Here is a 56,683-nt window from a genome sequence, read left to right on the forward strand (position 1 = left end):
GCGTCGTCACCGTCTTCGAACACCACCCGCCGGACCGCAACGTCCTCGCCCACGAGACCGGCCATGTGCTGGACCTGCCCGACCTCTACCACCGGCCGACGGACGGCAAGGGCGACTGGGACACCCACGTCGGGGACTGGGACCTCATGGGCAGCCAGTTCGGACTGGCCTCGGACCCCTTCGGCTGGCACAAGTGGAAGCTCGGCTGGCTCTCCGCGCGCCAGGTCGACTGCGTCAACGGCCCCGGCACCACCCTGCACGCCCTCCAGCCCCTCGAGGCCCCGATGCACCCCGGTACGGACTCCCGCACCCGCATGGTCGTGGTCCGTACGGGCGCGACCAGCGCCATCGTCGTCGAGGCCCGCGGCGCCAGCGGGAACGACGCGGCCACCTGCACCGAGGGGGTGCTGGTCTACCGGGTGCGCAGCGACACCGCCTCGGGCGGCGGGCCCATCCAGGTGCTGGACGGCCATCCGGGCGGGCACGCCTGCTGGGGCCAGTCCGTCTACCCACCGCTGGCGGACGCGCCGCTCGGCCCCGGGGAGTCGCTGGGCTCGGCGGCGGACGGGGTCCGGGTGGAGGTACGCGGCCACACCGCGACCGGCGCCTGGACGGTGAAGGTGAGGCGGGGGTGACCTGGGTGGGCTGCGGCCATGGTCCTGGTCCTGGTCCTGGTCCTGGTCCTGGCATACGACGAAGGGCCTCATCTTTCGATGAGGCCCTTCGCCCGTCTGTGCGCCGCCAGGGACTCGAACCCCGGACCCGCTGATTAAGAGTCAGCTGCTCTAACCAACTGAGCTAGCGGCGCCTGCTGACGTGGAAGACTTTAGCACCCTGATCCGGTGGAACGAAAATCCGTATGTTTCAGCCCCGCGCGGACATGGGTACCGAGGCCGCCCTGGCCGCCCGGACACAGGCCCACAGCAGGGCGTCCGCGCCCGGGAGCCAGGGGTGGCGGGTCTCCGGCGCCACCAGCCAGCGGGCGGCCGTGGGCCCGCTCTCGTCGGGCTGCGGATACAGCGGGGGCACGGTCACGGCGTCGCCCGTGCCGTACGACAGCAGCGGGGGCAGGGCCCGGCCGCCCTCCTCGTCCTCGCCCCACTCCTCCCAGGCCAGCAGGGCGGGCAGCCGCTGGGCCGTGCCGGGCGCGGCGAACAGCAGCAGCCTGCCGCGCTGGGCCGCCACCGGGCCCGAGCCGGGACCGGCGGGCGACCACAGGTGGTCGAGCATCCGGCGGCCGAACAGCGTCGGCGCGCCGATCACGTCGAAGACCTTGCCGCAGGGCAGGACGGCCGGGGCGGTGGCGTTGTCGGCCCACAGGGCGTGGACGCCGCCGGGGGACCGGCTGGCGGAGGCGAGCCAGTCGGCCCCGGCGAGCGTGACGAGGGGGGCGGCGGGCCGGTGGCGGACGGGGTGCGGAGGGTGCGGCCAGGAGCTCATGGCCCCTATGGTCGGCGGCGCCACCGGGTCCGCCTGCGGGAGTTTCCCGAATTCGGGACAGGGTGCGGTGCCGTGCGCTACCTTGTGCGCCGCATATGCCAACGGCCCATGATCGAGATCATGGGCCGTACGGGTCACTCGACCGTGCTGTTGCTGCCGCGCAGCAGCTCACGGCCGAATTCGACCATCTTCTTCGCGTAGTCCTCGCTCCACTCGGCGCGCTCCGCGATCACGGCCGGGGACAGCCTGTCGAAGCGCCGGGGATCGGCGAGCTGAGCCGCCGCCACCGCCTGGAACTCTGTCGCCCGGTCCGCGGCCGCGCGGAAGGCCAGCGCCAGCTCCGTGGAGCGGGCCAGCAACTCACGCGGGTCCTCGATCGACTCGAGGTCGAAGAAATGCTCGGGATCGGCGACGGCCTCGGGTGGCTCGAAGAGCAGCTGCGCGGGCTTCAGGCGGCGCGGAGCACTGTCCTGCGCGCCGGGAGCCTGCTTCGGCTCGCACATGTACATACCTCCAGAATCGTCTGCACCGTCATCCATTGTCCTGCCGCGCGCAAGTGCGCCCCCGCCCCTCGGCCCGGCACAGGCCCGCCCCGCCGCGGGCAACGCTCCGGCTCAGGGCCGCCAGGTGACGCGGTGCTCGGCCAGGTGGGACAGCACCGCGTGATTGGCCTCCCAGCCGTCCGGGAACTTCACCGTCACCCCCAGTTGCACCGGTTCCGTCGACGGGTGCTCGTCCAGCAGGCGGTCGACGCCCGCCCGGCACACCACCACGCACGCGTGCCGGTGGCGGGAGGCCAGGACGCACAGGCGCCCGGTCTCCAGGTGGAACGCCGTCGCGTCCGGGCGGCCCGACAGGGGGTGCAGCACCACCGTCACATCGAACTCCCGGCCCTGGAGCCGGTTGGCCGTATCCACCGTGACCCCCTCGACGCCCAGGTCCGCGAGCGCCGCGCGGACGGCCGCGGCCTGGTCGCGGTGGGCCGTGCCCACCGCGATCCGGTCCGCCGTCAGCGGCACCGGAGCGGGCGACCGCTCGCTGGTCACGGCCCCTCCCCGGTCCAGTGTGCGCCGCACCACCAGGGCCACCGCGGCGACCGCCTCCGGGTCCGTGCGCGGCGTATGGCGCGCGGGCAGCTCCAGCAGGCCCCAGCCCGAGACGGCCGCCTCGTCCAGCACCCGGTCCGGGCCCGAGCCGTCGGACGGCACCCCGAAGGCCAGCCGGCGGTCGCCGTGATCGGTGCCGCTGCGGAAGGGCGTGTACGGATAGAACGCGTCGGAGACCAGCGGCGCGGCCGAGGCGGGCAGCCGCCAGGAGACCGGCAGCCGGTGCTGGGGAAGACCGGGATTGTGCGCGAGCAGCGTGCTCACCGCGCTCGCCGACGGGTCGTACGACAGCCCCGCCCACTGCTCGGCCCCCACCACGCTGAACGGATCCAGCTGGCCGGGGTCGCCCACGAACAGCGCCCGCTCGAACAGCCCCGCCACCGCGAGCAGCGCGTCCGAGCGCATCTGGTACGCCTCGTCGACGATCGCGTGCCCCCACGGCTCGGCGACCTTCGTGTGCGCCCACTTCGCGGCCGTGGAGACCACGACGTCCAGCCCGGACAGCTCCGCCGCCTTCGCCGACGGCACGACCTGGTCGAGCGCGTCGAGCGCCGGGTCGTAGGGATGCCGCTCGTTGCTGTGCAGCCGGCCGACCGGCAACTCCGGATCCTGCTCCGCCAGCCGCAGCACGAGGTCGTCCACCTGCGCGTTCGTCTGCGCGACGATCATCAGCGGGCGGCCCGCGCCGGCCAGCTCGCGCGCCGCCCGCACCACCAGCGTGGACTTGCCCGCACCCGGCGGGGAGTCCACGACCACACCGCGGTGCGGGCTGTGCAGGGTGTCGCGCAGGATGGCGTCCGTGGCCGCCGCCGCGGCTCCGGCGGGGTCGAAGGCGCGGCCCCGCGCCATGCGTACGGTCACAGACGGTCCTCCGCGGTCACAGGGTCGGGGGCTTCGGCCGCGGCGGCCGGCGGGCCGCCGTGGGTCCAGGGGGTCTGCTCGGGGTCGGGCAGCTCGGGGCCGCCCCTGGGCGCGTGTTCGAAGAGTGTCCAGCACACGCGGTCACCCGGCCCGGGCACCGAGCCCGTGTCGGGCACTTTGCCGCGCCCCATTCCGCCGGTCAGTCGTACGGTCAGGGCGCCGTCCGGCTCGTACGCCACGAACTCGGCGGGCTGCGCCCTGCCGTCCGGCAGCACGCGGTGCAGCTTCACGCCGTCCGACAGCTGCGGGGTGTCCGCCGTACGGACGGTCACCAGCGGGCGGGGGCGCGGGACCTTCGCCTCCGAATACGCCATCACCACCTCGGTGACCTCGCCGGCGAACGCCTCGCCGGCCAGCCGCCGCCCGGCCATCACCAGCGGATCGTCCAGCGCCTCCTGGGCGTCCAGCCGCGCCTGCGCGCTCTCGCGGGCCGCGAGCTTGCGGGCCGCCGTCACCGCGTCGTCCCGCCGGGGCTGCGGGGGCTCGCCGGCGCGGACGCGGTCGCGGTGCGCGGTGTACGACCAGCGGTCCCGCTTCCAGCGCTCGGCGACGTGGCCGCCCTCGGGGAGGGCGCGCAGCAGGTCGACGCCGCGCCAGACGGCGTCCCACGTGGGGCGCAGCTGGGACTCGAGCAGCTCGCGGACGGCCCGCTCGGCGCCGGCCAGCTCCGCCCGCGCGGCCGCGGCCCGGTGCGGCGCGGCCTGCAGGGCCTCGGCGCGGGCGCGGTCGTAGCGGGCGACGGCCGGGGCCAGGAGCTTGTTGTCGAAGACCGGGTCCGTCGCGGGGCCCGCGGGCGGGGTCACCGGCAGCCCGTCCGCGTCGCGCTCCAGCTCCGCCCGCAGGGCCGCCCGCGCGCCGGACGTGCCCGGCGGCGGGTCGATCCAGGCGAGCAGCGCCCCCAGATGCTGGTCCTCCAGCACGCTCTGGCCCGTCGCCCAGTGCCGGCCCAGCGCCTGTGTCATGGCCAGCAGCAGCGACGAGCCCGGTACGTGCGCCCGCTCCCCGAAATGCGTCAGCCAGCGGCCCAGCAGCGGTACGCGCGGGGGAGCGGGGTGGGCGGCCTCGGGGTCCTGCTCGGCGGTGCGGCGGAAGCGCATCGAGCGGCCGAGCAGCCGTACGTACTCCACGCCGGCCGCGCCCGGCACCAGCAGCTGGGGCGCGTCCGCGCACAGCTCGACCTCGACCGGCACCTTCTTCCCCGTCTCCGGATCGGTCTCCTTGCGCTCCTCGCGCTCGACGTCGTCGCCGTAGCCCTCGAGGTAGGGCAGCATCTCGGCGGCCAGCTCGGCGAGGAAGGCGAACCGCAGGTCCCGGTCGCGCGGCTGCGCCACGGTCAGCAGCCGCGGCGCGTCCCGGTCGGTGCCCACCATGGCGCCGAGCGGAGCCCCGGCCTCGCCGGCCGTGGTCAGCGGCACGAACACGAGCGGCTTCTCGGACAGGTGGCGGTGCCGCACGGTCGTCAGGGGCCGTGCCCGCCCCTCCCGTACGGCCTCCAGCCGTGCGAGCGTGCTGATCAGCGACATGTCGCCGCCCCCGGCTCACCCGGCTCCGCCAGCGCCTCCGAGGTCAGCGCCGCCGCGCGGCGCAGTGCGGCCACCGTCGGGTCCCCGGGGTCACCGGCCTCGCCGGCCGCCGCGGCGAGCACGGCCTCGACGGTGGTCAGCCCGCCCAGCTCCGCGCGGACCCCGCGGCCCAGGGCCTGGACGCAGCCCTGTGCCCGCGCGCGGGCACGGCAATGGAAGGCCAGCTCGCACGCGGCCAGGCACTCGGGCGCGTACGCCGCCGCCACGGTGTCGACGGCGGCGGCCAGCTCCCGCGCGGGACGGGTCGGGGTGCGGCCGTCCTCGGCCAGGCGGAGGTCGAAACTCGTGCCGTCCGGCAGCGCGGCGGCGATGTCCGCCACCCCGGTGAGCCTGCCGAGCTGGCGGCGGGTCGTGGCGAGCTGTCTGCGGATGTCGACGAGGGCGGCGTCCGGGAGGTTGGAGAAGTCCTTGGGGCAGACGAGCAGGACGTGATGGCGCACCGAGGCGCCCTTGTCGACGCGCTCGGCCACGGACTCCAGCGCGAGCGCGTACACCGCCGCCTGCCGGGCCGCGGCGCCGACCTTCGCGGAGTCGGCCGAGCCGTCGACCATCGCGAAGGACTTGATCTCGACGACCGTCCAGCTGCCGTCCGGATGCACGACGACCGCGTCCGGCTCGAGGTAGCTGGGCGTCCCGGCGACGGTCAGGGCCAGCAGGGGGTGGTCCAGCAGCGCCCACCGGCCGGCGGCCGTGGCTTCGCGCAGCGCCAGGGCCGTACGGGCCGTGCGGCCCTCGGGCCCGGCGGCCGACACCTCGGGGCGGTCGATGTCGTCCGGTCCGGGCGGCGGGGCACCGGCGTCGGCCAGCCGCTCGTGCAGCAGGCGGATCAGCTCCGCGCCGCCGTCGCCCTTGACCCGGGCCTCGAAGGCGTGGCCGCGGACGAACGCGAACTGGGACTGCCCGAACGTCGCCGGCGCGCCCAGCGCCCGGGCCAGCGCGGCCTTGTCCACACCGGCGCCGTCGAGCAGGGCGCGGCGACGGCAGCCGGGGTTGGCGGCCAGCGCGGCGAGCGCGCGGGCGTCGAGGGGGAGCGGCGCGACGGAGGGGCCGCGCAGCTCAGCGAGCCGCTGCCGCAGCGCCGTCGGTGCGGCTGTCCCCGGCCTCGCCCCGGGCCTGCTGTCGAGGGATCTGGTCACTGGCGTCCGCCTCGCGAAGTCTCTCCGGCGCCCCCGGGCGGCCGGCTCCGGCCGGGGAGCCGGGGAAGGACGTCCGGGGAAGCGCTGTACCCGCCGAAGTCTCGCATCCGGCACTGACAATCGCGGGCGTCCCGGTGGTTTCCCCGGGTATCGCGCGGGTCAGCAGGCCACGGACCCGCTCGGCGAGCCGCAGCGCGGGCCGGGCCAGCACATAGCCCACGCCCATGACGGCGGCGCCGGCGACGGCGTCCAGGAAGTAGTGGTTCGCGGTGCCCATCACCACGAGCGTGATGGCGAGCGGATAGGCGACGCCCGCGATCTTCGCCCAGGTGGCGCGCCCCTGGCGCCAGAGCACGGCGCCGCACCACAGGGCCCAGCCGACGTGCAGGCTCGGCATCGCCGCGTACTGGTTGGTGAGCCCGCCCAGCCCGCGCGGCGCGCTGGCGTCGCCGCCCCACCAGCCGTACGCCGAGTACTGGTGCATCGTGTCGACGAAGCCGTAGGCCGGGTCGAGCAGCCGCGGCGGGCACGTGGGCATGAGGGTGAAGCCGATGAGGCCGATGAGGGTGGAGACCATCAGCCAGGTCCGCATCCGGCGGTACTGGTCGGGGCGGCGCTTGAAGAGCCAGACCAGGAGCGCGGGGGTGAGGAGGTAATGCAGCGAGGCGTAGGCGAAATCGGCGGGTATGCCGATCGAGGCGTGGTCGGTGAACAGCCGGTTGAGCGGGTGCTCGAAGTTTATTCGAAACGTTTTTTCAAGATCGAGGATCGACAGACCGTGATCGACGGCGGTCTGCACATCGCCTCTGACCAGCAGCCGGCCCGCCGAGTACAGCCCGTACACCACGGCTATCAGTGGCAGTTCGGTCCACCAGCGCGGCCGCTTCCCTCGTGGTGCGGTGCGGTACATCGGGACGGCTCTCCATATGCTCAGGCGACCAAACAAGCGCGCTAGCAACCGTACGGTGTACGCCACATTGCTCGCACACCGCCCCGGCCTTCACACAAACCTCACGGTGCTGGGGAGGAGACGTCGGGAATGGCCGAAGGGTTGCCTGAGGGTGACGTGAGTGATGATGGACGCGGAAAGTCACCGAAATGTTGAAGGGGCCTCACCATGGCACCGCGCATCCTGCTGGCCCGGCACGGACAGACGCAGTGGTCGCTGTCCGGGAAGCACACCGGCCGCACGGACATCCCGCTGCTCGACGAGGGGCGGCGCGGCGCCAAGCTGCTGGGCGAGCGGCTGCACCGGGCCCCCTGGGACGCCCTGCCGGACGTGGAGATCCGCACCAGCCCGCTGGTGCGCGCCCGCGAGACCTGTGAGCTGGCCGGCTTCGGTGACCGGGCCACCGACTGGGACGCGCTGCTGGAGTGGGACTACGGGGCGTACGAGGGCATGACCCCGGCCGAGATCAAGGCGGGGCGCCCGGACTGGCTGATCTGGCGGGACGGCGTCCCCGAGGGCGAGAGCCGGGAGGCGATCACCGCGCGCGCGGACGAGGTCGTGCGCTGGGCCCGCTCGGCCGAGCGCGACGTCCTGGTCTTCGCCCACGGCCACATCCTGCGCACGATCGCCGCGCGGTGGCTGGGCGAGGACATCTTCTTCGGCTCCCGCATCCGGCTCGACCCGACCTCGCTGTCCGTCCTGGGCTGGGCCTACGGCGCGCCCGCCCTCGAGCGCTGGAACGACACCGGCCACCTCGCCTGACCGGCCGGACGCCACGACAGTCAGTCGCCGGGCGGAGTCCAAACCCGGAACTCCGGCCGGCGTCGCGCTCCGGCGCGCGGCCCGCTCAGGCCGGCTGCGCGGCCGACTCGTGCCGGGCCAGGAACGTGGCCACCGGCGGATGCGCCGCATGCGGCCGGAGCAGGCGGGCCGTCGAGGTCAGCATCGTGCGGATGCGGGCCGACTGCACCTGGTCCAGCAGGGCCAGGGCACGGCCCCCCGCGGCCGCCGCCTCGTCCACGGCCCCGGCCCGGGCCAGGTCACCGGCCAGCTGGGCGGTGTAGAGCGCGATGTTCCGCGCGAAGTGCGGGTCCTGCAGGGCGACGGCACGCTCCGCGTGCTCCGCCGCGCGCCGCCAGTCGCCGAGCGCGGACCAGCACTGGGCCTCCAGCCCCTCCAGCTCCGCCTCGCCGAAGAAGCTCATCCACTCCGGATCCGCCTCGCACGCCCCACGCCCGAACAGCGTCCGCGCCCGCAGCAGCGCCTCCTCGGTCGCCGCCCGGTCCTCCAGCCGCGCCCAGCCGCCCGCCTCCCGCAGTGTCAGCAGCGACATCAGCCGCGCCGACCCCAGCTGCCGCCCCGCCCGCTGCGCCGCCTGCGCGGCGCGCACCGCCTCCCGGGGCCGCCCGGCGTCCCGCGCGAGGAACGCGGTGTTGCAGAAGGCGTGCGCCTCCAGGCCGGCGTCCCCCGCCACGCGCGCGGTCGCCAGCGCCTCCGCGTAGTGCGAGCGGGCGTCGGCGAAGCGGCCCGAGTCGTGCGCCAGCCAGCCCACGGAGATGGCGAGTTCACCGGCCCCCGCGTGCAGCCGGTCCGCCACCGACTGCCGCAGCGCCTGGGCGTCGAGCAGGTCGTACGCCGCCTTCAGCGGCCGGCCCGCCCGCCGGTAGAGGCCGTCGGCGCCGTGCCGGTCGTCGAGCAGCCGGATGCGCCGCACCGCCTGCTCCACGGCGGCGGCCTCGGCCGCGCCCGCGTGGCGCTGCGCACGGGCGGCCGGGGCGGTGGCCAGGGAAGCGGCGGCCATGGCGGCCGGGCCGGTGGTCATGAACGCGCGACGCAACACGTCGCTCTCCTCGGTGCTGTCGAAGGAGCCGTCCACCGCACCGGGGGTACGGCGTTCGGCCGGGCTCTCGGTCTGCCCGGAGGGCGCGTGGCCCTTCTCGCGCGCCCCCCGTCCGCGCACTGTTTCGCGCGGTGCGAAGCCCATGTCCGCCGGTTCCCGGCCGGGGAACATATGCCGGAACACCCGCTCGTAGGCGTAGTTGGGGCAGCGGATCTCGCCGGACTCGACGCGCCCGATGTAGCGCGCGTCGCACGAGACGTGCTCGCCGATCTCACGGGCCGCACGGCGGACGGCCGCCGCGAACTCGCCTGGTGAGCGCTGCCCCCGCAGCTCCCGGAAGGCCGTGTTCGGACGCGGTGACGAGGACGCGCGGTGCGACGCCATGGCCGGACCCTCTCCCTGGCGAGCCGCCCCTCGGGCAACCCGCGGGGCGGGCGGCTGTGCTGCCGTGTGGCGTGATGACCGTACCGGCTGTGCCGGAGCCACTACATCCTGTTTGCCTACAAACCGGATATCCCACCTGCCATCCGCCATGAACTGCCATCCTTTGCAGCGGCATGGCGCCGTAGCCGTTGACGCCCCCGGGCGTTGAACCGTGAAGAGCGTGAGGACGCTCGACGCGGAGTGGGCACGGCGTGAGGAGGGGTTTCCCGTGGCGGAGGCCGGACTGGACATCGGCGGCGGCTCGCGAACGACGGTGGCGCTGCACCAGCCGCGTCAGGACCGCAGCCGGTCCCCCTACCCGCCGCCGGCCGGCTACGAGGACTTCGACGCCGGCCGGCCGTGCGACCTGGTGACCGTGCCCGCCCGCCAGGGCCTGGAAGCGGTCGACATCCTGCGGCTGCGCGACGGCGTCGGCCCCGTCCTGCACGACGGCGACTGCGACACCCTCGGCTTCCTCGTGCCCCCCGGCACGGCGGACGGCTGGGACATGCCGGGCAGCGCCTGCACCCAGACCTTCGGGCGGGGACTGCGCACCGGCGCCTTCGCCGAGCCGCCCGTCACCGGCACCGGCTGGCTGGTCGCGCCCGAGGCCGCCTACGGCGCCGCCACCGACCCCGCCGTGCTGCGGGCCGCGCTCGGCGAGGCGGCCCGCACGATCGAGGCCGTCGACCGCTGCCGTTAGCCCCCCGCCCGGCACCGGCGATACTGGACGGGTGGCACGACGTGGGGCAGCAGACAAGCAGAAGCAAGGGCGCACCCGCGCCGCGGAACCGATATCCGCGCAGGTGGCGGGCGGTCTCGCGGAGCTCGTCCCCGATCGCGACCGGCCGCGCGGGCGCACCCTGCTGATAGACGGGGCGCCGCAGTCCCACGTCGATCTCGACGACCCGGCCTATCTGGACTTCGCCTACCAGCGCCGCCTCGGCCACATCGCCGACCTCGTCGCTCCGCCCGGAAAGCCCATCCAGGCGCTGCACCTCGGCGGCGGCGCGTTCACGCTCGCCCGCTACATCGCCGCGACCCGGCCCCGCTCCACCCAGCAGATCATCGAGATCGACGCACCGCTGGTGCGGTTCGTGCGCAGCGAGCTCCCCCTGGAGGGCACCTGGCGCATACGGGTGCGCGGCGGCGACGCCCGCGAGATGCTCGCCAAGGTGCCCGACGGCTGGGCGGACCTGATCATCGCCGATGTCTTCAGCGGCGCCCGCACCCCCGCGCACCTGACCAGCACCGAGTTCACGAGCGAGGTGCGCCGGGCGCTGCGGCCGGGCGGCTTCTACGCCGCGAACCTCGCCGACGGCCCGCCGCTCGCCCACGTCAAGGCCCAGATAGCGACCGTAGGGACCGTCTTTTCCGAGCTGTGCCTGACCGCCGACCCGGCGGTGCTGCGCGGCCGCCGCTTCGGCAACGCCGTGCTGCTCGCCGCCGACCGCGAGCTGCCGGTCGCCGAGCTGACACGGCGCGCCGCCACCGACCCGCACCAGGGCAGGGTCGAACACGGCCGGGCCCTCGCCGACTTCACCGGCGGCGCGGCGCCCGTCACCGACGCGAGCGCCCGCCCGTCCCCGGCTCCGCCGCCCTCCGTCTTCGAGTGACCCGCCCTCAGCAGGGCGGCAGCTGCCCCGTCCGCACCAGCCGCGCGTACCAGCGTGCGCTGGACTTCGGCGTCCGCGCCCCGGTGGCGTAATCGACGTACACCGCGCCGAAGCGCTTGCTGTAGCCGTACGCCCACTCGAAGTTGTCCAGCAGCGACCACAGGAAATAGCCGCGCACGTCCGCGCCGTCAGTCAGGGCCCGCAGCACCGCCTCGAGGTGGGCGTGCAGATAGGCGATGCGCTCGGGGTCGTGCACCGTGCCGTCGGCGCCCGGCTTGTCGTCGTAGGCGGCGCCGTTCTCGGTGACGATCAGGGGCAGGCCCGGGGCCTCGTGCGCGAAGCGCATCAGCAGGTCGTAGAGGCCGGTCGGGTCGACGGACCAGTCCATCGCCGTGCGCTTGCCGGGCGGCTGGTGGAAGGCGACGCCCCCGGCACCCGGCCACGGGGAGCGCTCGCCGCCGTGGCCGTCGGCGCGGGCGGGGCGATTGTCAGTGGCGGCTGATACCACTGACGGTGCGTAGTAGTTGACGCCCAGCGCGTCGAGGGGGTGCTTGATGACGTCCACGTCACCGTCGCGGACGAACGACCAATCGGTGATCGCCGCCGTGTCGGCCAGCAGATCGGCGGGGTACGCCCCGCGCAGCATGGGCTCGGTGAAGATACGCGTGGACAGGGCGTCGATGCGGCGCTGAGCGTCCACGTCCCCGGGGGAGGGGGTCCGGGCCCGTACGGCGCTGGGGTTGAGCGCCACGGACAGCCGCGCCCCGGGCACGACGGCGCGCAGCGCCTGGGCGCCCAGGCCGTGTGCCAGGTTGAGGTGATGGGCGGCCCGCAGGGCCGCCGCGTCGTCCGTACGGCCCGGTGCGTGCACGCCGGAGGCGTAGCCGAGGAAGGCGCTGCACCAGGGTTCGTTGAGGGTCGTCCACAGCCCGACGCGGTCGCCCAGCGCCTCGCCGACCAGGTGCGCGTAGTCGGCGAAGCGGTGCGCGGTCTCGCGCTCGGGCCAGCCGCCCGCGTCCTCCAGCTCCTGGGGGAGGTCCCAGTGATAGAGGGTCAGCACGGGCTGGATGCCGTGGGCGAGGAGGTCGTCGGCGAGCGCCCGGTAGAAGTCGAGCCCGCGCCGGGAGGCGGGCCCGCGGCCGGTGGGCTGGACGCGCGGCCAGGAGACGGAGAAGCGGTACGCGCCCAGGCCCAGCTCCGCCATGAGGCCCACGTCCTCGTGCCGGCGGTGGTAGTGGTCGGTGGCCGTGTCGCCGGTGTCACCGCCCAGCACCCGGCCGGGCGTGTGGGCGAACGTGTCCCAGATGGAGGGGGTGCGGCCGTCCTCCCGGGCCGCGCCCTCGACCTGGTAGGCGGCGGTGGCGGCGCCCCACAGGAAGCCGGGCGGGAAGTTCATGGTCATGAAGACGCTCCGAGGGGGGTGAGGGAACGTGCGGACGTCAGCCCTTGACCGCGCCCCGCATGATGCCGCCGACGATCTGTCTGCCGAACAGGGTGAAGGCGAGCAGCAGCGGCAGGGTGCCCAGCAGTGCCCCGGCCATCACCACGGCCTGGTCGGGTACGTAGCCGCGGCCGAGCCCGGTGAGGGCCACCTGCACGGTCGGGTTCTCCTGGGTGAGGGCGATGACGGGCCAGAAGAAGTCGTTCCACGCCTGGACGAAGGAGAGCATGCCCAGGACGGCCATCGCGGGCCGGGCGACAGGGAAGACGATGTGCCACACCACGCGCCAGCTGCTCGCCCCGTCGACGCGGGCGGCCTCGATCAGCTCGGTGGGCAGCGCCTCGAGAAGGTACTGCCGCATGAAGAAGACCCCGAAGGCGCTGACCAGGGTGGGCAGGACCACGGCCTGCAGCTGGTCGGTCCAGCCCAGGCCGGCGACGAGCATGAAGAGGGGGACGACGCTCAGCTGCGGCGGGACCATCATCGTGCCGACGGTCAGCAGGAGCAGGGCGCCCTTGAGGCGGAACCGCAGCTTGGCGAAGGCGAAGCCGGCGACGGTGGAGAAGAGCACGGTGCCGAGCGCGACGGTCCCGGCGACCAGCGCCGTGTTGAACAGGGCGAGGCCCATGTTGGCGTCGCTCCACGCGGAGCCGAGGTTCTTCAGCAGCCGGCCGCCGAACCAGAACGGCGGCGGGGTGCGGGACAGCCGCGCGCTGTCGCCCGAGGCGGCCACCGCCGTCCAGACCAGCGGGAAGAGCGAGCCGATGGTGAACAGCGTCAGCACGGCATAGGCGAGTGGCCCGGCGTGCAGCTGCCGTCCCGCGCGCCGGGCCGGGCCCGCGGTCCTGGGGCGAAGGGGCGTCACGGCACCGACTCACCGGTCCTTCCGCAGGCGTCGCGCGATCAGCCCGTTGGCGGCGGCGATCAGCAGCAGGATCAGGAACATCGTCCAGGCGACGGCGGAGGCGCGCCCGAGGTGGTAGTTGAACCAGCCCTGCTCGTAGAGATAGAGGCCGAGGGTCTGGAACTGGTGCGAGGCGCCGCCCTTCTGGCCGCCCGCCCCGCCGAACAGCAGCGGTTCGCCGAAGAGCTGGGTCGCCCCGATCGTCGAGACGACGATGGTGAAGAGGATCGTCGGCCGCAGCGCGGGCACGGTGATGTGCCGGAACTGCCGCCCGCGCGAGGCGCCGTCCAGCGCCGCCGATTCGTAGAGCTCGTCGGGGACCGCCTGCATGGCGGCCAGATAGATCAGCGCGTTGTAGCCCGTCCACCGCCAGATCACGATCGAGGAGACCGCGAACTGCGAGGAGAAGGTGCCGCTCTGCCAGTCGACCGGGCCGACGCCCAGCGCGCCCAGCGCCCAGTTCACCATGCCGTAGTCCCGCCCGTAGAGCAGGACGAAGACGAGCGTGGCGGCGGCGACCGAGGTGGCGTAGGGGGTCAGCAGGGCGACCCGCCAGAAGGTGGCGGCGCGCAGCCGGTAGTGGAGCAGGTGGGCCAGGCCCAGCGCCATCAGCAGCTGCGGCACGGTCGACAGGACGCCGATGGTGAAGGTGTTGCGCAGGGCGTTCCAGAAGAAGTCGTTGCCCAGCAGCCGGGCGTAGTTGTGCAGGCCGGCCCACTGCATGCGGTCGGGGGCCATCAGCTCCACGCGGTGCAGTGAGGCCCAGCCCGTATAGAGGAGGGGGAAGAGGCCGAATGCCACGAAGAAGAGGAAGAACGGGGCCACGAAGGCGTAGGGGCTGTAGCGCAGGTCCCAGCGGTACAGCCGGCTGCGCCAGCGACCCGGGCCCGCCCGGCCGCGCCCGCGCTCCTCGGCGTCGCCGGCCGGCGAGCCCTCCACCACGGTGGTCGTGGCGGTCATTCGTCCACCGCGTTCTCGATCTCCTTCTGCGCCGCCCTCCAGCCCGCGCGCGCCGGTCTGCCCTGCTGTTCGACCTGGGGGATGCCGACGTCGGTGAACGCCGTGCCCATCTGTGCCTCCCGGGGGCCGAAGACCAGCGTGGGGACGGAGCGGGCCGCCGCCGTATAGATCGCCCCGATGGGGGCGCCGCCGAAGTAGGGATTGCGCGCGTCCTTGACCTGCGGCATGGCGTACGAGGCCGGGGTGGAGGGGACGGCGGCCTGCCGCTCGAAGAGCTTGGCCTGCTGGGCGGGCGCGGTCAGCCAGACCGCGAGCTCGATCGCCGCGGCCCTGTGCCGGGCCGCCTTCGGGACGCCGATGAAGGAGCCGCCCCAGTTGGCGGGCCGGGGGGCGGCGGCCACGTCCCACTTGTCCTTGCCGGCGGGGCCCGACTTCTCCTTGATGTAGCCGAGCATCCAGGGCGGGCAGGCGACGGTGGCGAAGCGGCCGTTGGCGTACGCCTGGTCCCAGGGCTTCTCGAACTGCTTGAGCCGTGCGGTCAGCCCGCCCCGCACGGCCTGCATGGCCAGGTCCCAGGAGGTCCTGACCGCCGGGCTGCCGGCGTAGACCGGCTTGCCCCGCCGGTTGTAGTAGCGCTCGGGGTAGGCGTGGACGGAGGCGTTGTAGATCCCGGCCGCCGAGTCGGTGAAGACCGTGCCGGCCGGGGCCCGCCGGGCGTAGGCGATGCCGGTGTCGATGTACTTCTGCCAGTCACCGGCCCACAGCCGGCCGACCGCCTCCCGGTCCGTCGGCAGCCCGGCCCGCCGGAAGAGGTCCTTGCGGTAGCAGACGGCGATCGGGCCGATGTCCGTGCCGAGGCCGATGGTGCGGCCGTCGGGGGTGGTGGCCTGCGCCCACTTCCACGGCAGCCAGTCGCTCCTGCGGACGCCCTTGGCCTTGCCCAGGTCCACGAAGAGATCGCCCCGGGCGGCCGCCACCTCGTGGATGTTGCCGACCTCCATGGCCTGGATGTCGGCGAGCCCGCTGCCCGCCGCGAGGTGGGTGAGGAGCTGGGGGTAGTAGGCGTCGTTCCGCTCGATCACGCTTTCCTTGATCGTGACGCCCGGGTGGAGCCGCTCGTACTCCTCGTACAGCCCCGCCTGCTTATAGCCGAAGACACCGAAGGTGCCGATGGTGACCGTGGTCCTGCCGGTGCCGCCGGGGCGGTCCGCTTCGCCGTCCCCGCCGTCCTTGGCGCAGCCGTCGAGCACGCTGACGCCGAGGACGAGCGCGGCGGCGGCCACGAGCAGCAGGGCCCGGCGCCGGTAGGGACCGCTCGACCAGGCCGGCGTCACCTCTGGACGACGACGTTCTCAGCCTGCGGTCCCTTCGGTCCCTGGGTGACGTCGTAGGAGACCGGGTCGTTCTCGTGCAGCTCCTTGAATCCGGTGCCCGCGATGGCGGAGAAGTGGACGAACACGTCCGGGCCGCCGTCGTCCTGCTGGATGAAGCCGAAGCCCTTGTCGGCGTTGAACCACTTCACTTTGCCTGTTGCCATTGGTCATGAGCCCTTCGTCCGATGCCGGCACCTCAGCATTCCCCGGACCTGGGGTGAACTTCCCCCGTACGCGCCGTGCGTCACTCCTGAGGACTACAAAACGACAAGAGCCCGACCCGCTTTCGCGGATCGGGCTCTTGATCAGGGTGAGTAACGGGACTTGAACCCGCGACATCCTGGACCACAACCAGGTGCTCTGCCAGCTGAGCTATACCCACCATGTCGTCCGGTGCGTTTCCCACCGGCCGAGAAAAAGTGTACAGGGTCTTCGGGGGTGCTCGCTCCCGGCTTTCGGTCGAGCCGGGAGCGAGCTGGGTCACACTGCCTGGGCGGGCAGGACGTGCTTGGCCGCGATGGCCTTCGCCGTGTCGGAGTCCGGGCCGGGCTGCGGCACGAAGATCGCCTCGCGGTAGTAGCGGAGCTCGGCGATCGACTCGCGGATGTCGGCCAGTGCCCGGTGATTGCCGTTCTTCTTGGGGCTGCCGAAGTACGCGCGCGGGAACCAGCGGCGTGCCAGCTCCTTCACCGAGGACACATCCACGATCCGGTAGTGCAGGTGGCTCTCCAGGGCGGGCATGTCCCGCAGCAGGAATCCACGGTCGGTGCCGACCGAGTTTCCGCACAGCGGGGCCTTGCCCGGCTCCGGGACGTGCTCGCGGACGTACGCCAGGACCTGCCGCTCCGCTTCCTCGAGCGTCGTCCCGCCGTCCAGCTCCGCGAGCAGCCCGGAGGCCGTGTGCATCTGGCGCACCACCTCGGGCATGGTGACGAGTGCCTCGGCGGGCGGACGGATGACGATGTCCACGCCGTCCCCGAGGATGTTCAGCTCAGAGTCGGTGACCAGGGCGGCCACCTCGATGAGCGCGTCGTCCGACAGCGAGAGCCCGGTCATCTCGCAGTCGATCCACACCATGCGATCGTTCATACGTCTCACCCTACGGGGCGTTCCCGCTGACCGGGCAGGCGTGGGGCGTAGAGGTCGGGATCCGGCTTGCCCGGATCCGGGGCATTGATCCCCGGACCACCACCATGACCCGGCACATGGGAGATATGACCGCTATGTCCGCTATGCGGCGGTGGGGCGCCCAAGGGCGCGCCCGTCACCGCATGGGCGGGGGCCATGGCCGTGCGCCGCATCGACATCAGCGCCTCCCCGGACCGGGGCTCGACCGGCTCGGGCCGGTCGAACCTCTCGCCACGGTCCGCACGCTCCGCGCGCTCGCCCCGCTCCGGCCGGTCCGCCGGGCCGCTCTGCGGCCGGCGTGCCCGGTAGGCGGCCCGGTAGGCGGCGGGGGAGGACCCCAGCTGCCGCCGGAAGTGACCCCGTAGGGCCACCGGAGAGCGGAAGCCGCAGCGCCCGGCGACCTCGTCCACGGAATAGTCCGAGGTCTCCAGGAGCCGCTGGGCCTGGAGCACCCGCTGAGTGATCAGCCACTGCAGCGGGGCACTCCCGGTGAGCGAACGGAACCGTCGGTCGAAGGTGCGACGGCTCATATAGGCGCGGGCGGCCAGGGTCTCCACGTCGAACTGCTCGTGGAGGTGCTCCAGCGCCCAGGCGACGACCTCGGCCAGCGGGTCGGCGCCGATCTCCTCCGGTAAAGACCTGTCGAGGTAGCGCTCCTGTCCGCCGGTGCGGCGCGGCGGCACGACGAGGCGGCGGGCCAGGGCCCCCGCGGCGTCGGCGCCGTGGTCGGTGCGGACGATGTGCAGGCACAGGTCGATGCCTGCCGCGGTGCCCGCGGACGTCAGTACGTCGCCGTCGTCCACGAAGAGCTCCCGCGGGTCCACATGGACCGACGGATAGCGCTTGGCGAGCGTGGGCGCGTACATCCAGTGGGTGGTGGCGGGCCTGCCGTCGAGCAGGCCCGCGGCGGCCAGTACAAAGGCCCCGGTGCACAGTCCGACGATGCGGGCGCCCTCTTCATGGGCCCGGCGCAGCGCGTCGAGCGCGGCGGCCGGTGGCGGCTGTGTGATCGACCGCCAGGCCGGTACGACGACGGTGCCGGCCCTGGAGAGCGCCTCCAGGCCGTACGGTGCGGTCAATTCCAGGCCGCCGGTTGTTCGCAATGGCACATCTTCGCCCGCGCACACCAGCAATCGGTAGCGGGGAACTCCTGCGTCCTGTCGGTCGATTCCGAACACGGAGAGCGGGATGGAGCTTTCGAAGATGGGGCCGCCGCTGAATAGAAGTACGGCGACGATCTCCCGGCGGCGGCGTCCGGAGAGCTTGCGCGCGGCCTCCGGTACGGTCGTGGAGTCCTGGCTCATGGCGCTAAGCCCCCCTCGGCGGTCGAGTCCTCTCGGTCCTGCACGTTTCCCCTCGGTCCTGAACGGTTCCCCCGCCGGTCATGGCCAAGATCGAATCTACTGCGTCACTTGGAGACGCGGTGACCAGTTCACCACCCGCCTCTAAGTCGACATGACAACTTGGCGCGAAGCGTTCGATCACGAAGCGTTGCACTTGCAGGCTCCGGTGAAAAGTACGCCTCTCGCCCATGCCCACTGTCCGTAGGCGGCAACCGCCCTCCACGGTGCTTTCCTTGCTGGTCGACCGGCTGTTGGAGAGGGCTCTGGCCAAGGTATGAAGTTCGGCCTGAACTTGGCCGAAAACATATGGGTCCAGGCGTGCGAGGGGGTCAGTCCAGGGGGGTGGAGGAGCCGGGATGGCGGGCCCCGCGATGGCTCCCGCCGCCCGTCCGGCCATGCCTCCCGCGGTGCGGAACGGACTGCTCCGTCACCGCCCGGGCGGCGCTGCGCGCGGACTGGCGCAGCAGGGCGTGGCAGGCGCAGGTGAGGGCCACCAGACCCGCGGCGGTGCCGGCCGCGCCGCCGAAGGACTGACCGCACATCAGCAGGACGACCGGGACCAGGGCGCAGCTGAACGCCGCCCAGCGGACCACGTCGCTCACCGGATCGGGGGACTCCCCCTCGGCGGCGTCCTCGCGGGCGTAATCACGGGTTCCGGGCACGGAACGGCTCCCTGCTGGCGGCTGCTGGCGGTATTACAACGGCGCGCCGGGGGCAGGGGTCACTGGGCGGGGACCGGCCGGGGGCGGAGCCGGGGCCATTGCGCTACGCGCCGCGCTCGTGCATGCTCCGGGGAACGTCCACGGGGCCGCCGGCCCGCCGGGCAGCCTCTGGGCAGGCGGCGAGTGTCGCCGTACCCTGGGGGGTAAGCCCTTGAAAAGATGAATCCCGGACGGATTTCACCGTCCATGATCCATCGCCGGGCGCACCCCTCGACAACTCCAACCAGTCCACCGCCGTTCCCCTCGACAAGAGGCATCCTTCGCCGAGACACCGATGGCCGGTCACGAATTCTCCGAACCCGCGGACCGCAAGCGGATCGCCGATCAGACAGCGCATCCCGAAGCGGCGGAAGAAACACGTCACTCCTGCGATCCGGCGTTCCAGCACGGCGTCGTGGTGGGCTTCGACGGTTCCATGTCGAGCGAACGAGCGCTTGCGTATGCAATCGGAATGGCCCGGCGCTCGGGCTCGGGCCTGATCATCGTCCATGTGGCCAACCGGCTGCCGACGACCGTCTGGGCGGGCTGTGAACCGCCGGTCTTCGTGGACGTACCCGATCACCGCACCGAGGTGCTGGGCCTGGAGCTCGCCTGTGCGGACTATTTGTCCGAAGTGCCGTGGATTCTGGTGGAACGCGGCGGGGACATCTGTCACGAACTCGAGGAAGTCGGGCGGGAGTATGCCGCTGACGCGATCGTCGTCGGCTCCACGCACGGCCTGGTCGGGCGGATCTTCGGCTCGGTGGCCGGGCGGCTGGCGCGCCGGGCGCAGCGACCGGTGGTCGTCATCCCGTAGCGCGCCTCGACGCGCCCCGCGAAAACGTCAACACGCTTGCGCCGAAACAGGGTTGGCGCCGGAAGCGGCTTGACATCCCGCGAAATCTACTCGCGCGTAGAGGTGGATGGCGCCGTGGTGGCGGGTACAACTCCGGCATACGACGCTGTCGTGCTGCCGGGCGGGAGGTGACGGTTCCCGGGACCGGCGGCATCACGCCGGCGCGAGGGCGACGCCGGCACAGGGGAGGCGGTCCTCCCCGTGCGCGTGGTGGCACGCACGGGGAGGACCGTCCCTTTTCCGCGGCTGAACCGCCGCCGCTCTCGCGGACGCGGTCGCTCGCCGCCGGGGCCGCTCAGTTCATGGTCGCGGGGACAGGCCGCTCCCGTGCCGAGCGCCCCAGGTCACTCGACCGTGACGGACTTCGCCAGGTTGCGCGGCTTGTCGATGTCGCGGCCCATGGCCTTCGCCGTGTAGTACGCCAGGAGCTGCAGCGGGATGCCCATGAGGATGGCGTCCAGCTCGTCCTCGTTCTTCGGCACGACGATCGTGTGGTCGGCCTTCTCCTGCTCCTGGTGCGCGACGGCGAGGATGCGGCCGCTGCGGGCCTTGATCTCCTCGAGCGCGGCGCGGTTCTTCTCCAGCAGCTCGTCGTCCGGGACGATCGCGACCGTCGGCATGGCGGGCTCGATCAGCGCCAGCGGGCCGTGCTTGAGCTCGGAGGCGGGGTAGGCCTCGGCGTGGATGTACGAGACCTCCTTGAGCTTCAGCGAGGCCTCGCGGGCCACCGGGTAGCCCCGGACGCGGCCGATGAACATCATCGACTTGGCGTCCGCGTACTCCTTGGCCAGCTCCTCGATCTGCGCCTCGTTCGCGAGGATCTCCGCGATCTGGCCGGGCAGCTTGCGCAGGCCCTCGATGATCCGCTTGCCGTCGGCCACCGACAGGTCGCGGGTGCGGCCCAGGTGCAGGGCGAGCAGGCCGAAGGAGACCACCATGTTGGTGAAGCACTTGGTGGAGACGACGCAGACCTCGGGGCCGGCGTGGACGTAGATGCCGCCGTCGGTCTCGCGGGCGATCGCCGAGCCGACCACGTTGACCAGGCCGAGCACGCGGGCGCCCTTGCGCTTGAGCTCCTGGACGGCGGCGAGCACGTCGTAGGTCTCACCGGACTGGGACACCGCGATGTAGAGGGTGTCGGGGTCCACGACCGGGTTGCGGTAGCGGAACTCGGAGGCCGGCTCGGCGTCCGCGGGGATGCGGGCCAGCTCCTCGATCATCTGGGCGCCGATCTGACCGGCGTGGTACGAGGTGCCGCAGCCGAGGATCTTCACCCGGCGCACGGCGCGGGCGTCGCGGGCGTCGAGGTTCAGGCCGCCCAGGTGCACGGTGGAGAAGCGGTCGTCGATCCGGCCGCGCAGCGCGCGGTCCACGGCGTCGGCCTGCTCGTGGATCTCCTTGTGCATGTACGTGTCGTGGCCGCCCATGTCGTAGGACTCGGCCTCCCACTCCACGGTGGTCGGCTGGGCGGAGGTGGTGGAGCCCTCGGTGGTGTACGTGCGGTAGTCGTCGGCCTTCAGGGTGGCCATCTCGCCGTCGTCGAGGGTGACGACCTGGCGGGTGTGGCTGACCAGGGCGGCGACGTCGGAGGAGACGAACATCTCCTTCTCGCCTATGCCCAGCACGACGGGGGAGCCGTTGCGGGCGACGACGATGCGGTCCGGGAAGTCGGCGTGCAGGACGGCGATGCCGTAGGTGCCCTCGATGTGGCGGACGGCCTCGCGGACCTTCTCCTCCAGCGTCGGCGCCTCGGAGCGCGCGATGAGGTGGGCGAGGACCTCGGTGTCGGTGTCGGAGACGAAGACGAAACCGTCGGCGGTCAGCTTGGCGCGCAGCTCGGAGGCGTTGTCGATGATGCCGTTGTGGACGACGGCGACCTTCTCCTCGGCGTCCAGGTGCGGGTGGGCGTTGACGTCGTTCGGCGCGCCGTGGGTGGCCCAGCGGGTGTGGGCGATGCCCGTGGTGCCGGCGAAGCGCTTGGGCAGGCGGGACTCCAGCTCGCGGACCCGGCCCTTGGCCTTGGCGGACTTCAGACCACCGGTCTTGCCGTGCAGGGCGATGCCGGCGGAGTCGTAGCCGCGGTACTCCAGGCGCTGCAGGCCCTCCAGCAGCAGCGGCGCGACATCACGCTTGCCGATGTATCCGACGATTCCGCACATAGATGACCCTCCCAGGTAGACGTTCAGTGGTGCCCGAAGGCGACGACGGTGGCGGCGGGCGGCATCCGGGCCGCCTCACCCGTCGAGGTCGTCCCGGCGCTCAGCCGTAGACGATGCGGCGCAGCTGCCGCAGTGAAAGCTCTGGTGGTGCCACCGCGCGGTGCGGCAGCTCGGCCGCGATCCGCTCGAAGATCTCCGCGTTGTTCAGTCCGCCGGACTGGAGCTCGCGGTGGCGTCGGCGGACGAATTCCTCGGCCGTCTCGTCGAAGTACGCCAGCACGTCGAGCACCACCCGGGCGGCCTCGCCGCGCTGTAGCGGCGTGCTGCGCACCAGGTGGTCGACCAGGTCGTCATGTGACATGCGGCGTTCGAGCACCCGTCGATACTGAGGGGAACGAGTGCCTTTCGCAAGAATCCTGCCCGATTTCGGGCAGGAGTGCCAGCGAATGTGATGTGAAACGTGGGGGAACGCCTAGAAACGCCGCAGGATGGCCTGTTTCGCGGCGGTGAACTCCTCGTCGGTGAGGACGCCCGCGCGGTGCAGCTCGCCCAGCTCGCGCAGCCGGCGCAGCAGGGCATCGTGATCGTCCCCGCCGGAGGGCGGCGCCGGGGCCGCCCCGGCGGCGGTGGCCGGCGGGCCGGGCTGGTCGTGGACGACGTGGCCGGCGTGGCCCGCGTGGTCGGTGGTGCCGGTGTGCGGCAGGGCCTTGAGGGTGCGGTCGGGCGCGGTGGGGTGCGGCAGCCGGGCCGCGACGGCGGCCGCCACCAGCGCCATGAGGGGGTCCTTCTTGAAGCCGTAGAGCTCGATCGCGTGCGGATCGTGCTTGGGCGGGGCGCTGGTCGGCACCTGGGGGAGGGCGAAGCGGAGGTAGCCGTTCTCCAGGCCGGCGGCGGGCTGCCACTCCACCGAGGAGATGCCCTGGACGGGCAGGATGCGCGTACCGGCCGACTTCTTCCCCTCCTCCGTCTTCCAGTTCCATTCCAGCCGCACCCGCTCGCCGTCGAACGAGGCCGTGCCGTCCCCGGCGCCGACCGACAGCGGAACGGCCGGCCCCGGCAGCAGATAGCGGTCGGTGGGGCCGGCCGGGACCTGCTCCAGCAGGAGGGCGTTGCGCACCTCGTCCACGAAGTACTCCGCGACGCCCGCACGGTCCGGTTCCACGGTCAGCTGATACGGATCAGCGGATTCCGGTAGCCGTCCGCGGGCGACCTGGGAGAGGGGGTCGGCGCCGTCGCGCAGCCGCAGCCGGAGCCGGCCGCTCTTGCGGCCGGGCTCGAAGGCGATGCCCGCCACGGCCGCCAGCGGGACGGCCAGCTCGCCCAGGGTCTGGCGGAGCTGGTGCACCCCGCGCTCCCGGCCGGGGACGATGCGTATCGCGCCGCCGTCGAACGCCCATGTGCCATCCGTCTGGAGGATCTCAGCCATGGAGGGAATTCTCGCAGGTTGATCTTGCGTTGCGGGGCCGTCCGGCGGCCCCGCGCTGCCTCAGTCCGCGCCGCCTCAGTCCGTGAGGCCGAGTTCCCGGGCGATGAGCATCCGCTGGACCTCGCTGGTGCCCTCGCCGATCTCCAGGATCTTGGAGTCGCGCCACATCCGGGCCACGGGGTATTCGTTCATGAAGCCGTAGCCGCCGTGGATCTGGGTGGCCTCGCGGGCATTGGTGACCGCGATCTCGGAGGAGTAGAGCTTGGCCAGCGCCGCCTCCTTCTTGAACGGCTCGCCGTGCACCAGCCGGGAGGCCGCGTCGCGCCAGGCGACGCGGGCGGTGTGGGCCCGCATCTCCATGTCGGCGATCTTGAACTGGATGGCCTGGTTGGCGCCGATGGGCCGGCCGAAGGCCTCGCGGGTCCTCGCGTACGCCACCGACTCGTCGACGCAGCCCTGGGCCAGGCCCGTGGCCAGCGCCGAGATCGCGATCCTGCCCTCGTCGAGTATCCGCAGGAACTGGGCGTACCCGCGGCCCTGCTCGCCCAGGAGGTTCGCCGCCGGCACCCGGACGTCGGAGAAGGACAGCTCGCGGGTGTCCGAGGCGTTCCAGCCGACCTTGGAGTAGGGGGCCGCGACCGTGAAGCCGGGCGTGCCCGAGGGCACGATGATCGAGGAGATCAGCGGCTTGCCCTCCGCCGTGCGGCCGGTGACGGCGGTGACGGTGACCAGGCCCGTGATGGTCGTGCCGGAGTTGGTGATGAAGCACTTGGTGCCGTTGATCACCCATTCGCCCGTGGCCTCGTCCAGGCGCGCGGTGGTGAGGGTGGCGCCGGCGTCGGAGCCGCCGCCGGGCTCGGTCAGGCCGAAGGCGCCCAGCATCTCGCCGGAGCAGAGCCTCGGCAGCCACTCGCGCTTCTGCTCCTCCGTGCCGAAGCGGTAGATGGGCATGGCGCCCAGCGAGACGCCCGCCTCCAGGGTGATCGCCACGGAGGAGTCCACGCGGGCGAGCTCCTCGAGGACGAGGCCGAGGGCGAGATAGTCCCCGCCCATGCCGCCGTACTCCTCGGGGAACGGCAGCCCGAACAGCCCCATGCGGCCCATCTCCCGCACGATTTCGTACGGGAACTCATGACGCTCGTAGAAGTCGCCGATCTTCGGGGCGACGACGTCGTGTGCGAACTCCTCCACGGTGCGGCGGAGTTCCTCGTGCTCGGGGGTGAGGCGGTGGTCCAACGACATGGTTCAGGGCTCCTGGTGGGAGAGGGCACGAACGGTGCGGGACGGGCTCGGCCGGCCGAGCCGGCCGGCCATCCACACGCTAGTGGCGGACAGCAGACCAAGATCAACCCCGGTGGTGATGCCGAGTCCGTCGAGCATCCACACCAGGTCCTCGGTCGCGAGATTGCCGGTCGCGCTCTTGGCGTACGGGCAGCCGCCGAGGCCGCCGGCGGAGGCGTCGACCGTGGTCACGCCGTGCCGCAGGGCGGCGAGAGTGTTGGCGAGCGCCTGGCCGTACGTGTCGTGGAAGTGCACCGCGAGCCGCCCGGCGGGCACCCCGGCCTCGTCCAGCGCGGCCAGCAGCGCCCCGACATGGCCGGGGGTGGCCACACCGATGGTGTCGCCGAGGCTGAGCTCGTCGCAGCCGAGGTCGAGCAGGCGGCGGCTGACGCGGACGGTCTGCTCGATGGGGACCGGGCCCTCCCAGGGGTCGCCGAAGCACATCGACAGATAGCCGCGCACCCGCAGCCCCGCCTCGCGGGCCGCCGTGACGACCGGGGCGAACATCTCCAGCGACTCGGCGACCGTACGGTTGAGGTTGGCCTTGGCGAACGACTCCGTCGCGCTGCCGAAGACGGCGACCTCGCGGACGCCGAGCGCGAGGGCGCGCTCCAGGCCGCGCGCGTTGGGCACCAGCACGGGCAGGCGGGCCCCGACGCCGTCGAGCAGCGGCATCAGCTGCTCGGCGTCGGCCAGCTGCGGCACCCACTTGGGATGCACGAAGCTCGTGGCCTCGATGGTGGACAGCCCCGCTGCGGCGAGGCGGCGGATGAACTCCGCCTTCACCTCGACGGGGACGACCGTCTTCTCGTTCTGCAGGCCGTCGCGGGGGCCCACCTCATGGATACGGACGTGGGTGGGCAGGTCCGGGTCGGGCACGGCCATGGGCAGTCGGCCGGTCATGACTCCTCCAGGGGCGCGGCCGGGGTGACGACGGCCAGGACCTGGTCCATCGCCACCGTGGCGCCGGCGCTCACGTCGAGCTCGGTGACGGTGCCGGCGTGCGGGGCGGCGATGACGTGCTCCATCTTCATCGCCTCGACGACCAGGAGGCTCTGGCCCGCGGCGACCTCGTCGCCGACGGACGCCTTGACGACGGTGACCGTGCCGGGCATGGGGGCGGTGAGGGCGCCCGCGTGGGCGGCGGCCGTGCCACCGGTGGCCTCGACCGGGTCGTGGTCGGCGAGGTACCAGGAGTCGCCGTCGCGGGCGAGCCAGGTGCCCCCCGGGCCGGGGACGGTGGTGAAGGTGTGGGTGAGGCCGTCGAGGTCCAGGGTGAGCCTTTCCCCCACCCCGCCCGCGCTGGAGGCGACGGCACCCGTCGTGCCCGTCGCGTCGGCGGCATCGCCGTCCGGCGCCGACAGCAGGAACTCCGCCCGGCCCACCTCCCCGCGCACGCGCACCGTCACCGGGCTGTGCCCCGGTACGCGGAAGTGGTGCGCCGTCCACGCGGGCTCGCCGCCCAGGCGCCAGCCGGTCGGGAGCGAGAAGGGGTCCACCCAGCCGGGGGCGGGCTCGGGGGACAGCCCCCGCTGCCGGAGCAGCGCACCCGCCACGTACACCTCGTCCGGCACCTCCGTCGGCACCAGCGACGCCGCGTCCCGGTCCACCAGCCCCGTGTCCAGGTCGCCCGCCGCCACGTCCGGGTGCGCCAGCAGCCTGCGCAGGAACCCCACGTTGGTGTCGACGCCCAGCACGGCAGTCTCCGCGAGGGCGGCCCGCAGGCGGCGCAGGGCGGTGGCCCGGTCGGGGCCGTGGGCGATCACCTTGGCGAGCATCGGGTCGTAGGACGTGCCGACCTCCGAGCCCTCGACGAGCCCCGAGTCGACGCGCACCCCCTCACCGGCCGGCTCACGCAGCAGCCGCACCGTGCCCGCCGACGGCAGGAAGTCCACCCGGTCGCCGCTGACCCGCGCCGTCTCCGCGCAGACGCGGGCCTCCACGGCGTGGCCGGCCAGGGTCACCTCCGCCTGGGTGAGGCCCAGCGCCTCGCCCGCGGCCACCCGGACCTGCCACTCCACCAGGTCAAGGCCCGTGATCAGCTCTGTCACCGGGTGCTCGACCTGGAGGCGGGTGTTCATCTCCATGAAGAAGTACGAGGACGGGTCGTCGCCCGGCACGATGAACTCCACCGTGCCCGCCCCGGTGTAGCCGCAGGAGCGCGCGGCCTGGACGGCGGCCTCGCCCATGGCCGCACGGGTGGCCTCGTCCAGCAGGACGCTCGGCGCCTCCTCGATGATCTTCTGGTGGCGCCGCTGCAGCGAGCACTCGCGCTCGCCGAGGTGGATCACGTTGCCGTGGCCGTCGGCCAGCACCTGGATCTCGATGTGGCGGGGCCGGTCGACCCACCGCTCGACGAGCAGCGTGTCGTCGCCGAAGGAACCCCGGGCCTCGCGCCGTGCCGCGGCGATCTCCTCGGCGAGCAGGACTTCGTCGCGGACGAGCCGCATGCCCTTGCCGCCACCGCCCGCCGAGGGCTTGAGCAGCACCGGCATCCCGATCTGGCGGGCAGCCTCGGTGAGTTGCGCGTCCGTCAGGCCGCTGACCGAGGAGCCGGGCACGACCGGCACGCCCGCCGCCCGGACCGTCTCCTTGGCGCGGATCTTGTCGCCCATCAGCTCGATCGCCGGTGCGGGCGGGCCGATGAAGGCGAGACCGGCGTCGGCGCAGGCGCGGGCGAAGGCGGCGTTCTCGGCGAGGAAGCCGTAGCCGGGGTGGACGGCCTGCGCGCCGGTGCGGGCGGCGGCGTCCAGGAGCCGTTCTATGGACAGGTAGCTCTCGGCGGCGGCCGCCGGGCCGATGTGGACGGCCGTGTCGGCCTCGCGCACATGCCGGCTGCCGGCGTCGGCGTCGCTGAAGACGGCGACGGAACGGATGCCGAGCGTGCGCAGCGTACGGACGACCCGTACGGCGATCTCGCCTCGGTTGGCGACAAGGACAGTGTCGAACATGCTCCGCCTCACATCCGGAAGACGCCGTAGCCGGGCGCTGTGCGGTCCTTTTCGGGCAGCGGCGCGTTGGCGCACGCGGTCAGGGCCAGACCCAGCACCTGCCGGGTCTCCAGGGGGTCGATGACGCCGTCGTCCCACAGCCGCGCGGTCGCGTAGTAGGCGTTGCCCTGGGTTTCGTACTGCTCGCGGATGGGGGCCCGGAAGGCGTCCTCGTCCTGCGCGCTCCACTGCTCGCCGCGCGCCTCGAGCTGGTCGCGCTTGACGGTGGCGAGGACCGAGGCCGCCTGCTCGCCGCCCATCACGGAGATCTTGGCGTTGGGCCACATCCACAGGAAGCGCGGTGAATAGGCGCGGCCGCACATCGAGTAGTTGCCCGCGCCGTACGAGCCGCCGACGACGACCGTGAGCTTGGGGACCCGGGCGCAGGCGACGGCCGTGACCATCTTGGCGCCGTGCTTGGCGATGCCGCCCGCCTCGTACTGCCGGCCGACCATGAAGCCGGAGATGTTCTGCAGGAAGAGCAGCGGGATGCCGCGCTGGTCGCACAGCTCGATGAAGTGGGCGCCCTTCTGGGCGGATTCGGAGAAGAGGATGCCGTTGTTGGCGACGATGCCCACGGGGTGACCGTGGATGCGCGCGAAGCCGGTCACCAGCGTCTGCCCGAACTCGGCCTTGAACTCGGCGAACCGCGAGCCGTCGACGATCCGGGCGATGACCTCGCGCACGTCGTAGGGGGTGCGCGAGTCGACCGGCACCGCGCCGTAGAGCCCCGCGGGGTCGGCCTTGGGCTCCTCCACCGGCTCCACGGACCAGGGCAGGGGGCCGCGCCCGGGGAGCGTGGAGACGATGGTCCGCACGATCCGCAGGGCGTGGGCGTCGTCCTCGGCGAGGTGGTCGGTGACGCCCGAGATCCTGGAGTGGACCTCGCCGCCGCCCAGCTCCTCGGCCGTGACGACCTCGCCCGTGGCGGCCTTCACCAGCGGAGGGCCGCCCAGGAAGATGGTGCCCTGGCCGCGCACGATCACGGCCTCGTCGCTCATCGCCGGCACATAGGCGCCGCCGGCCGTGCAGGACCCGAGCACGGCGGCGATCTGCGGGATGCCGGCGCCGGACATCCGGGCCTGGTTGTAGAAGATGCGGCCGAAGTGCTCGCGGTCGGGGAAGACTTCGTCCTGCATGGGCAGGAAGGCGCCGCCGGAGTCGACGAGATACAGGCACGGGAGCCGGTTCTCCAGCGCGATCTCCTGCGCGCGCAGGTGCTTCTTGACGGTCATCGGGTAGTAGGTGCCGCCCTTGACCGTGGCGTCGTTGGCGACGATCAGCGTCTCGCGGCCGGAGACCCGGCCGATGCCGGCGATCACGCCCGCCGCCGGGGCCGCCCCGCCGTACATCCCGTCGGCGGCCAGCGGCGCGATCTCCAGGAAGGGCGAGCCGGGGTCCAGCAGGGCGTCGACGCGGTCCCGGGGCAGCAGCTTGCCGCGCGCCACATGCCGCGCGCGGGCGCTCTCGCCACCGCCCAGCCGCGCGGCGGCCAGCTTCTCGCGCAGCCGCGCGGCCAGCTCGCGGTGCGCGGCCTCGTTCGCCCGCCAGGCGTCGGAGGCCGGATCTGCGGCGCTCCCCAGCACCGGTGCCTGCTGCATGTACTCGAGCTCCCTTGCTCGGTTAATGAGCGTTAACACTTTCTTTCAGGTTAACGACCACTAACGCGGCTGTCTAGAATTACCTTCGTGAAAGACGCAGCGACCCGGCCCCCGGCCGCTCCCGCCCCCACCCGCCGCGAGCAGATCCTCCAGGAGGCCGCCCGGCTCTTCGCCGAGCGCGGCTTCCACGGCGTCGGCGTGGACGAGATAGGGGCCGCCGTAGGCATCAGCGGGCCCGGTCTCTACCGCCACTTCGCGGGCAAGGACGCGATGCTCGCCGAGCTGCTGGTCGGCATCAGCGGGCGGCTCTTCGCCGGTGGCCGCAAGCGGGTCGCCGAGGCGTCCGAGGCGGGTGCCGGGCCGGCCGTCGTGCTCGACTCGCTCATCGACGGGCACATCGACTTCGCCCTCGACGACCGCGCGCTCATCACCCTGCACGACCGTGAGCTCGGCCAGCTCCGCGACAGCGACCGCAAGCTGGTGCGCTCCTTGCAGCGGCAGTACGTGGAGCTGTGGGTCGAGGTGGTCCGCGCGTTGCACCCGGGCGCCGCCGAGGCCGAGGCCCGCACCGCCGTCCACGCCGTCTTCGGCCTGCTCAACTCCACCCCGCACCTCGGCCGCCCCGGCGCGCTCCCCAGCCGCGCGGCCACCGCCGCCCTGCTGCGCCGCCTCGCCCTGGGCGCGCTGGGCGCCCTGTCGGACTGAGGGACCGCCCGGTCCGGCCCGGCGTGTCCGGGCCGGGCAAGGTGCGCCCCCGGAGCGTCACGATCACGCCAACGGGATCTGGACAGCCCCGATGACCGGCCGGTAACTTCGCTGAGCAAGCGCTTACACAGCCGGGAGGGGACGCCATGCGCCGCACCGTCTTCAGCGAGGAACACGAGGCTTTCCGGGAGACCATCCGCGCCGTCATCGCCGCCGAGGTCGTGCCGCACTACGACGCGTGGCGCGAGGCGGGCGCCGCCCCGCGCGACTTCTACAAGAAGCTCGGCGAGCTCGGCGTCTTCGGGATCGAGGTGCCCGAGGAGTACGGCGGCGCCGGGCAGCGCACCTTCAAGTTCCAGGCCGTCATCACCGAGGAATGCGCCCGCGCCGGCGTCAGCTTCGGCGGCGCCGGCGTCCACACCGCGCTCTGCCTGCCCTACCTGCTGAGGTACGCGAACGAGGAGCAGAAGCGGCGCTGGCTGCCCCCCTTCGTCTCCGGCGACATGATGACCGCCATCGCCATGACCGAGCCCGGCACCGGCTCCGACCTGGCCGGCATGAAGACCACCGCCACGCTCTCCGAAGACGGCACGCACTACGTCCTCAACGGCGCCAAGACGTTCATCACCGGCGGCGTACAGGCCGACCGGGTGCTCGTCTGCGCCCGTACCGCCCCCGCCACCGCCGAGGACCGCCGCGGCGGCATCACCCTCCTCGCCGTCGACACCGCCTCCGAGGGCTACGCGGTCGGCCGCAAGCTGGAGAAGCTCGGCCTGAAGGCGTCCGACACCGCCGAGCTGTTCTTCACCGACGTCAAGGTGCCCGTCGAGGACCGCCTGGGGGAGGAGGGCAAGGCGTTCGGCTACCTCACCCACAACCTTCCGCAGGAACGTCTCGGCATCGCCGTGAGCGCCTACGCGCAGTCCGCCGCCGCCGTCCGGTTCGCCATGGACTACGTGCGGGACCGCACGGTCTTCGGGCAGAGCGTGGCCTCGTTCCAGAACACCAAGTTCGTGCTGGCCGACTGCCGTTGTGAGGTCGACGCCATGCAGGCCGTCGTGGACCGCGCCCTGGAGGCGCACGACGCGGGCGAACTGACCGCCGCCGACGCCGCCTCCGCGAAGCTGTTCACCACCGAGCGGGCGGCCGTCGTCATCGACAAGTGCCTCCAACTGCACGGCGGCTACGGCTACATGATGGAGTACCCCATCGCCCGCCTGTACGCCGACACCCGCGTCACCCGCATCTACGGCGGTACGAGCGAGGTCATGCGCTCGATCATCGCCAAGTCGATGGGGCTGTGACCCACCGCCCCACCCGCACGCCCCACCATCCGTAAGGACCATCGGCCCATGAGTGAGCCCCTTACCCCCCTGGACGACCTCCTCGGGCTGCTCGACCTCGAACGCATCGAGAAGGACATCTTCCGCGGCACCACCGGCCGGCCCGTGCTCGTGCCGCGGGTCTTCGGCGGGCAGGTGGCCGCTCAGGCGCTGGTCGCCGCGGGACGCACCGTCCCCGGCGACCGCCCCGCCCACTCCCTGCACTCCTACTTCCTGCGCCCCGGCGACCCCCGGGTGCCCATCGTCTACACCGTCGACCGCATCCGCGACGGCCGCTCCTTCACCACCCGGCGCGTGGTCGCCGTCCAGCACGGTCAGCCGATCTTCCACCTCTCCGCGTCCTTTCAGGCGTACGAGGAAGGGCTGGAGCACCAGGAGCCGATGCCGCCCGCGCCGGACCCGCTCACCCTCCCCGCCCCGGCCGAGATGCTCGCCCGGCACGCCGAACTGCTCGGCGGGCCGGAGGTCGTCGAGCGGATCCTGGAGGCCCGCGGCGCGGTCGACCTGCGGTACGTCGACGCACCGCCGTTCGCCAGCATGGGCGAGCCCCGCGAGCCCACCTCGCAGGTTTGGTTCCGGACGAACGGCAAACTGGCCGACGACCCACTGCTGCACATCTGCCTGGCCACCTACGTCTCCGACATGACGCTGCTGGACTCCGTCCTGCTCGCCCACGGGCGCGGCGGCTGGGCCGTCGGCGACGTCGTCGGCGCGAGCCTGGACCACGCCATGTGGTTCCACCGCCCCTTCCGGGCCGACGAATGGCTGCTCTACGACCAGGAGAGCCCCACGGCCCAGGGCGGCCGGGGGCTCGCCAGAGGACGGATCTTCACCGCGGACGGGCGACTGGCGGTTTCGGTCATCCAGGAAGGAGTCGTACGCGTTCCGCGGGGCTGAGGACCGTTACCCGTTACTCTCGTGACCGACCGTCAGCAGACGTAGGGGGGAACGGGAATGACGCGCGCGTCCGCGCCCATGGGGATGGCGTTCAGAGTGATGATGATCGTGGGGGCTGCGCCGCCATCCTCCTCGGCATCGTCCTGGCGTTCTTCTGGCACGGCTGGCTCGTCGACATGACCGGCGCCCCCCGGGTGATGGCGGGGCTGGGCTTCCGGGCCCTCGAGGCCGCCGTGCTGTACGGCGGCACCTGGCTGGCCGTCCGGGGCTGGAACGGCACTCTCCGGGGAGAGGGTTCTCTCCCGTAGCCGGACGGACCGGTCCTCGGCCCGCCCGGCGACCGGTCCGGTTACAGCAGCCCCGCCGCCTCCAGCAGGTACGCCGTCATCGGCTCGTAGAAGCGCGGGTCCAGGACGTGGTCGTCCAGCGGCACCGCCACCTGCAAGGTGCCCTCCGCCTCGCCGAGGAAGAGCGCCGGGTCGTTGCAGTCGGCGTAGCCCACCGCGTCGATGCCGCGCTGCGCCGCACAGCCGGCCCAGCCGTGGTCGGCGACCACCAGGTCCGGCAGCAAACGACCCTCGCGCGCCAGGCCGTCGAGGATCGCGGCCATCGGCGCGGGGGAGTGCGTGTGCCACAGCGTCGCGCCGCGCTCGTACACCGCGACGTCGGCGACCTGATAGACCGAGCCCTCATCGGCCCGCAGCCCGCTGGGGATCGAGACGATCTCGGCCCCCGCCGCCCGCAGCGCCGCCGCCGTCGTGCGGTGCACGTCCAGCAGGCCGCCCGGGTGCCCGGTGGCGAACAGCACCCGCTGCCGGCCCTCCGCCGCCTTGCGCAGGAAGGCGGCCATCCGCTCCAGCCCGGCCACCGTCAGCTCCGGGTCGATCGTGTCCTGCCCCACGCGGTGCTCGAGGTCGTCGCTGACGCCGCAGCGCTCCGCCATGACGGCCAGGACGTCCTGTGTGTCGGTCCAGCGGTCGCCGAGCTCCAGGCCCAGCCAGTGCAGCCGGTCGCCCTGCGCGAGCCTGCGGTAGTGGTCGAGGTTGTTCTCGCGGGGAGTGGCGACGAGGCCCGCGATACGCGTCCGGACGAGGTGATCGATCAGTTCGGTACGGCTGGGTGGTATCGGCATGGGCTCATTCTCCCCCTGCGGTGCGCGATGGACGCCATGTCCATATGGCGAAGCCGGACCCTTCAGTTCCGTACATGTGCGGAATCCGCCTCCCTGCCTACCCTCGGGTACGTCCATCGCCGCTGCTCCGACGTTGACGCGACCGTGACCCGTCGGCGCCCCGTCCGTGATCCGAGAGGCCCCCAGCATGAGCACCCCCGCCCCCCGTGAACCGCGCGGCCCTGTCGACTCCTCCCGCATCCCCCGCTACGCGGGCCCCGCGACCTTCGCCCGGCTGCCCCGCCTCGACGAGGTCGGCACCACCGACGTCGCCGTCGTCGGCGTGCCCTTCGACACCGGCGTCTCCTACCGCCCCGGTGCCCGCTTCGGCGGCAACGCCATCCGCGAGGCCTCGCGCCTGCTGCGCCCGTACAACCCGGCCCAGGACGCGTCGCCCTTCGCCCTGGCCCAGGTCGCGGACGCCGGTGACATCGCCGCGAACCCGTTCAACATCGACGAGGCCGTCGAGACGATCGAGGCCGCGGCCGACGACCTGCTCGGCACCGGCGCCCGCATGATGACCCTCGGCGGCGACCACACCATCGCGCTGCCGCTGCTGCGCTCGGTGGCCAAGAAGCACGGCCCCGTCGCCCTGCTGCACTTCGACGCCCACCTGGACACCTGGGACACCTACTTCGGCGCCGAGTACACCCACGGCACGCCCTTCCGCCGGGCCGTCGAGGAGGGCATCCTCGACACCTCCGCGCTCTCCCACGTCGGCACGCGCGGCCCGCTGTACGGCAAGAAGGACCTCACCGACGACGAGAAGATGGGCTTCGGCATCGTCACCTCCGCCGACGTCATGCGGCGCGGCGTCGACGAGATCGCCGACCAGCTGCGCCAGCGCGTCGGCGACCGCCCGCTGTACATCTCCATCGACATCGACGTCCTGGACCCGGCCCACGCGCCCGGCACCGGCACCCCGGAGGCGGGCGGCCTGACCTCCCGCGAGCTGCTGGAGATCATCCGCGGCCTGTCCTCCTGCAACCTGGTCTCCGCGGACCTCGTCGAGGTGGCCCCCGCCTACGACCACGCCGAGATCACCTCCGTGGCGGCCTCGCACGCGGCGTACGAGCTGACGACGATCATGTCGCGGCAGATCGCCGCCGCCCGCGGCTGAGCGCTCCGGGGGCGCCGCCCCCGGGCCGCCGCCCGGCGCGGGGGCGTAAAGACCGCGTAAGGCGAGGCGGCCCCGGCGACAAAGGGCCGTAAGGACGCGATCACGGTTCGTGTCCGAGCCGGTTGGCTGGGCGGGTGCTCTATCGTGCCCCGCAACACCGCACCCGCAACAGCCACCGCAAGGTCGCCGGCGGCCTCGTCGACCCCAAGCAGCTGCTCGCCTCCTTCCCGGAGGCGGTCCGCAAGCTGCACCCCAGAGTGATGGTCAAGCACCCGGTGCTGTTCGTCGTCGAGGCCGGGGCCGTCCTCACCACGCTCTCCGCGCTCCTCGACCCTTCCGTCTTCGCCTGGCTCATCAGCGTCTGGCTCTGGCTGACCGTCGTCTTCGCCAACCTCGCCGAGGCCGTCGCCGAAGGCCGGGGCAAGGCCCAGGCCGAGACGTTGCGCCGCACCCGCGGCACGACCGTCGCCCGCCGGCTGCGCACCTGGCGTGTGAGCATGGACCGCCGGGACTGGGCGGAGGAGCACGTTCCGGCGAGCGACCTGCGGCCGTACGACTTCGTGGTGGTCGAAGCCGGCGGGATCGTCCCCGGCGACGGCGAGGTCGTCGACGGCATCGCCTCGATCGACGAGTCGGCCATCACCGGCGAGTCCGCACCCGTCATCCGCGAGCCCGGCGGCGACCGCTCGGGCGTCACGGGCGGCACGAAGGTGCTCTCCGACCGGATCGTGGTGCGGATCACCTCGCGCCCCGGCCACACCTTCCTCGACCGCATGATCGCCCTGGTCGAGGGCACCAGCCGGCAGAAGACGCCCAACGAGCTGGCCCTCAACATCCTGCTGGCCTCGCTGACGGTGATCTTCATCCTGGCCGTGGTCTCGCTCCAGCCGATGGCCGCCTGGTCGGGCGCCCCGCAGACCATCACGGTGCTGGTCGCCCTGCTGGTCACCCTCATCCCCACCACCATCGGCGCCCTGCTCTCCGCCATCGGCATCGCCGGCATGGACCGCCTCGTGCAGCGCAACGTCCTCGCCCTGTCCGGCCGGGCCGTCGAGGCCGCCGGCGACGTCAACACGCTCCTGCTCGACAAGACCGGCACCATCACCCTCGGCAACCGCCAGGCCGCCTCCTTCGTGCCCGTCCAGGGCGTGCCCGCCGAGCTGCTGGCCGACGCCGCCCAGCTGGCGTCGCTGGCGGACGAGACGCCCGAGGGCCGCTCCATCGTCGCGCTCGCCCAGAGCGGGTACGGCATCGCCGAGCGCTCCGGGAACGAGCTCACCCACGGGCGCTTCGTGCCCTTCACCGCCGAGACGCGGATGAGCGGCGTCGACTTCGCCTTCGAGGGCGACTTCTGCCGCATCCGCAAGGGCGCGGCGAGCGCGGTCACCCACTGGGTCGCCCGGCGCGGCGGCTCGGCCCCCGCCGAGGCGGGCTGGATCGCCGACTCCATCGCCGCGGGCGGCGGCACCCCGTTGCTCGTCGCCCTCGAGGACGCCGACGGCCCCCGGGTGCTGGGCGCCGTCCACCTCAAGGACGTCGTCAAGCCCGGCATCGCCCAGCGCTTCGCCGAGCTGCGGGCCATGGGCATCAAGACCGTCATGGTCACGGGCGACAACCCGCTCACGGCCAAGGCCATCGCCGCCGAGGCCGGCGTCGACGACTACCTGGCCGAGGCCACGCCCGAGCAGAAGCTGACCCGCATCAAGGAGGAACAGGCCGGCGGCAACCTCGTCGCCATGACCGGCGACGGTACGAACGACGCCCCCGCCCTCGCCCAGGCCGACGTCGGCGTGGCCATGAACACGGGCACCCCGGCCGCCAAGGAGGCCGGCAACATGGTCGACCTCGACTCCGACCCCACCAAGCTCATCGAGATCGTCGAGGTCGGCAAGCAGCTGCTCATCACCCGCGGCGCCCTGACCACCTTCTCCATCTGCAACGACGTCGCCAAGTACTTCGCCATCGTGCCCGCCATGTTCGGCGGCGTCGCCGGCTACGAGGGCCTGGAGAAGCTCAACGTCATGGGCCTGCACAGCTCCACCTCGGCCATCGCCTCCGCGATCATCTTCAACGCGCTCGTCATCGTCGCCCTCATCCCGCTGGCGCTGCGCGGCGTGCGCTACGCCCCCTCCTCCGCCCACGCGCTGCTGCGCCGCAACCTGAGCCTGTACGGGCTGGGCGGCCTCGTGGCGCCCTTCGCCGGCATCAAGCTCATCGACCTGCTGATCCAGTACATACCGGGCATCTGATCCTCACCGGACCAGCACGTTCCGTAACGACGGGATGAAAATCGCAGCCCGCGGCGTTGGGGCCTTCCGTCAGAACAGGGGAGCGGGGCAGCGGGAGGTCTCGGGTGGCGGCGACGGAAACAACCGGTCAGGGGTGGGCCAGGCGGCTCACGTCGTACTGCTGGCGGTACCGCGGCACGGTACTGCTCGCCCTGGGATCCTCCCTCGCCGGCATGGCCGTCATGGCGCTCGTCCCCCTCATACCCAAGCTGATCATCGACGACGTCATAGGCTCCCACCAGCGCTCCCTCGCCCCCTGGGCCACCCTCCTGGTCGTCGCGGCGGTCGCCGTCTACGCCCTGACCTACGTCCGGCGCTACTACGGCGGCCGGCTCGCGCTCGACGTCCAGCACGACCTGCGCACCGAGATGTACGCCTCGCTCGCCCGCCTCGACGGCAGGCGCCAGGACGAGCTCTCCACCGGACAGGTCGTCGGCCGGGCCACCAGCGACCTCCAGCTGATCCAGACCCTGCTGTTCATGCTGCCGATGATGATCGGCAACATCCTCCTCTTCGTCATCTCGCTCGTCGTGATGGCGGTCCTCTCGCCGCTGCTCACCGTCGTCGCGCTCGCCGTCGCCCCCGCGATCTGGTTCCTCGCCCAGCGCAGCCGCACCAAGGTCTTCCCCGCCACCTGGTACGCCCAGGGCCAGGCCGCCGCCGTCGCGGGCGTCGTGGACGGCTCCGTCACGGGCGTCCGCGTCGTCAAGGGCTTCGGGCAGGAGGCGCAGGAGGCCGGCAAGCTCCGCGAGGTCAGCCGCAGGCTCTTCGCGGGACGTATGCGCACGGTCCGGCTCAACTCCCGCTACACCCCCGCCCTGCAGGCCGTGCCCGCGCTCGGGCAGGTCGCCATGCTGGCGCTCGGCGGGTGGATGGCCACGCGCGGCCAGGTCACGCTCGGCACGTTCGTCGCCTTCTCGACCTACCTCGCGCAGCTCGTCGGTCCCGTGCGCATGCTGACCATGGTCCTGACCGTCGGCCAGCAGGCGCGCGCCGGCGTCGAGCGCGTCCTGGAACTCATCGACACCGAGCCCGTGGTGAAGGAGCGCGCCCAGGCGCACGAGCTCCCCGCGGACGCCCCCGCCACGGTCGAGTTCGACAACGTCAGCTTCGGCTACGACCCCGAGCGCCCCGTCCTCGACGGCCTCTCCCTGCGCCTCGAGCCCGGCGAGACCGTGGCCGTCGTCGGCGCCTCCGGCAGCGGCAAGTCGACCCTGGCGCTGCTGCTGCCGCGCTTCTACGACGTCACCTCCGGCACGGTGCGCGTCGGCGGCCACGACGTGCGCGAGCTGACGCTGTCCTCGCTGCGCAAGGCCATCGGGCTCGTGCCGGAGGACAGCTTCCTGTTCTCCGACAGCATCCGCGACAACATCGCCTACGGCCTGCCCGACGCGACGGACGAGCAGGTCCGGGCGGCGGCCCGGGCCGCGCAGGCGGACGGCTTCATCCGCGACCTCCCCGACGGCTACGACACCAAGGTCGGCGAACAGGGCCTGACCCTCTCCGGCGGCCAGCGCCAGCGCATCGCCCTCGCGCGGGCCATCCTGACCGACCCGCGGCTGCTGCTCCTGGACGACGCGACCTCCGCGGTCGACGCCCGCGTGGAGCACGAGATCCACCAGGCGCTGCGCGGCGTCATGGCCGGCCGGACGACGCTGCTCATCGCCCACCGCGCCTCGACGCTGGCGCTCGCCGACCGCATCGCGGTGCTGGACGGCGGCCGGCTCGTCGACATCGGTACGGCCGAGGAACTGCGGGGCCGGTGCGCGCTGTACCGGCGGCTGCTCACCGACCCGGAGGAACTGGCGGGCGTGGCCAAGGACCCGGCGGGCCTGGTGGAGCCCAAGGCGCGCGCGGCGACGGCCGGGCCGCGCCGCGCCGTCGTCGACGGCGTCACCCCCTCCCTGTGGGTGCGCAGGGAGACCCCCGACGTCCCCGGGCACGGCCACGGCGTTCTCGCCGGGATGCCGGCCACGCCCGAACTGCTCGCCAAGGTGGACGCCCTGCCGCCCGCCGACGACACCCCCGACGTCGACGAGGAGCGCTCGGCGCGGCCCGAGGAGTCCTACGGCCTGCGGCAGTTGCTGCGCGGCTTCCGGGCGCCGCTGGCCGTCAGCCTGCTGCTCGTGACCGTCGACGCGGGCGCCGGCCTGCTGCTGCCCGTACTGATCCGGCACGGCATCGACCAGGGCGTCCAGCGCGTGGCCCTGGGCGCCGTGTGGGTGGCCTCCGCCCTCGCGCTGCTCGTTGTCCTCGGCCAGTGGGCCGCGCAGGTCGGGGAGATGCGGATGACCGGGCGGACGGGCGAACGCGTGCTGTACGCCCTGCGCGTGAAGATCTTCGCCCAGCTGCAGCGGCTCGGCCTGGACTACTACGAGCGCGAACTCACCGGCAAGATCATGACCCGGATGACGACGGACGTCGACGCCTTGTCGACATTCCTGCAGACCGGCCTGGTCACCGCCGTCGTCTCCGTCCTGACGTTCTTCGGCATACTCGTCGCGCTCGTCGTCATCGACGCCGAACTGGCCCTGGTCGTCCTCGCCACGCTGCCGCCGCTGGTCCTGGGCACGTACGTCTTCCGCAAGCAGAGCGTCAAAGCCTACGAACTCGCCCGCGAGCGCGTCGGCCTGGTCAACGCCGACCTCCAGGAGAGCGTCGCGGGCCTGCGCATCGTGCAGGCGTTCCGCCGCGAGGGTTCCGGCGCCCGGCGCTTCGCCGGGCGCAGCGCCGCCTACCGGCAGGCGCGGGTGCGCGGCCAGTGGCTGATATCGGTGTACTTCCCCTTCGTCCAGCTGCTGTCGTCCGTCGCCGCGGCGGCGGTGCTGATCGTGGGCGCGGGCCGGGTGGGCGACGGAACGCTGACGGCGGGCGCGCTGGTGGCGTACCTGCTCTACATCGACCTGTTCTTCGCGCCCGTCCAGCAGCTCTCGCAGATCTTCGACGGCTACCAGCAGGCCACGGTCTCCCTGGGCCGGGTGCAGGACCTGCTGCGCGAGCCGACGACGACGCCGGTGGCCAAGCGGCCGCGCCCGGTCCGCGAGCTGAGCGGCGAGGTCGTCTTCGACGACGTGCGCTTCCACTACGGTGCCGACGACGAGGACCCGGCACTGCACGGCATCCGGCTGACGATCCCCGCCGGGCAGACCGTCGCCTTCGTCGGCGAGACCGGAGCGGGCAAGTCCACGCTGGTGAAGCTGGTCGCCCGGTTCTACGACCCCACCGCCGGGGCCGTCCGGGTCGACGGCCACGACCTGCGCGAGCTGGACCCGGTCGGCTACCACCACCGGCTCGGCGTCGTCCCCCAGGAGCCGTACCTCTTCCCCGGAACGGTGCGCGACGCCATCGCCTACGGGCGCCCCGACGCGAGCGACGCGGAGGTCGAGGCGGCGGCCCGGGCGGTGGGCGCGCACGAGATGATCGCCACGTTGGACGGCGGATATCTGCACACGGTCACCGAGCGCGGCCGCAACCTCTCCGCCGGCCAGCGGCAGTTGATCGCCCTGGCCCGCGCCGAGCTCGTCGACCCGGACATCCTGCTGCTGGACGAGGCCACGGCCGCGCTGGACCTGGCGACCGAGGCCCTGGTCAACCAGGCCACCGACCGGCTCGCCGGCAAGCGGACGACGCTGGTGGTGGCGCACCGGCTGACCACGGCGGCCCGGGCCGACCGGGTGGTGGTCCTCGACCGCGGCCGGGTGGCCGAGGACGGGACGCACGGGGAACTGCTCGCGCGGGACGGGCGGTACGCGGAGCTGTGGCGGACGTTCACGGGCGAGACGGTTCCGGCCCGGCGGGTGGGTGCCGTAGGTTGACCGGAACGATCTTGACTGTAGGAACGGGGACCCATGCGCAAGCTCACGTACTTCATCTCCATGACGCTCGACGGTTGCATCGCCGGCCCGGACGGTGAGTACGACTTCATGTACCCGGTGCTGGACGAGGACTTCACGGCCTCGCTCGTCGCGAGCCACCCCGACGCCCTGCCCGGGCACGTGCGTCCGCACCTCGGTCTCGGGCCCGACAACCGGGACTTCGACACGGTCCTCATGGGGCGCGGCACCTACGAGCCGGGGCTGGAGGCGGGCTTCCCCAGCCCCTACCCGCACATGAAGCAGTACGTGATCTCGTCGTCCCTCACCGCGAGCCCCGACCCCGCCGTCACCGTCTTCTCCGGTGACCCGCGGGAGCTCGTCCGCGAGCTCAAGGCGCGGGAGGGCAAGGGCATCTACCTGTGCGGGGGCGGGAACCTCGCGGGCCAGCTGCGCGACGAGATCGACGAGCTGGTGGTGAAGATCTACCCGTTCGTCGCCGGCGACGGCATCCGGCTGTTCTCCGGTGGCGGGTTCTCCCCCGAGCTGTACGAGCTGAAGGAGTCGCGCACGTTCAAGAACGGCGCCCTCGTCGTCCGGTACGCCAAGATCACAACCGTCTGACCCTGGCGTGGCGGATGTCGCCCCCGGTAGGTTCGCGGCGACCTTTGCGAACCCAGGGGAGGGCGCATGCGCAAGGCTCTCAGAATGCTGCTGGCGCTGACGATGTCCATAGGGGCAGTCGGCGCCGGCAGCGTGACGGCAGGGGCGGCGACCGCCGAGACCGTGCCGGACATCAAGGAACGCATCCTCAAGATTCCCGGGATGAGTTTCGTCGAGGAGAAGCCCTACGAGGGCTTCCGCTACCTCGTGTTGAACTATCAGCAGCCTGTCGACCACAAGAACCCGGCCAAGGGCACCTTCCAGCAGCGCTTCACCCTGCTGCACAAGGCCACGGACCGGCCCACCGTTTTCTACACCTCCGGTTACAACGTCTCCACCAACCCGTCCCGCAGCGAGCCGGCCCGGATCGTCGACGGCAACCAGGTGTCGATGGAGTACCGCTTCTTCACTCCGTCCCGCCCGAAGCCGGCCGACTGGTCCAAGCTCGACATATGGCAGGCGGCCACTGACCAGCACCGCCTCTACCAGGCCCTCAAGCCGGTCTACGGCAAGAACTGGCTGGCCACCGGCGGCAGCAAGGGCGGCATGACCGCCACCTACTTCCGCCGCTTTTATCCGAATGACATGAACGGCACCGTGGCCTACGTCGCGCCCAACGACGTGGTCAACAACGAGGACTCGGCCTACGACCGGTTCTTCGCGGGCGTGGGCGACAAGGCATGCCGCACCCAGCTGGAGTCCGTGCAGCGCGAGGCGCTCGTACGCCGCGACGAGATCGTCGCGCGCTACCAGAAGTGGGCCGACGCCCAGGGCAAGACCTTCAAGGTCGTCGGCAGCGCCGACAAGGCCTACGAGAACGTCGTCCTCGACCTCGTGTGGGCGTTCTGGCAGTACCACCTGCAGAGCGACTGCAAGACCGTCCCCGCGACGAAGGCGTCCACGGACGACCTCTACAAGTTCCTCGACGAGATCTCCGGCTTCGACGCCTACACCGACCAGGGCCTGGAGCAGTTCACGCCGTACTACTACCAGGCGGGCACCGAGCTCGGCGCCCCGACGTTCAAGGCCCCGCACCTGAAGGGCCTGCTGCGCTACCCGGGCATCTACCAGCCGCGCAACTACGTGCCGCGCGACATACCGATGACGTTCCGCAACGGCGCCATGGCGGACGTCGACCGCTGGGTGCGCGAGGACAGCAAGCGCATGCTGTTCGTCTACGGGCAGAACGACCCGTGGAGCGCCGAACCGTTCCGCCTCGGCAAGAACGCCGAGGCCCGGCACGACTACCGGTTCTACGCGCCGGGCGGCAACCACGGCACCAAGATCGCCGATCTGGTGGCCGACGAGCGGGCCAAGGCCACGGCCGAGGTCCTGCGCTGGGCCGGCGTCGCGCCCGCGACCGTGCAGAAGGACGACCGGCACGCCAAGCCGCTGGCGCCCTACGACGCGAAGCTCGACCGCTCGCCCGTCGAGCAGAAGTCCACGCTGCGGCCGTAGGCCCCGCGCGCCCTCAGGACAGGCGGCGGGCGCACCCCACCGGTGCCCCGCCGCCGACCTGTACGTACAGGTCCGTGTCCGGCGGGCAGTCGTCGCGGGTACGGGCGGTCTCCTCCACGCGGAACTCCGGGGACCGGGCCGCCGTGCCCTCGCAGGCGGTCTCCTTCACCACGCCGTGCCGCTCGGTGTACACGCAGTCGCCCACGACCGTCAGCGGGCCGCCGCCCCGGCCGGGGTCGCCGGGATGCGGGGGCCGCAGGTTACGCATGCAGGCGTAGCCCTCAGGGGCGCTCTCCGACTCCGACGTGCCGGTGTTGACGGCCGTGATGTGCAGGACGAAGTCCGTGGTCTGCGGGCAGCGCGGGCCCCCGGCCTGCGGGCCGTAATAGCGGGCGAGGACGGTCGCGGTGGCCTGCTCGCTGGCGCAGTCCACCTCCCCGAAGGCCGGCCGGCCCCGGCCGGCGCACGAGCCCCGGTCCAGGAACGCGGCACCGCCTCCCGGCGCGGACGGCGACATAGCCGCCCCCTCGCCCTGGGCGACGCTCTCCGCCCCCGTGCGGCCCGGGGCATGGCAGCCGGTGAGCACGCACGACCCGTACAGGACCGCCAACGCGAACAGCGCCTCCGGCAGCGCGCGATGGCGCATGTTCTCCCCCAAACACCGTACGAGCGTCCACTGTTACCCGACGGCCACCAGCGCACGCCAGGCGTGCGGGAGGGTTCGCGGAGGGTGACCGCACGCCCCTTCCCCTGACGGCCTCGCTTCCCACTCCGGCGGTCCGCCGCCGGCGCAGCGGGAGGGGTACGCACCGGCGACGGCGGGCTGCCGGCCGCAGGCGGCGGAGAGGGTGGCCGGCACCGCGGTCAGCGGCGGGACCGGCACCGCTCTGCGGAGTACCAGCGGCAGCACGCCTGTGTGACGGGCCGCGCCCCGGAGCGGTTCCGCGGGGGCCGGTCTAGCCCGTGGCGCCGCGGGCCTTGCCGAAGCCGCGCGCCCTGCCGAACCGCACGGGCGCGCGCAGGGTCAGCAGCTTCGCGCGGGGGGCGAGCCGGCGGACCATCGCGAACACCGACTCCGTGCGGGAACGGTCGGCGTCCAGCACCGTGAAGAGGTTGACGCCCAGGTAGAAGGTGATCGCGGCGTTGGCCAGGTCGCGCGGGGGCGTGAGCCGGGCGAGCGGGGTGCCGCCGATGACCCGCTCCAGGGTCTCCTCCATGAACGCCAGCCACGGTTCCACCCGGACCCGGATCTCCTGGCGCAGCTCGGGCTTGGCGACGGCGGCGGCGACAAGCTCGGACAGGAGCGTGATGTGGCCGCCCTCGAGGTCGTCGCGGTAGATGCGGGTGGCGCACTCGGCGAGCTCCTCCAGCGTGCTCGCGTCCGCGACGGTGGCGGTGTGCCGCTCCATCCGCTCGGCGGACGAGCGGTCCAGCGCCGCGAGCAGCAGCGGGTCGACACCACCGAAGTGGTAGAAGACGAGCGCCGAATTGACGTCGGCCTCCTTGGCGATCGTGCGCGCGCTGGCCTTGCCGTACCCCTGCGTGCGCAGGATCGTGCCCGCCGCGGTGATCAGCCGTTCCTTGGTCTCCACCGACATGTGCCGCCCTCTCGAAGAGCGTTCATCATACGGTTTAAGCGACCGATCAAAACGACGGTTCAGAGCGACCGCGACGGCCACTGCTCACGCAGCAGCCGCACGGTCTCGCTGATCGCCGGCCGGCGGGCCGCGCCGGTGCGCCAGTAGGTGAACAGCCGCCTCACGGGGACGGGTTTGAGCGGTACCGCCCGCACGCCCTCCGGGATCGGGCCACGGCCCAGCCGGGGCAGGAGCGCGATGCCCAGGCCCGCCGCGACGAGGGCGACCTGCGTGTGGTTCTCGGCGGCCTGGTAGGCGAGGTCCGGCTCGCTGCCGCCGGCCCGCAGGGTGCGCACGAGCCAGTCATGGCAGACGGTGTCGGGCGGCTGGCAGATCCAGCGCTGGTGCGCCAGGTCCGCGTGGCCCAGCCGCTCGCGCCCGGCCAGCGGATGGCCGCGCGGCACCAGCACGTCGCACAGGTCGTCGCCGATCCTCGCCCGCCCCAGCCCCTCCGGCGCGGGCAGCGGCGCGATGTCCCACTCGAAGGTGACCGTCAGATCGAGCACCCCCTGGGCCACCAGACCGACGGACAGGTGCGGGTCGACCTCGACCAGGCGGGCGTCCAGGGCGGGGTGCTCGTGGGCCAGAGCGGCCAGCACGCCCGGCAGGAGGCCGCGCGCGGCCGACGCGAACGCCCCGATCACCAGGCGTCCCGCCGGCACCCCGCGCTGCTCCTCCAGGTCGGTCTCCGCCCGCTCGACCATGGCCAGCAGTTCGCGGGCCGTCTCCGCCAGCCGCACGGCCGCGTCGGTCAGCGCCACCCCGCGCCCCCGGCGCTCCAGCAAGGTGGTGCGGGTCTCGCGCTCCAGCTTGGTGATCGACTGGGAGACGGCGGAGGGGGTGTACCCCAGGGCGACGGCGGCGGCGCTGACCGAGCCGTGCACCGATACGGCGTGCAGGGCGCGCAGGCGGGACAGGTCCAGCATGGTCTTCCAACCCCCCATTGTTGAGCGTTGCTGAATCCCATCATGAAGAAGTACGAGCTGGTGCTACATGGTGGGTGCAGCTGATCCTCGGGGCATGCGTCCACTGCACATAGCCCTGGCCGTCGCCGTCGCGGCGCTGTGGGGCGTCAACTTCGTCGTCATCCACGTCGGCCTCGAGCACTTCCCGCCCCTGCTCTTCTGCGGGCTGCGCTTCCTCGCGGCCGCGCTGCCCGCCGTCTTCCTCGTGGGGCGGCCGCCGGTGAAGTGGCGGTGGATCATCGGGGTGGGACTGGCGCTCGGGGTGGGCAAGTTCGGGCTGCTGTTCGTCGGGATGCACGCGGGGATGCCGACCGGGCTGTCCTCGCTGGTCCTGCAGGCCCAGGCGGTCTTCACCGCCCTCTTCGCCATGGTCGCCCTCGCGGAACGCCCGGGCGCGGTACGGCTGCTGGGCATGGCCGTGGCCTCGGCGGGCATCGTCGTGGCGGCCCTGGACGAGGGCGCCTCCGGGCCGCTGCTCGGCTTCGGCCTGGTCGTGGTCGCGGCGGCCTTCTGGGGCGTGTCCAACATCCTGACCCGCAAGGCCGCGCCGGCCGACGCCCTGAGCTTCACCGTGTGGATCAGCACCGTCCCGGTGCTGCCCCTGTTGCTGCTGTCCCTCGTCTTCGAGGGCCCGGCCGCCGACGCCCGGGCCCTGCGCTCCCTCGACTGGAGCGGCGTCGGCGCCCTGCTGTTCGTCGCCTGGGTCAGCACCGTGCTCGGCTTCGGCGCCTGGAGCTTCCTGATGCGCACCTACGACGCCTCGGCCGTCGCCCCGTTCACCCTGCTGGTGCCGGTCTTCGGCATGTCCTCGGCGGCGCTGCTGCTGGGGGAGGACGTGAGCGTGCCGCGGTGGTGCGCGGCGGTGCTGCTGGTGGGCGGCGTCGCGGTCACCTCGCTGGCGGGGCGGCGGCGACCAGCCCCCGCAAGTACTCCGCTCCCGGCCCGGCCAGCTGCGGGAACTCCGCAGCCTGCGGATGCCAGCGCTTCTCGTACTCCCAGCACAGCCAGCCGTCCCAGCCGGCACGGCTGAGCACCCCCACGCAGGCGCCCAGCGGCAGCACGCCCGCGCCCAGCGGCAGCGGCGCGCTCTCCTGCGCCGAGGCGACGTCCTTGACCTGCACATAGCCCAGGTGGGGGGCCAGCGCCGGGAAGCTGACGGCGGGTTCCTCCCCGCCCAGCCAGGTGTGCAGCACGTCCCACAGCGCACCGATGCTGCCGTGCCCCACGGGGCCCAGGATGCGCACCGCGTCCTGGGCCCTGCGGTGCGAGTCGTGGGTCTCCAGCAGGACGCGGACGCCCGAGTCGGCGGCGAGCGGCGCGACGGTGGCCAGGCGGCGCGCCGCGACCGCGTCGGCCTCCGCCGCCGGCCGGTGCCCGCCGCCGGGGAACACCCGCACGAACGGCGCCCCCAGATCCCCGGCGAGCCGGACCAGGGCGTCCAACTCGGCCAGCACCGGCTCGTCGGGCCCGGGCGCGGCGACCCGGGCGTACCCGGCCAACGCCAGGATGCCGATCCCGGCCTCGGCGAACTGCCCGGCCGTCGCCGCCCGCTGCGCGAGGCCGATCCCCGGGTGCACGGGTTCCTCCGGGTCGGCCCTCAGCTCGACCCCGTCGTAGCCGTGCGCACGGGCGAGCCGCACGACGTCGCTCAGGCACATTCCGGGCACACCGAGAGTGGAGAAGGCCAGCTTCATGCTGATCGGTTTCCCCGTAACCGGGCGGGAAATGCCCCTGGTGCCGAAGACGGGAGGATCCGGGCAGATGACGGTCAGGAACATACGCATCGCCATGAACGGCGTCACCGGCCGCATGGGCCACCGCCAGCACCTCGTGCGGTCCGTCCTCGCCCTGCGCGAACAGGGCGGCATCGATGCCGGGGACGGCACGACACTGTGGCCCGACCCGGTCCTCGTCGGGCGCGACGGGCGCAAGCTGGCGGCGCTCGCGGCACGCCACGGGATCGGGCCTTGGTCCACCGACCTCGACGCCGTCCTCGCCGACCCGGCCGTCGAGGTCTACTTCGACGCCCAGGTCACCGCCGCCCGCGAAGGCGCCGTGCGCAAGGCCATTGCGGCGGGCAAGCACGTCTACTGCGAGAAGCCCACCGCCGCGGGCCACGCGGGCGCCCTCGCCCTGGCCCGCCTCGCCGACCGGGCCGGGGTGCGGCACGGGGTCGTCCAGGACAAGCTCTTCCTGCCCGGGCTGCGCAAGCTCAAGCGGCTCGCCGACGGCGGCTTCTTCGGCAGGGTGCTGTCCGTGCGCGGCGAGTTCGGCTACTGGGTCTTCGAGGGCGACTGGCAGCCGGCGCAGCGGCCCTCGTGGAACTACCGGTCCCAGCACGGCGGCGGCATCGCCGCCGACATGTTCCCCCACTGGGAGTACGTCCTGCGCGAGCTGGCCGGACCCGTACGGGCCGTCCAGGCGCGGCTGGTCACCCACATTCCCCGCCGCTGGGACGAACGGGGCGCCGCCTACGAGGCGACCGCCGACGACGCCGCCTACGCGGTCTTCGAGCTGGAGGGCGGAGCCGTCGCACAGTTCAACTCCTCCTGGGCGGTGCGGGTGCACCGCGACGAGCTGCTGGAGCTGCAGATCGACGGCACCGAGGGCTCGGCCGTCGCGGGCCTGCGCCACTGCCGTATCCAGCACCGCGCCGCCACCCCCAGGCCCGTATGGGACCCCGACCGGCCCGCCGGCCAGGACTTCCGCGCCCAGTGGCAGGAGGTGCCGGACAACGGCGACGCCGGGGACGCCGGGGACGACGGACCGTACGCCAACGCCTTCAAGGCGCAGTGGGAGCTGTTCCTGCGCCATGTGGCCCTCGGCGACCCCTGGCGCTTCGACCTGCACGCGGGCGCCCGCGGGGTCCAGCTGGCGGAGCTGGCCCGGCGGTCCTCCGCCGAGGGACGCCGGGTGGCCGTGCCGGAGTCCGCGCCGTGATCCGGCTGCCGGACGCCACCGGGGCGCTGCGCCCGTACGAGCCCCGGCCCGCCGTGCCCGTGCCACCGGGGCCGCCCCCTTCGAGCCGCACGCTCTACGCGGCCGCCCACGTCGTCGTGGACCCCTTCGGCGACACCACGCCCTACGGCCGGGCCACCCTGGACTGGGACGCCACGCTGGCCTTCCGCCGGCACCTGTGGGCACACGGCCTCGGGGTGGCCGAGGCGATGGACACCGCCCAGCGCGGCATGGGCCTGGACTGGCCGGCCGCCGCCGAGCTCGTGCGGCGCTCCGCGGCCGAGGCGAGGGCCGTGGGCGGCCTCCTGGTGTGCGGGGCGGGCACGGACCAGCTGGCGCCGCCCTACGGGCCCCTGGAGGCGGTCGTGGCGGCCTACGAGGAGCAGCTGGCCGTGGTGGAGGCGGCCGGTGCCCGGGCCGTCCTCATGGCTTCCCGTGCCCTGGCCGCCGTCGCCACGGGACCGGACCACTACGAGGAGGTTTACGGGCGGCTGGTGCGCCAAACGGCCGAACCCGTGATCCTCCACTGGCTCGGCCCCATGTTCGACCCCGCGCTGGAGGGCTACTGGGGCAGCACCGACCTGGAGGAGGCCACCGCGACCCTCCTGCGGATCGTGACCGCCCACCCGGAGAAGGTCGAGGGGGTGAAGGTGTCCCTGCTGGACGCCGGGCACGAGCGCGAGCTCAGGCGCCGGCTGCCCGCGGGCGTGCGCTGCTACACCGGCGACGACCTCCACTACCCCGCTCTCCTCGCCGGCGACGGGCAGGCGCACAGCCACGCCCTGCTCGGGGCTCTCGACCCGCTGGGTCCGCTCGCCGCCCACGCCGTGCGCCTGCTCGACGCCGGGGACCGCTCCGGCTGCCGGGCCGCCCTCGACGCGGCCGTCCCTCTGGCCCGGCACCTCTTCGAGCCGCCGACCCGCTGCTACAAGACGGGCATCGTCCTGCTCGCCTGGCTGGCCGGTCACCAGAGGCACTTCGCGATGGCCGGCGGCCTGCACGCCGCGCGCCCGCTGCCGCACCTGGCCCGGGCCTACGAACTGGCCGACGGCCTCGGCCTGTTCCCGGACCCGGCGGCGGCCGAGGCCAAGATGGCCGCTCTGCTGGCCGTCCACGGGGTCGAGCGGTGACCGGGGCGCCGGAGCGGCTGAGCCTGAACCAGCAGACGGTGCGCCAGTGGTCACTGCCCGAGCTGGTGGCGGGCTGCGCGGCCGCCGGGGTGCGGTCCGTCGGGCTGTGGCGGGAGCCCGTTCGGCAGTACGGGACGCGGGCCGCCGCCCGGCTCGTACGCGGCGCCGGACTGGCCGTCAGCAGCCTGTGCCGCGGCGGCTTCCTGACGGCGGCCGAGCCGGCCGCCCGGGCCGCCGCCCTCGCCGACAACCGGGCCGCGATCGAGGAGGCGGCCGTCCTGGGCACGGACACGCTCGTGCTGGTCTCCGGCGGCCTGCCACCCGGCAGCCGCGACCTGGCCGGCGCCCGCGAGCGGGTGGCCGACGCCCTCGCCGAACTGGCCCCCCGCGCGGCCGGACACGGGGTGCGGCTGGCGATCGAGCCGCTGCACCCGATGTTCGCCTCCGACCGCTGCGTGGTCTCCACCCTCCGCCAGGCCCTCGACCTCGCCGAACGCTTCCCCGCCGACCACGTGGGCGTCGTCGTGGACACCTACCACCTGTGGTGGGACGACACGGTCGCCGGCCAGCTCGAACGGGCGGGGCGCGGCGGGCGTATCGCGGCCTTCCAGCTCGCCGACTGGGTCACTCCGCTGCCCGAGGGGGTCCTGCTGGGGCGGGGGCAGCTGGGGGACGGGTGCGTGGACCTGCGGTGGTTCAGCCGGCGCCTGGACGCGGCGGGTTATACGGGCCCGGCCGAGGTGGAGATCTTCCAGCCGGGGCTGTGGCGGCGGCCGGGCGCGGAGGTGCTGGCCGAGGTGATCGACCGCTATCGCGCCCATGTGCAGTGAGCTGGGGGTTTCCCACCCAACGTAACGGAATGATAACGCCTCGGAATCGCTGCAACCCTTCAGGGCTCAGGTGGGTCGTTATGGTCATCAGGCTTCCCGGGGAGGGATCCGGGGGGATTCGGGGAAGCCGGTTCCGGGGGGAACGCGAGGGGCTCGGTCGTCGGACCGGGCCCCTCGAATCATGGTGAACCGGTCCGGTCGGATTGTTTCCGGCCGTGGCCGTGGCCGGGGCCGGGCCGGGGCCCGGCCGGGAGCCGGCCCAGGAAGCGGAACCACGGCTGCCCACAGGCCCGAACGCTCTGTCGGACCCCGGCGGTACCGTCGGGGCATGGTGCAACTGGCAGTGGTCGAAGGGGTCCTCGAGCGGATCACCTACGCCAACGAGGAGAGCGGCTACACCGTCGCCCGCGTCGACACCGGCCGCGGCGGCGGCGACCTCCTCACGGTGGTCGGCTCGCTGCTGGGCGCGCAGCCGGGCGAGTCGCTGCGGCTGGAGGGCCGCTGGGGCTCCCACCCCCAGTACGGGCGGCAGTTCACGGTGGAGAACTACACCACGGTGCTGCCCGCCACCATCCAGGGCATCCGCCGCTACCTGGGCTCCGGCCTGATCAAGGGCATCGGACCGCGCATCGCCGACCGCATCGTCAGCCACTTCGGCACCGACACGCTCGACGTCATCGAGACCGAGCCCGGGCGCCTGATCGAGGTGCCCGGCCTGGGCCCCAAGCGCACCAAGTCCATCGGCGCCGCCTGGGAGGAGCAGAAGGCCATCAAGGAGGTCATGGTCTTCCTCCAGGGCGTCGGCGTCTCCACCTCCATCGCCGTGCGCATCTACAAGAAGTACGGCGACGCCTCGATCTCCGTCGTCCGCAACCAGCCCTACCGGCTGGCCGCCGACGTCTGGGGCATCGGCTTCCTGACCGCCGACCGCATCGCCCAGTCCGTCGGCATCCCGCACGACAGCCCCGAGCGGGTCAAGGCCGGACTGCAGTACGCCCTGTCCCAGTCCGCCGACCAGGGGCACTGCTTCCTGCCCGAGGAGCGGCTGATCGCCGACGCGGTCAAGCTCCTCCAGGTCGACACGGGCCTGGTCATCGACTGCCTCGCCGAACTCGCCGCCGAGGAGGAGGGCGTGGTCCGCGAGAGCGTCCCCGGGCCGGAGGGCGGGGAGCCGGTCACCGCCGTCTACCTCGTCCCCTTCCACCGCGCCGAGCTCTCCCTGGCGGCCCAGCTGACGCGGCTGCTGCGCACGCAGGACGACCGCCTGGCCGCCTTCGGCGACGTCGACTGGGACAAGGCCCTGCTCTGGCTCGCCGGCCGCACGGGCGCGGAGCTCGCGCCCGAGCAGCAGGAGGCGGTCCGCCTCGCGCTCACCAGCCGCGTCGCGGTCCTCACCGGCGGCCCCGGCTGCGGCAAGTCCTTCACTGTGCGGTCCGTGGTCGAGCTGGCCCGGGCCAAGAAGGCCAAGGTCGTGCTGGCCGCCCCCACCGGCCGGGCCGCCAAGCGGCTGTCCGAGCTCACCGGCGCCGACGCCTCCACCGTGCACCGGCTGCTGGAGCTCAAGCCCGGCGGCGACGCGGCGTACGACCGGGACCGGCCGCTGGACGCCGACCTGGTCGTCGTCGACGAAGCCTCCATGCTCGATCTGCTGCTGGCCAACAAGCTGGTCAAGGCCGTCCCGCCGGGGGCCCACCTGCTGCTCGTGGGAGACGTGGACCAGCTGCCGTCGGTGGGGGCCGGCGAGGTGCTGCGCGACCTCCTCGCCCCGCAGAGCCCCGTCCCCGCCGTCCGGCTCACCCGCATCTTCCGGCAGGCACAGCAGTCCGGCGTGGTGACCAATGCACACCGCATCAACTCCGGGGCGCAGCCCATCACTCAGGGGATGACGGATTTCTATCTCTTCGCCGAGGAGGACACCGAGGAGGCCGGCCGGCTCACCGTGGACGTGGCCGCCAGACGCGTCCCCGCGAAGTTCGGGCTCGATCCGCGCCGGGACGTGCAGGTCCTGGCCCCCATGCACCGTGGCCCGGCCGGCGCGGGCACCCTCAACGGCCTCCTGCAGCAGGCCATTACCCCCGCACGGCCCGACCTGCCCGAGCGGCGCTTCGGCGGCCGGGTCTTCCGGGTCGGCGACAAGGTCACCCAGGTCCGCAACAACTACGAGAAGGGGCAGAACGGCGTCTTCAACGGCACGGTGGGCGTGGTCACGGCCCTGGACGTCGTCGAGCAGCGGCTGACCGTGCGCACCGACGAGGACGAGGAGGTCGGCTACGACTTCGACGAACTGGACGAGCTCGCCCACGCCTACGCCGTGACCATCCACCGCTCCCAGGGCAGCGAATACCCGGCGGTGGTGATCCCCGTCACGACCGGCGCCTGGATGATGCTGCAGCGCAATCTGCTCTATACAGCCGTTACCCGGGCAAAAAAACTCGTGGTGCTGGTCGGCTCGCGGCGCGCGCTGGCCCAGGCGGTGCGTACGGTCTCGGCAGGCAGGCGCTTCACCGCCCTGGATCACCGGCTCGCGGGGGGCGGGGGAGGTGGCGTTCGTCTCTGAACGGTTTACCAATCCGGGCGAACGGGGCAGGATGGGCAGGCTGGACGGCACTCAGTGCCGTCTTTAGGCCCTATGGCCGACCCCGAGTGCACGTACATCGTCCAAATGGGGGAAGGTAGGGGTAGTCAGGGCACCTCGAAGAAGAGGCACAACGTCGGTGAGGGATGACGTGAGCGACAACTCTGTAGTACTGCGGTACGGGGACGGCGAATACACCTACCCGGTGGTCGACAGCACCGTCGGCGACAAGGGCTTCGATATCGGCAAGCTCCGCGCCCAGACCGGTCTGGTGACCCTGGACTCCGGCTACGGCAACACCGCCGCCTACAAATCCGCGATCACCTACCTCGACGGCGAGCAGGGCATCCTGCGCTACCGCGGCTACCCGATCGAGCAGCTCGCCGAGCGCAGCTCGTTTCTCGAGACGGCGTTCCTGCTGATCAACGGTGAGCTGCCGACCGTCGACGAGCTGGCGACCTTCAAGGGCGAGATCACCCAGCACACGCTGCTGCACGAGGACGTCAAGCGGTTCTACGACGGCTTCCCCCGGGACGCCCACCCGATGGCCATGCTGTCGTCCGTGGTCAGCGCGCTGTCGACCTTCTACCAGGACAGCCACAACCCGTTCGACGAGAAGCAGCGCCACCTGTCCACGATCCGGCTGCTCGCCAAGCTGCCGACGATCGCGGCCTACGCGTACAAGAAGTCGATCGGCCACCCGGTCGTCTACCCGCGCAACGACCTCGGCTACGTCGAGAACTTCCTGCGTATGACCTTCTCGGTGCCCGCCGCGGAGTACGAGCTGGACCCGGTCGTCGTCAGCGCCCTCGACAAGCTGCTGATCCTGCACGCCGACCACGAGCAGAACTGCTCCACCTCCACCGTGCGCCTGGTCGGCTCCTCGCAGGCGAACATGTTCGCCTCGGTCTCCGCCGGCATCAGTGCCCTGTGGGGCCCGCTGCACGGTGGCGCCAACCAGTCGGTGCTGGAGATGCTCGAGGACATCCAGGCCAACGGTGGCGACGTCGACTCCTTCATCCGCAAGGTGAAGAACAAGGAGGACGGCGTCCGCCTGATGGGCTTCGGGCACCGCGTCTACAAGAGCTTCGACCCCCGGGCGAAGATCATCAAGGCGGCGGCGCACGATGTCCTCTCGGCGCTCGGCAAGTCCGACGAGCTGCTGGACATCGCGCTGAAGCTGGAGGAGCACGCGCTCTCCGACGACTACTTCGTCTCGCGCAACCTCTACCCCAACGTGGACTTCTACACCGGTCTGATCTACCGGGCGATGGGCTTCCCCACCGAGATGTTCACCGTGCTCTTCGCGCTCGGCCGGCTCCCCGGCTGGATCGCCCAGTGGCACGAGATGATCAAGGAGCCCGGCTCCCGCATCGGCCGTCCGCGCCAGATCTACACGGGCGTCGTCGAGCGCGACTTCGTCCCCGTCGAGCAGCGCTGACCCTCGTCTGCATGAAGGCGCCCCGCACCACACCGGTGCGGGGCGCCTTCGCGTGTTCTCGCGTGGGCGGCGGGAGTCGTCCGAGGACGTCGGCCGCCGCGGCCGCCCACCATGCGTGTACGCGGTCATATATGTACACAGCAAGTGAAAAGCGCCCCGACTCCGATCCCCCCACGGGTCGGAGCGAGGCGCTTTCCTGCCCCGGCACGGATTCCCCCCACGGGATCCGGCCGGGAGCGGACGGACGCGATCTGCCGGGACGCGTACGTACGGGAGGGCCGCTCAAAGCTCCCCGGGTACGTGCCCCGGCCACGCGTGGCCGGTCCGTCCCCCAAGACGATCCAGCACTGCCTGGTTAGACCAATGTCCCCCCGCGATGGTTACCTCCCAATCGCTGTGATCTAGGTCTCCCGGAGCAAGCGGGCGTAAAAGGGCAAGACCCTACTTGTAGGGATTACGTGAAAGTCGTGTCCGCTCATCCCTGGCCGACGAGCTCGTATCCGGCCTCGTCCACCGCGGCGCGGACGGTCTCCTCGTCCAGCGGGGTGTCGGACGTCACGGTCACCTCGCCCGTGGCGGCCACGGCCGCGACCGAGGTGACGCCGTCGATCGCGGAGATCTCACTGGTGACCGCGGACTCGCAGTGGCCGCAGGTCATGCCGGTCACCTTGTAGACGGTGGTGGTCATGGGCGTACTCCTCGGAAAGTGTCGTGCCGTGCCTTCTGGTGCGGACAGCACTTTACCCCCCGGGGGTATTCCCCGGAGGGTAAAGGTCAGGGATTTAAGGTTTCTGCGGGGTCAGGAGCGGCCCCGGCCCCGGCCGTTGCGGCCGGGACGCTGCGTCACCCAGGTCCGGATGGTGTCGGCGAACCAGTACGGCCTGCCGTCCTCGGTGAGGTCGGGGGCCGGCAGCAGTCCGTGCTTGCGGTACGAGCGCACGGTATCGGCCTGGACGCCGATGTGTGCCGCGATGTCCTTGTAGGACCAGAGTCGACGGTCGGTCATCTCTCGCGCCTCTCCGCTGCGCCGCAGCCACGGAGGGGGGTCCGTTGGGGGAGCTGCGGCGCGGCCGTTCTTGATCGCTAGCCTGTCCCCGGACAACGACGGAGAGTGACCATGGCGGAGGGCTGTCGGGCTTCTGTGACGGAAAGCTCGCGCGGGCGTGACGACCGTGACGGGAAGGTGACTCGGTAACAGGCGTGCGCGCCTCAGCCGACGCTGTGCGCCACCCGCACGGGCCGGTTCTCCCGACGCGAGAGCTCACAGGCTTCCGCGACGAGCAGCGCCCGCAGCCCCTCCTGCCCGGGGCAGGGGTTCTGGCTCTTCCCCCGCGCCGCCTCGACGAACGCGGCCAGCTCCGCGCGGTAGGCGTCCGCGAACCGCTCCAGGAAGCCCGGCCAGGGCCGCTCGGGCCCCGCGGGGCCGCCCGGCTCCGCCGACGTCATGGGCGTCCGCGCGCCGAGCCCGGCCACCCACTGGTCGCGCTCGCCCGACAGCTCCATCCGCACGTCGTACCCGGCGCCGTTGTAACGGGTGGCGGTCGCCGTCACCAGCGTGCCGTCGTCCAGGGTGAGCAGGGCGGTGGCGGTGTCCACGTCGCCCGCCTCCCGGAAGAAGGCCGCGCCGCCGTTCGAGCCCCGCGCGTACACCTCCACCACCTCACGGCCCGTCACCCAGCGCACGGCGTCGACGTCGTGGACGAGGCAGTCGCGGAACAGCCCGCCGGACAGCGGTACGAACTCCGCCGGCGGCGGCACGGCGTCGGAGTTGACGCACCGGATGGTGTGCACCCGCCCCAGCGCCCCCGACCGCAGCGCCTCGCGGGCCGCCCGGAACCCGGCGTCGAAGCGGCGCTGGAAGCCGATCTGCAGCAGGGTGCCCGCCGCCTCCACCTCGCGCAGCGCGGCGGCCGTGCCCGCCGGGTCCAGGGCCAGGGGCTTCTCACAGAAGGCGGGCAGCCCGGCCCGGGCCGCCCGGGTGATCAGCTCCGGATGGGAGGCGGTCGCGGTGGCGATGACCACGGCGTCGCTCGCCGCCAGGACCTCCCGCGCCGACCCGACGGTGCGGGCCCCGGCGACGCGCCCCGCCAGCGCCCGCGCCCTGGCGGGCTCGGCGTCGGCGATCACCAGCTCGCCGACGCCCTCCGTCGTGGCGAGCGCTTCCGCGTGGAACGATCCGATGCGGCCCGCCCCCAGCAGGCCGACGCGCAGGCGGTCACTGGTCATGGTTTCCCGTCCGTTCCGTCGTCGTCGGTCCGTCAGTTCGCCGCCGCGCTCACGCCCGGGCCGGGCCCGGCGCGTACAGGGCCGGGCGTTCGGCCAGCGCGACCGTCGTGCGCTCGCCGCTCGCCTGGGCCCGTACGCCCGCCTCGCAGACGGCGGCGGCCGCGTAGCCGTCCCAGGCGCTCGGGCCGGTGGTCTCGCCGCGCCGGGTGGCGTCGACCCAGGCCTGCACCTGACGGTCGTAGGCGTCCCGGAAGCGCACCACGTAGTCCTGGGCGATCTCGCCGCCC

The 56,683-nt window shown here is 72.7% G+C and carries 50 protein-coding genes, 2 tRNA genes and 1 pseudogene (1 of these 53 cut by a window edge); 20 read left to right on the forward strand and 33 right to left on the reverse strand.

Translation table 11 applies throughout. The features are described from left to right. A partial coding sequence (locus ABZ956_RS29135; RefSeq protein ID WP_361900005.1) for a M6 family metalloprotease domain-containing protein occupies window positions 1-635 on the forward strand: 635 nt, incomplete at its 5' end. Window positions 636-734: 99 nt separating this feature from the next. Here the strand turns inward: ABZ956_RS29135 and ABZ956_RS29140 are convergent. The 7 genes from ABZ956_RS29140 to ABZ956_RS29170 form a co-directional block, all read right to left on the reverse strand. Beyond that, window positions 735-808 (reverse strand) — tRNA-Lys (locus ABZ956_RS29140). Between the two features lie 56 nt (window positions 809-864). Continuing rightward, window positions 865-1,440, reverse strand: coding sequence for a bifunctional DNA primase/polymerase (locus tag ABZ956_RS29145; RefSeq protein WP_361900008.1), 576 nt, complete (start codon window positions 1,438-1,440; stop codon window positions 865-867). A gap of 134 nt (window positions 1,441-1,574) precedes the next feature. Further along, window positions 1,575-1,943 carry a hypothetical protein gene (locus ABZ956_RS29150; RefSeq protein WP_361900011.1) on the reverse strand — a complete coding sequence of 123 codons (369 nt, stop codon included), beginning with the start codon at window positions 1,941-1,943 and terminating at the stop codon, window positions 1,575-1,577. A 111-nt stretch (window positions 1,944-2,054) separates the two neighbouring features. Beyond that, window positions 2,055-3,395, reverse strand: coding sequence for an AAA domain-containing protein (locus ABZ956_RS29155; RefSeq protein ID WP_361900133.1), 1,341 nt, complete (start codon window positions 3,393-3,395; stop codon window positions 2,055-2,057). Between the two features lie 8 nt (window positions 3,396-3,403). Continuing rightward, window positions 3,404-4,990: a hypothetical protein gene (locus ABZ956_RS29160; RefSeq protein WP_361900014.1), complete on the reverse strand. Its 1,587-nt coding sequence runs from the start codon at window positions 4,988-4,990 to the stop codon at window positions 3,404-3,406. Next, on the reverse strand, window positions 4,981-6,186 hold the full coding sequence (locus ABZ956_RS29165) for a hypothetical protein (protein WP_361900017.1): 1,206 nt from the start codon (window positions 6,184-6,186) through the stop codon (window positions 4,981-4,983). Before ABZ956_RS29165 ends, ABZ956_RS29160 begins: the two co-directional genes overlap by 10 nt. After that, window positions 6,107-7,096 carry a phosphatase PAP2 family protein gene (locus tag ABZ956_RS29170; RefSeq protein WP_361900019.1) on the reverse strand — a complete coding sequence of 330 codons (990 nt, stop codon included), beginning with the start codon at window positions 7,094-7,096 and terminating at the stop codon, window positions 6,107-6,109. The genes ABZ956_RS29165 and ABZ956_RS29170 overlap by 80 nt, the downstream gene beginning before the upstream one ends. Before the next feature lie 207 nt (window positions 7,097-7,303). Between ABZ956_RS29170 and ABZ956_RS29175 the strand changes: the two genes are divergently transcribed. Continuing rightward, window positions 7,304-7,897, forward strand: coding sequence for a histidine phosphatase family protein (locus ABZ956_RS29175; RefSeq protein WP_361900022.1), 594 nt, complete (start codon window positions 7,304-7,306; stop codon window positions 7,895-7,897). 85 nt (window positions 7,898-7,982) lie between these two features. Here the strand turns inward: ABZ956_RS29175 and ABZ956_RS29180 are convergent, their stop codons facing one another. Next, on the reverse strand, window positions 7,983-9,359 hold the full coding sequence (locus tag ABZ956_RS29180) for a tetratricopeptide repeat protein (protein WP_361900025.1): 1,377 nt from the start codon (window positions 9,357-9,359) through the stop codon (window positions 7,983-7,985). A gap of 220 nt (window positions 9,360-9,579) precedes the next feature. On the opposite strand from ABZ956_RS29180, the gene ABZ956_RS29185 reads away from it, so the two are divergent. After that, the gene (locus tag ABZ956_RS29185) at window positions 9,580-10,101 is read left to right on the forward strand and encodes a hypothetical protein (RefSeq protein WP_361900028.1); all 522 of its coding nucleotides are present in this window, start codon (window positions 9,580-9,582) and stop codon (window positions 10,099-10,101) included. A gap of 91 nt (window positions 10,102-10,192) precedes the next feature. Continuing rightward, entirely contained in the window at window positions 10,193-11,014 is an 822-nt protein-coding gene (locus ABZ956_RS29190; protein ID WP_361900136.1) for a fused MFS/spermidine synthase, read from the forward strand. A gap of 7 nt (window positions 11,015-11,021) precedes the next feature. On the opposite strand, the gene ABZ956_RS29195 is transcribed toward ABZ956_RS29190, so the two are convergent. The 9 genes from ABZ956_RS29195 to ABZ956_RS29235 form a co-directional block, all read right to left on the reverse strand. Continuing rightward, window positions 11,022-12,416 carry a GH1 family beta-glucosidase gene (locus ABZ956_RS29195; protein WP_361900031.1) on the reverse strand — a complete coding sequence of 465 codons (1,395 nt, stop codon included), beginning with the start codon at window positions 12,414-12,416 and terminating at the stop codon, window positions 11,022-11,024. Between the two features lie 37 nt (window positions 12,417-12,453). Next, on the reverse strand, window positions 12,454-13,320 hold the full coding sequence (locus ABZ956_RS29200) for a carbohydrate ABC transporter permease (RefSeq protein ID WP_361900034.1): 867 nt from the start codon (window positions 13,318-13,320) through the stop codon (window positions 12,454-12,456). Between the two features lie 9 nt (window positions 13,321-13,329). Beyond that, entirely contained in the window at window positions 13,330-14,319 is a 990-nt protein-coding gene (locus ABZ956_RS29205; protein WP_361900036.1) for a sugar ABC transporter permease, read from the reverse strand. Next, window positions 14,316-15,653, reverse strand: a complete 1,338-nt coding sequence (locus ABZ956_RS29210) for an extracellular solute-binding protein (RefSeq protein WP_361900039.1) — start codon at window positions 15,651-15,653, stop codon at window positions 14,316-14,318. Before ABZ956_RS29210 ends, ABZ956_RS29205 begins: the two co-directional genes overlap by 4 nt. Further along, window positions 15,650-15,856, reverse strand: coding sequence for a cold-shock protein (locus ABZ956_RS29215; protein WP_361900042.1), 207 nt, complete (start codon window positions 15,854-15,856; stop codon window positions 15,650-15,652). Before ABZ956_RS29215 ends, ABZ956_RS29210 begins: the two co-directional genes overlap by 4 nt. A gap of 145 nt (window positions 15,857-16,001) precedes the next feature. After that, window positions 16,002-16,074 (reverse strand) — tRNA-His (locus ABZ956_RS29220). A 98-nt stretch (window positions 16,075-16,172) separates the two neighbouring features. Continuing rightward, complete coding sequence (orn, locus tag ABZ956_RS29225; RefSeq protein ID WP_361900045.1) at window positions 16,173-16,781, reverse strand: oligoribonuclease; 609 nt, start codon at window positions 16,779-16,781, stop codon at window positions 16,173-16,175. Between the two features lie 5 nt (window positions 16,782-16,786). After that, window positions 16,787-18,124, reverse strand: coding sequence for a helix-turn-helix domain-containing protein (locus ABZ956_RS29230; RefSeq protein ID WP_361900048.1), 1,338 nt, complete (start codon window positions 18,122-18,124; stop codon window positions 16,787-16,789). 368 nt (window positions 18,125-18,492) lie between these two features. Next, entirely contained in the window at window positions 18,493-18,825 is a 333-nt protein-coding gene (locus ABZ956_RS29235; RefSeq protein WP_361900051.1) for a hypothetical protein, read from the reverse strand. Between the two features lie 334 nt (window positions 18,826-19,159). Here ABZ956_RS29235 and ABZ956_RS29240 point away from each other — a divergent pair, with 334 nt between their 5' ends. Next, the gene (locus ABZ956_RS29240; protein ID WP_071965807.1) at window positions 19,160-19,681 is read left to right on the forward strand and encodes a universal stress protein; all 522 of its coding nucleotides are present in this window, start codon (window positions 19,160-19,162) and stop codon (window positions 19,679-19,681) included. A gap of 383 nt (window positions 19,682-20,064) precedes the next feature. Here ABZ956_RS29240 and glmS read toward each other — a convergent pair whose 3' ends face one another. The 7 genes from glmS to ABZ956_RS29275 form a co-directional block, all read right to left on the reverse strand. Further along, on the reverse strand, window positions 20,065-21,879 hold the full coding sequence (gene glmS / locus ABZ956_RS29245; RefSeq protein WP_361900054.1) for a glutamine--fructose-6-phosphate transaminase (isomerizing): 1,815 nt from the start codon (window positions 21,877-21,879) through the stop codon (window positions 20,065-20,067). Window positions 21,880-21,979: 100 nt separating this feature from the next. Then, entirely contained in the window at window positions 21,980-22,255 is a 276-nt protein-coding gene (locus tag ABZ956_RS29250; RefSeq protein WP_190111646.1) for a hypothetical protein, read from the reverse strand. A 96-nt stretch (window positions 22,256-22,351) separates the two neighbouring features. Continuing rightward, on the reverse strand, window positions 22,352-23,305 hold the full coding sequence (locus ABZ956_RS29255; protein WP_361900057.1) for a DUF4429 domain-containing protein: 954 nt from the start codon (window positions 23,303-23,305) through the stop codon (window positions 22,352-22,354). Window positions 23,306-23,380: 75 nt separating this feature from the next. Further along, window positions 23,381-24,541, reverse strand: a complete 1,161-nt coding sequence (locus ABZ956_RS29260) for an acyl-CoA dehydrogenase family protein (protein WP_361900139.1) — start codon at window positions 24,539-24,541, stop codon at window positions 23,381-23,383. Window positions 24,542-24,550: 9 nt separating this feature from the next. Beyond that, window positions 24,551-25,489: a hydroxymethylglutaryl-CoA lyase gene (locus tag ABZ956_RS29265; RefSeq protein WP_361900060.1), complete on the reverse strand. Its 939-nt coding sequence runs from the start codon at window positions 25,487-25,489 to the stop codon at window positions 24,551-24,553. Further along, complete coding sequence (locus ABZ956_RS29270; RefSeq protein ID WP_361900063.1) at window positions 25,486-27,537, reverse strand: biotin carboxylase N-terminal domain-containing protein; 2,052 nt, start codon at window positions 27,535-27,537, stop codon at window positions 25,486-25,488. The genes ABZ956_RS29265 and ABZ956_RS29270 overlap by 4 nt, the downstream gene beginning before the upstream one ends. Before the next feature lie 8 nt (window positions 27,538-27,545). After that, window positions 27,546-29,177 (reverse strand): carboxyl transferase domain-containing protein, encoded by a 1,632-nt coding sequence (locus ABZ956_RS29275; RefSeq protein ID WP_361900066.1) that lies wholly within the window; start codon window positions 29,175-29,177, stop codon window positions 27,546-27,548. 87 nt (window positions 29,178-29,264) lie between these two features. Between ABZ956_RS29275 and ABZ956_RS29280 the strand changes: the two genes are divergently transcribed. The 4 genes from ABZ956_RS29280 to ABZ956_RS29295 all read left to right on the forward strand — a co-directional run bounded on the left by ABZ956_RS29280 (window position 29,265) and on the right by ABZ956_RS29295 (window position 32,430). Then, on the forward strand, window positions 29,265-29,882 hold the full coding sequence (locus ABZ956_RS29280) for a TetR/AcrR family transcriptional regulator (protein ID WP_361900069.1): 618 nt from the start codon (window positions 29,265-29,267) through the stop codon (window positions 29,880-29,882). Between the two features lie 146 nt (window positions 29,883-30,028). Continuing rightward, a complete protein-coding gene (locus ABZ956_RS29285) occupies window positions 30,029-31,186 on the forward strand; it encodes an acyl-CoA dehydrogenase family protein (protein ID WP_361900071.1) in 1,158 nt (385 codons plus the stop codon). 48 nt (window positions 31,187-31,234) lie between these two features. Beyond that, the gene (locus ABZ956_RS29290; RefSeq protein ID WP_361900074.1) at window positions 31,235-32,122 is read left to right on the forward strand and encodes an acyl-CoA thioesterase II; all 888 of its coding nucleotides are present in this window, start codon (window positions 31,235-31,237) and stop codon (window positions 32,120-32,122) included. 176 nt (window positions 32,123-32,298) lie between these two features. Next, entirely contained in the window at window positions 32,299-32,430 is a 132-nt protein-coding gene (locus ABZ956_RS29295; protein ID WP_361900077.1) for a hypothetical protein, read from the forward strand. 41 nt (window positions 32,431-32,471) lie between these two features. On the opposite strand, the gene ABZ956_RS29300 is transcribed toward ABZ956_RS29295, so the two are convergent. Continuing rightward, on the reverse strand, window positions 32,472-33,254 hold the full coding sequence (locus tag ABZ956_RS29300; RefSeq protein WP_361900080.1) for a phosphatase: 783 nt from the start codon (window positions 33,252-33,254) through the stop codon (window positions 32,472-32,474). A 187-nt stretch (window positions 33,255-33,441) separates the two neighbouring features. On the opposite strand from ABZ956_RS29300, the gene speB reads away from it, so the two are divergent. From speB to ABZ956_RS29325, 5 genes are all read left to right on the forward strand, one after another. Next, window positions 33,442-34,413, forward strand: a complete 972-nt coding sequence (gene speB, locus ABZ956_RS29305; protein WP_126914246.1) for an agmatinase — start codon at window positions 33,442-33,444, stop codon at window positions 34,411-34,413. A gap of 134 nt (window positions 34,414-34,547) precedes the next feature. Beyond that, window positions 34,548-36,662, forward strand: coding sequence for a potassium-transporting ATPase subunit KdpB (gene kdpB, locus ABZ956_RS29310; RefSeq protein ID WP_361900083.1), 2,115 nt, complete (start codon window positions 34,548-34,550; stop codon window positions 36,660-36,662). A 104-nt stretch (window positions 36,663-36,766) separates the two neighbouring features. After that, entirely contained in the window at window positions 36,767-40,516 is a 3,750-nt protein-coding gene (locus ABZ956_RS29315; RefSeq protein WP_361900086.1) for an ABC transporter ATP-binding protein, read from the forward strand. Between the two features lie 33 nt (window positions 40,517-40,549). Continuing rightward, window positions 40,550-41,137, forward strand: coding sequence for a dihydrofolate reductase family protein (locus ABZ956_RS29320; RefSeq protein ID WP_361900089.1), 588 nt, complete (start codon window positions 40,550-40,552; stop codon window positions 41,135-41,137). Window positions 41,138-41,203: 66 nt separating this feature from the next. Beyond that, the gene (locus ABZ956_RS29325; protein ID WP_361900093.1) at window positions 41,204-42,634 is read left to right on the forward strand and encodes a S28 family serine protease; all 1,431 of its coding nucleotides are present in this window, start codon (window positions 41,204-41,206) and stop codon (window positions 42,632-42,634) included. A 13-nt stretch (window positions 42,635-42,647) separates the two neighbouring features. Here the strand turns inward: ABZ956_RS29325 and ABZ956_RS29330 are convergent, their stop codons facing one another. The 3 genes from ABZ956_RS29330 to ABZ956_RS29340 all read right to left on the reverse strand — a co-directional run bounded on the left by ABZ956_RS29330 (window position 42,648) and on the right by ABZ956_RS29340 (window position 45,197). Continuing rightward, window positions 42,648-43,280 (reverse strand): hypothetical protein, encoded by a 633-nt coding sequence (locus ABZ956_RS29330; RefSeq protein WP_361900096.1) that lies wholly within the window; start codon window positions 43,278-43,280, stop codon window positions 42,648-42,650. A 310-nt stretch (window positions 43,281-43,590) separates the two neighbouring features. After that, window positions 43,591-44,232, reverse strand: coding sequence for a TetR/AcrR family transcriptional regulator (locus tag ABZ956_RS29335; RefSeq protein WP_361900098.1), 642 nt, complete (start codon window positions 44,230-44,232; stop codon window positions 43,591-43,593). 59 nt (window positions 44,233-44,291) lie between these two features. Continuing rightward, window positions 44,292-45,197 (reverse strand): LysR family transcriptional regulator, encoded by a 906-nt coding sequence (locus ABZ956_RS29340; RefSeq protein ID WP_361900101.1) that lies wholly within the window; start codon window positions 45,195-45,197, stop codon window positions 44,292-44,294. Window positions 45,198-45,291: 94 nt separating this feature from the next. On the opposite strand from ABZ956_RS29340, the pseudogene ABZ956_RS29345 reads away from it, so the two are divergent. Further along, window positions 45,292-46,071, forward strand: a pseudogene (locus tag ABZ956_RS29345) (EamA family transporter); the annotation flags it as partial. A 52-nt stretch (window positions 46,072-46,123) separates the two neighbouring features. Here ABZ956_RS29345 and ABZ956_RS29350 read toward each other — a convergent pair. Beyond that, on the reverse strand, window positions 46,124-46,930 hold the full coding sequence (locus ABZ956_RS29350) for a sugar phosphate isomerase/epimerase family protein (protein WP_361900104.1): 807 nt from the start codon (window positions 46,928-46,930) through the stop codon (window positions 46,124-46,126). A 67-nt stretch (window positions 46,931-46,997) separates the two neighbouring features. Here ABZ956_RS29350 and ABZ956_RS29355 point away from each other — a divergent pair, with 67 nt between their 5' ends. The 5 genes from ABZ956_RS29355 (at window position 46,998) to ABZ956_RS29375 (ending at window position 54,170) form a co-directional block, all read left to right on the forward strand. Next, the gene (locus tag ABZ956_RS29355; RefSeq protein ID WP_361900107.1) at window positions 46,998-48,176 is read left to right on the forward strand and encodes a Gfo/Idh/MocA family oxidoreductase; all 1,179 of its coding nucleotides are present in this window, start codon (window positions 46,998-47,000) and stop codon (window positions 48,174-48,176) included. Next, on the forward strand, window positions 48,173-49,324 hold the full coding sequence (locus ABZ956_RS29360) for a dihydrodipicolinate synthase family protein (protein WP_361900110.1): 1,152 nt from the start codon (window positions 48,173-48,175) through the stop codon (window positions 49,322-49,324). The genes ABZ956_RS29355 and ABZ956_RS29360 overlap by 4 nt, the downstream gene beginning before the upstream one ends. After that, complete coding sequence (locus tag ABZ956_RS29365; RefSeq protein ID WP_361900113.1) at window positions 49,321-50,154, forward strand: sugar phosphate isomerase/epimerase family protein; 834 nt, start codon at window positions 49,321-49,323, stop codon at window positions 50,152-50,154. The genes ABZ956_RS29360 and ABZ956_RS29365 overlap by 4 nt, the downstream gene beginning before the upstream one ends. Window positions 50,155-50,482: 328 nt before the next feature. Then, window positions 50,483-52,711: an ATP-dependent RecD-like DNA helicase gene (locus tag ABZ956_RS29370; protein WP_361900116.1), complete on the forward strand. Its 2,229-nt coding sequence runs from the start codon at window positions 50,483-50,485 to the stop codon at window positions 52,709-52,711. A 169-nt stretch (window positions 52,712-52,880) separates the two neighbouring features. After that, complete coding sequence (locus ABZ956_RS29375) at window positions 52,881-54,170, forward strand: citrate synthase (RefSeq protein WP_361900119.1); 1,290 nt, start codon at window positions 52,881-52,883, stop codon at window positions 54,168-54,170. Window positions 54,171-54,645: 475 nt separating this feature from the next. On the opposite strand, the gene ABZ956_RS29380 is transcribed toward ABZ956_RS29375, so the two are convergent. From ABZ956_RS29380 to ABZ956_RS29395, 4 genes are all read right to left on the reverse strand, one after another. Next, complete coding sequence (locus tag ABZ956_RS29380) at window positions 54,646-54,858, reverse strand: heavy-metal-associated domain-containing protein (protein ID WP_361900123.1); 213 nt, start codon at window positions 54,856-54,858, stop codon at window positions 54,646-54,648. 111 nt (window positions 54,859-54,969) lie between these two features. Then, window positions 54,970-55,176 (reverse strand): MerR family transcriptional regulator, encoded by a 207-nt coding sequence (locus ABZ956_RS29385; protein WP_361900127.1) that lies wholly within the window; start codon window positions 55,174-55,176, stop codon window positions 54,970-54,972. Between the two features lie 203 nt (window positions 55,177-55,379). After that, on the reverse strand, window positions 55,380-56,381 hold the full coding sequence (locus ABZ956_RS29390; RefSeq protein WP_361900142.1) for a Gfo/Idh/MocA family oxidoreductase: 1,002 nt from the start codon (window positions 56,379-56,381) through the stop codon (window positions 55,380-55,382). Between the two features lie 64 nt (window positions 56,382-56,445). Beyond that, on the reverse strand, window positions 56,446-56,683 hold the 3' end of the coding sequence (locus tag ABZ956_RS29395) for a Gfo/Idh/MocA family oxidoreductase (RefSeq protein ID WP_361900130.1). The gene runs 800 nt beyond the window's last position; the window shows 238 of its 1,038 coding nt (coding positions 801-1,038); its start codon lies beyond the right edge, outside the window; the stop codon is at window positions 56,446-56,448.

The sequence above is a fragment of the Streptomyces sp. NPDC046261 genome, assembly GCF_040646235.1.
GTDB lineage: Bacteria > Actinomycetota > Actinomycetes > Streptomycetales > Streptomycetaceae > Streptomyces.

Excerpts from the sequence above, each read along its gene's own strand:
- ABZ956_RS29195 (WP_361900031.1), bottom strand. The coding sequence starts at position 12,416 with ATGACCATGAACTTCCCGCCCGGCTTCCTGTGGGGCGCCGCCACCGCC.
- ABZ956_RS29155 (WP_361900133.1), bottom strand. The coding sequence starts at position 3,395 with ATGGCGCGGGGCCGCGCCTTCGACCCCGCCGGAGCCGCGGCGGCGGCC.
- ABZ956_RS29295 (WP_361900077.1), top strand. The coding sequence starts at position 32,299 with ATGACCGGCGCCCCCCGGGTGATGGCGGGGCTGGGCTTCCGGGCCCTC.
- ABZ956_RS29290 (WP_361900074.1), top strand. The coding sequence starts at position 31,235 with ATGAGTGAGCCCCTTACCCCCCTGGACGACCTCCTCGGGCTGCTCGAC.
- ABZ956_RS29145 (WP_361900008.1), bottom strand. The coding sequence starts at position 1,440 with ATGAGCTCCTGGCCGCACCCTCCGCACCCCGTCCGCCACCGGCCCGCC.
- ABZ956_RS29150 (WP_361900011.1), bottom strand. The coding sequence starts at position 1,943 with ATGTGCGAGCCGAAGCAGGCTCCCGGCGCGCAGGACAGTGCTCCGCGC.
- ABZ956_RS29170 (WP_361900019.1), bottom strand. The coding sequence starts at position 7,096 with ATGTACCGCACCGCACCACGAGGGAAGCGGCCGCGCTGGTGGACCGAA.
- ABZ956_RS29385 (WP_361900127.1), bottom strand. The coding sequence starts at position 55,176 with ATGACCGACCGTCGACTCTGGTCCTACAAGGACATCGCGGCACACATC.
- ABZ956_RS29370 (WP_361900116.1), top strand. The coding sequence starts at position 50,483 with ATGGTGCAACTGGCAGTGGTCGAAGGGGTCCTCGAGCGGATCACCTAC.
- ABZ956_RS29380 (WP_361900123.1), bottom strand. The coding sequence starts at position 54,858 with ATGACCACCACCGTCTACAAGGTGACCGGCATGACCTGCGGCCACTGC.
- ABZ956_RS29335 (WP_361900098.1), bottom strand. The coding sequence starts at position 44,232 with ATGTCGGTGGAGACCAAGGAACGGCTGATCACCGCGGCGGGCACGATC.
- ABZ956_RS29325 (WP_361900093.1), top strand. The coding sequence starts at position 41,204 with ATGCGCAAGGCTCTCAGAATGCTGCTGGCGCTGACGATGTCCATAGGG.
- ABZ956_RS29205 (WP_361900036.1), bottom strand. The coding sequence starts at position 14,319 with ATGACCGCCACGACCACCGTGGTGGAGGGCTCGCCGGCCGGCGACGCC.
- ABZ956_RS29275 (WP_361900066.1), bottom strand. The coding sequence starts at position 29,177 with ATGCAGCAGGCACCGGTGCTGGGGAGCGCCGCAGATCCGGCCTCCGAC.
- speB (WP_126914246.1), top strand. The coding sequence starts at position 33,442 with ATGAGCACCCCCGCCCCCCGTGAACCGCGCGGCCCTGTCGACTCCTCC.
- ABZ956_RS29300 (WP_361900080.1), bottom strand. The coding sequence starts at position 33,254 with ATGCCGATACCACCCAGCCGTACCGAACTGATCGATCACCTCGTCCGG.
- ABZ956_RS29255 (WP_361900057.1), bottom strand. The coding sequence starts at position 23,305 with ATGGCTGAGATCCTCCAGACGGATGGCACATGGGCGTTCGACGGCGGC.
- orn (WP_361900045.1), bottom strand. The coding sequence starts at position 16,781 with ATGAACGATCGCATGGTGTGGATCGACTGCGAGATGACCGGGCTCTCG.
- ABZ956_RS29175 (WP_361900022.1), top strand. The coding sequence starts at position 7,304 with ATGGCACCGCGCATCCTGCTGGCCCGGCACGGACAGACGCAGTGGTCG.
- ABZ956_RS29330 (WP_361900096.1), bottom strand. The coding sequence starts at position 43,280 with ATGCGCCATCGCGCGCTGCCGGAGGCGCTGTTCGCGTTGGCGGTCCTG.
- ABZ956_RS29180 (WP_361900025.1), bottom strand. The coding sequence starts at position 9,359 with ATGGCGTCGCACCGCGCGTCCTCGTCACCGCGTCCGAACACGGCCTTC.
- ABZ956_RS29320 (WP_361900089.1), top strand. The coding sequence starts at position 40,550 with ATGCGCAAGCTCACGTACTTCATCTCCATGACGCTCGACGGTTGCATC.
- glmS (WP_361900054.1), bottom strand. The coding sequence starts at position 21,879 with ATGTGCGGAATCGTCGGATACATCGGCAAGCGTGATGTCGCGCCGCTG.
- ABZ956_RS29355 (WP_361900107.1), top strand. The coding sequence starts at position 46,998 with ATGACGGTCAGGAACATACGCATCGCCATGAACGGCGTCACCGGCCGC.
- ABZ956_RS29340 (WP_361900101.1), bottom strand. The coding sequence starts at position 45,197 with ATGCTGGACCTGTCCCGCCTGCGCGCCCTGCACGCCGTATCGGTGCAC.
- ABZ956_RS29240 (WP_071965807.1), top strand. The coding sequence starts at position 19,160 with ATGGCCGGTCACGAATTCTCCGAACCCGCGGACCGCAAGCGGATCGCC.
- ABZ956_RS29215 (WP_361900042.1), bottom strand. The coding sequence starts at position 15,856 with ATGGCAACAGGCAAAGTGAAGTGGTTCAACGCCGACAAGGGCTTCGGC.
- ABZ956_RS29160 (WP_361900014.1), bottom strand. The coding sequence starts at position 4,990 with ATGTCGCTGATCAGCACGCTCGCACGGCTGGAGGCCGTACGGGAGGGG.
- ABZ956_RS29270 (WP_361900063.1), bottom strand. The coding sequence starts at position 27,537 with ATGTTCGACACTGTCCTTGTCGCCAACCGAGGCGAGATCGCCGTACGG.
- ABZ956_RS29350 (WP_361900104.1), bottom strand. The coding sequence starts at position 46,930 with ATGAAGCTGGCCTTCTCCACTCTCGGTGTGCCCGGAATGTGCCTGAGC.
- ABZ956_RS29230 (WP_361900048.1), bottom strand. The coding sequence starts at position 18,124 with ATGAGCCAGGACTCCACGACCGTACCGGAGGCCGCGCGCAAGCTCTCC.
- ABZ956_RS29285 (WP_361900071.1), top strand. The coding sequence starts at position 30,029 with ATGCGCCGCACCGTCTTCAGCGAGGAACACGAGGCTTTCCGGGAGACC.
- ABZ956_RS29265 (WP_361900060.1), bottom strand. The coding sequence starts at position 25,489 with ATGACCGGCCGACTGCCCATGGCCGTGCCCGACCCGGACCTGCCCACC.